The sequence below is a fragment of the Enterobacter sp. E20 genome, from assembly GCF_000801755.2.
GTDB classification, from domain to species: Bacteria; Pseudomonadota; Gammaproteobacteria; order Enterobacterales; family Enterobacteriaceae; genus Enterobacter; species Enterobacter asburiae_B.
In genome coordinates, this window is record NZ_CP012999.1 from 401702 (window position 1) to 459041 (window position 57340).

Sequence of the window (57340 nt, forward strand, 5' to 3'; positions counted from 1 at the left end):
TTAACTGTCGCGATGGTTCTGAGTCGATCGTCTTTAAGTGTTTTACCATCAAATGTTGCGATGGTGCGGAGTCGATCGTCTTTCAGGGTCTTGCCATCAAAGGTAGCGATGGTGCGGAGTCGGTCGTCTTTCAGGGTTTTACCGTCAAAAGTTGAGATGGTTCTGAGCCGGTCGTCTTTCAGGGTTTTACCGTCAAACGTTGCGATGGTCCTGAGTCGGTCGTCTTTCAGGGTTTTACCGTCAAAGGTAGCGATGGTACGGAGTCGATCGTCTTTTATAGTTACGCTCATAAGCATTCTCCTGTGATACGTCCGTTCAGCACTTTACCATCAAAAATCAAGCACTGGTTTCTGTAAGTTCTGGACGCTAATTGTCTGAATCAGCGTTTAAAACTCATCCAGTTAGCATTAACATTAACCAGCGCCTCATCGATCATAACAGGTCTGATGCAGGTGAAAAGATACAATCTTACCTATAAATTACGGTAGCGCATTGTTCTTTTATCTGACATCTAGAGGTGTCCTCCAACCCCTTTAAATTTTTCGATAAATGCCCCAATTTTCTGGAATACAGTCTGCTTTTTCGTTTTGTACTGAGGATTCAGCGGACTGAGCTTTGGTAGCGTCTCATTTAGCTCCGTCCCATTTTCGGTGGCATACTCCCGTTTTAGTGATGTGCGGATATAGCGCCTTGCAGCCTCTTCATTGAGGTTTTCTTCCTTAATCAACGCCTCTGCTTCCCGTTGCTGTTCACGCTGAGCATAGGTAAAGAATGCATCAATGATACTGGCCTTGTCCGGCATGTCATCAAGGTTAGTTTGCTGAATAAAGTCAACAATCAGACCTTCTTTGGCACGGTTGCCCAGACTTGAGCGGATTAAGCGTCTGACCTCTTCAGTCAGGGCTTCTTTACCTTTTTTCTGACGATTGTGGTCGAAAATCAGACCAAGGATGTAGTCCAGGTTAATCTCCTGCGACTTAAGCAGGTCAATTTCAAACACCACGTCATCCCAGTCTGTGGTTGATGTATCCCTGTCGTTTGCTGCTTTTTCGCGTCGCTGCCAGTCCCGGATATCATTGTATGCTGAGCGATAGTCCTGAACTTTACGTTCGGCAGGGAGGCGAATGGTTTGTAATTCAGCAAATTTTTCATCATCCACATAGTGCTCTGCTTTAAAGGTTTCTACCGCTTCCGGGTCACTAATATCAACCTTCTGCAGGGCTTTCAGCGTGGCAAATTCATCATAGTTTTGAAGGATGTTTTCTGCCCGCAGATATTCACCAAACAGTTTGACGAAGGCTTTTTTCTCTTTTTCACTATCGATACTGGCAGGGTCAGGGAAGCGCTGCTCCAGCTCCGAAACAACAGCCATAAAACCTCGTTTAGCCTCACCGGTTGCCGCATCGGTAAAGCCCTGCATGTACTCTTCGTAGCTTTTTTCCAGCACCACATTCTTGGTGTTTTTGTCGCCGAAAAGTGTGATGGCATCAATGGTCGGACGCTCCAGGTCCCTGAAAGTCACGATATTGCCGAAGGTTTTGGTTGCATCATAGATACGGTTGGTGCGTGAGAATGCCTGCATCAGACCGTGATAACGCAGGTTTTTGTCAACGAACAGAGTATTGAGAGTCGGAGCATCAAAGCCAGTCAAGAACATTCCCACCACGATGAGAAGGTCAATATCCTGATTTTTCACTCGTTGAGCTAAATCGCGGTAGTAGTTCTGGAAACCGTTACTGTCGGTGCTGAAATTGGTTTTAAAGTGATTGTTATAGTCATCAATGGCTGAATCCAGGAATTCCTTTGCGCTGCTGTTCATTGCACTGGTATCAAAACTTTCGTCGGTAATATCACCAATGGCGCTTTGCTCTTCATTAGCAGCAAAAGAGAAGATGGTTGCCACCCGAAGACGTTTATAGCTGCCAGATTTCTTCTCAGCTTCTTCCTGTAGCATTTTAAATGTCGTGTAATAAGCTTTTGCCGCGTCCACGCTGCTCACTGCTAACATGGCATTGAAGCCTTTTGCTCCCGGGAAGGTACGATGCGTTTTCTGGCGGAAGTTATTGAGAATGTATTGCGTTATTTCCTGGATACGCAGTGGGTGCAGAAAGGCCTGCTGGTTTTCAGCCGCGCTGAGTTTTTTCTCGTCTGTTTCCGTTTCAAGGGACTTAAACTGTGGGCGGACATCGTTATAGTCCACCTTAAACTTCAGTACTTTTTCATCACGAATCGCATCAGTAATTACGTAAGAATGTAATTCACGCCCGAAGACGCTGGCGGTGGTTTCTGCCCCCAGAGCATTTTCCGGGAAAATAGGCGTACCGGTAAAACCAAACTGATAAAAGCGCCTGAATTTCTTTTTGAGGTTTTTCTGGGCCTCACCAAACTGGCTGCGGTGACACTCATCAAAGATAAACACCACCTGCTGCTGATAGACGGGCAGGTCAGCTTCGGCTTTCATCAGGTTATTGAGTTTCTGAATAGTTGTGACGATAATTTTGTTATCGTCCTTATCCAGGTTTCTTCTGAGGCCTGCTGTATTATCCGAACCATTGACACTGTCCGGAGAGAAGCGCTGATACTCCTTCATGGTCTGGTAATCGAGGTCTTTCCTGTCGACCACGAAGAAGACTTTATCGATAAAGTCCAGCTCAGTAGCCAGACGTGCGGCCTTAAAGCTGGTCAGGGTTTTTCCTGACCCTGTGGTATGCCAGATAAATCCACCGCTTTCGGGTTTTGACCAGTTCTTCGCTTTAAAAGAGCTGTTGATTTTCCAGAGAATGCGCTCGGTGGCGGCAATCTGATAGGGGCGCATGACGAGCAGCGTCTGGCTGCTGTCAAACACGCTGTAATTAAACAGAACATTCAGCAGAGTATGCTTCTGGAAGAAAGTGGCGGTAAAGTCCTTCAGGTCCTTAATCAGAGTGTTATCCGACTTTGCCCAGTTCATGGTGAAATCAAAGCTATTTTTATCCCGTTTAGTGGTACTGGCAAAGTACCGGGTATCAGTCCCGTTGGAAATCACGAAGAGTTGCAGGTATTTAAACAGGGAGTTATCGCTGTTAAAGCTTTCCTTGCTGTAACGGTGTATCTGGTTAAAGGCTTCACGAATCGCCACGCCGCGCTTTTTGAGTTCGATTTGCACCAGTGGCAGGCCGTTGACCAGAATCGTAACATCATAACGGTTAGCGTGTGAGCCGGTCTGTTCAAACTGCTGAATGACCTGCACCTTATTGCGCAGCAGGTTCTTTTTATCTATCAGATAGATGTTTTCCAGACGACCATCATCAAACGTAAAATCACAGATATAGTCGATATGGATTTTACGGGTTTTGTCCAGGCTGCTGTCACTGGGGCTGTCGAGATACTGCTCTGCGAAACGCCGCCATTCACTTTCGTTAAACACCACACCATTAAGACGCTGAAGCTGGTCCCGCACATTCGCCAGTATCGCTGTCGGTGACTTAACGGAGATAAACTCATAACCCTGATTAAGAAGGTCCTGAATCAGCTCCCGCTCAAGGTCCGATTCGCTCTGGTAGCTGTCACCGGTATCCATAACTTTTGTGTATTTATCAAGGACGATAAAGTTATTGGATTCAGCAATGGTGTGTGTCTGTTGTGTCATGGTGCATCCTGTGCGTCATCTGGCAAAGTCCGGAAGGGTATCAGAAGCATCTTCCGGCATTCATAAAACCTGATACCGGGCGGGTGAAAACATACCCTACCGGTATCAATGGCCTGTCAGTTGCTGGCGGCTTCTGGTTTCGGGAAGCTGAACAGTAAATCACGATAGTGCTCGTACTGTTTCTGGCGCAGCTCGATTTCACGAGGAAGGCCTTCGTTGATGGAGTTTGTTAGCGCATCAAATTTGTCCAGAATAGAAACTATCCGCTCTTTATCTTCAGGTGAAGGATTTGGAATACGTATGCTCTCTAAATTTTTCTTATTTAGTTTTGGTTGCGCTGCTCCGGAAATATAGGGGGATAAATCAATGCTATTCAGATAGTACTCCACGTACCTTCGTTCTGCATAGGAATCGAATTTAATCACATGTGCATGATTGTTTACCCAAGATTTACCACTGATACTAAATGCTATAGGCGTATTGCGGGCTAACAAATTTGCGCCATCTTCAGAAATCAGTAAAAAATCACCATCAAAAATGTAATCTTTAACATAATCGACAATTCCAGAAGCGCCATAATAAGGAATACTTCCGGCTTCCCTCAGACCGCTGGTAATGGGTTTCCTTTTCGAATCCAGATTTTCCCCTAGATCTCCCAGCATCTTCCACTCAACTTCATCCTCATCAAAACTCAGCAACTGGTCGCGATAGTAGTTGTACTGTTTTTTTCGCATGTTAAGCTCAGCTGTAAGCTCAGCTGTAAGCTCAGCTGTAAGTGCAGTAAACTTATCCAGAATCCGGACGATTTCAGACTGGATGGCAAGAGACTTTTCTGGGTTGGATGGGCAGGGAATGGGAACTTGAAAATCCAGAATAGCGGACTTACTGCCCCGAGGCATTTTTGCACCTTTGGCATGTTGCATGTTGTAAGAGAAAAATGAATTCGACGACAACAGATAGTACAGATATTCTGAACAAATACGCTTTCTATAGTCCTCAGCAATACAAACGGCTAGAACATCACCACTACACCCACCAGAATTGGTAGCCAGCCATACTTTCTTTAGGTATGGACGGATGTTCCCAAGAAGAATATCTCCTTGTTTGTACCCTGTTAAACGAGTTGTATTGGGTAGATAGCTTGCATCAATACGGCCCCCTTTATCAGCAACTAGATTATCAACACCTGTGAACGACGTTGCATCAAGTTTATCCGCATCAATTCTTGTCGTTGAGTACTCAGCAATATCCCCCAGCGCCCTCCACTCAACCTCGGCCCCATCCAGCAGCTTTTCCAGATATCTCAGTTCGCTCATGCCTTCGCCTCTCTGCCTTCGATTTCTGCCACAATCGCATCAATATCCTGACGCAACTGGTCGATTTTGCTGACGGTAGTTTTCAGCTGAGCATTCAGTTCGGTGATATCAACTATTTCACGGGTATCTTTCGCTTCGACATAGCTGCTGACAGACAGGTTGTAGTCATTGGCGGCAACGGCCTCAAGCGGCACCGTTTTCGCCAGATGGTCAGTGTCTGCCTTGCTGTCGAATACTTGCATAACCTGTTTAATGTGCGCATCAGTCAGGATATTGTTATTGGTTTCTTTCTTAAACAACCCGCTGGCGTCAATAAACTGAACGCGGGTATCTGTTTTGTGCTTGGACAGCACCAGAATGTTAACGGCAATGGTGGTGCCAAAGAACAGGTTTGGAGCGAGTGAAATCACAGTTTCAACATAATTGTTGTCGACCAGGTACTGGCGGATTTTCTGCTCTGCACCGCCACGGTAGAAAATACCGGGGAAGCAGACTATTGCTGCACGCCCTTTAGCAGACAGGTAGTTCAGCGCATGTAGTACAAATGCAAAGTCAGCTTTTGATTTCGGGGCCAGTACGCCAGCAGGAGCAAAGCGCTCATCGTTAATCAGGGTCGGATCATCACTACCAATCCACTTAACCGAGTACGGTGGGTTAGAAACGATCGCATCAAACGGTTTTTCATCGCCAAAGTGAGGCTCAGTCAGGGTATTCCCCAGTCTGATATCAAATTTGTCGTAGTTGATGTTGTGCAGGAACATGTTCATACGCGCCAGGTTAAAGGTTGTATGATTTATCTCCTGACCATAAAAACCTTCTTCAATGATATGGTTATCAAAATGCTTTTTGGCCTGAAGCAGAAGAGAGCCAGAGCCTGCAGCCGGGTCGTAGATTTTATTGACGTGGGTCTGCCCGTGCATTGCCAGTTGCGCAATCAGCTTAGAGACATGCTGTGGAGTGAAGAACTCCCCGCCCGATTTACCTGCATTCGCCGCATAGTTAGAAATAAGGAATTCATAGGCATCACCAAACAGGTCAATCTGATGCTCGTTAAAATTCCCCAGCTTCAGCCCTTCAACGCCTTTCAGAACGGCGGCAAGACGGCTGTTTTTGTCTTTAACTGTGTTACCCAGACGATTGCTGGTTGTATCGAAATCGGCAAACAGGCCTTTGATGTCAGCCTCGGACGGATAGCCGTAGGCAGAGCTTTCTATAGCGACGAAGATACTGTTTAAATCAGCATTCAGCCTGTCGTTGGTGTTCGCTTTAGCGGCAACGTTGCAGAACAGCTGGCTCGGGTAGATGAAATAGCCTTTAGTCCTGATGGCATCATCTTTGATGTCATCGGTAATGATGCTGTCATCAAGTGCTGCATAATGTATGCTCTCATCCCCTGCTTCCATGTAGCTGGAAAAATTCTCACTGATGAAGCGATAGAAAAGTGCACCGAGTACATACTGTTTAAAATCCCATCCGTCTACGGAGCCTCTGACATCATTGGCAATGGCCCAGATTTGACGGTGTAGCTCGGCACGCTGCTGAAGGCTTGTCATTTTGTATCCTGTTGTATGATTCTTAAGTACTGTTATTGGCCCGATTTTATCGCAATTTCATATGGATGACAGGCTTTGTTGACCACTACAGTTTGCCCGGTTGTGTAGGCAGCGCTCTTTCAGTCAGGCCAGTAGAAACGGTGTGCTGACGATAAATACTGAAGCCCCAATACCATCGGGGCTGAACGTTCAGTCGGTGAGAATTTCTTCATCCGTATCCATTGTGGATGGTGATGAATCTATTTTTGTTGTAAGAAACACTCGATTCAGAAGTCTTTGCTTCAGAGCGCTTCTCCGCTCATTGTAGAAATACGGGAAGCGACTGAACTCAATATTGTCATCTGAAACTAACAGCATTGATGGCGTATAGTTGTTTGATGAATGAGATAGCCATTGTTTCAGGGAAGTATCCTGTTTACTTACATTCTGAGAGTGATTCAGTAAATGAAGATTCGGTATGGTGTCCCAGTGTTCCGGGTTTTCATAAAAGCTGAGGTTCTCCGGTGAATTCGCAATATAATCTAATTTTTCAAGATGTTTCTTTGAAAAATGATTTCTTGGGTGAAGGTGATCAATATGAAACACCTCGGTCGGATTCATTTCAGGGAACAGAAGATGCAATAGTGCTCGGCAACGACCTTCGCCATATCTGATATTGAGAAGGCTTTCGATGTATTCGTCGTCAAATCTGAGGTCCTTATTCGAGCCTTTATATCTGTCAATAATCTTCTCAAGAGGAAAATGAACATCTGAAAGACTATTTTTCATTACATCTCTGATGCTCGTGAGTAGCGCATCGGCCTGGCTTCCAAAGATCCCTTTCAGAAGTACCATGTAAAACCACTGGCTAATTACTGAGCGTTCATTGTGGTTTTTATTCAGGAGATTAATCGTTGTATATAATGGATGTCCACTGGTTTGCTTTTTGTAAAGCCAGTAGGCCACAGGAATGACTGCATTTTTAGATATCAAAGACTGTGGATTGATGCCGAATCGCCTGATAAGAATAAAAGTCTCCTTGATACAGGATTTTATTTCAGACCATTGTTGTTGTATCTTACCGACCTCCTCTGAAGTGAAGTTTTTTACTTTGAACCGGACGTCAGAGTCAATAAGCATCAGGCTGGTTTTTAAGAACCAGTCTCTTTCAATATAAAACCCCATTTCATTATTCTGATAAATGTTTTTTGTCAGTTCATCCAGTTCTCTTCTGAAATCCCCCTGCCAGTGTGCTACCGCTATTGACATCAGTAAGTCGGAGAACTCAAGTTTTGTCCCCCCGCTGTTCGTGCGGATGAAAACATCCAGCACATGATCAATGTCCTGACTGCTCTCATTGAAGTAGTGGATAAGATTCTCAGTTCTTATCTTGGTATAAAGTTTAAGCAGAGTTTTTCTGGAAAATTCACTGGAAATGAGTCCTCTTTTTTCGAGTTCTGGTACGACAACGTTAAATAAAATATCATCCGGAGAATCATGTTGCTCGTATTTGAATATTTCGTGCAGGCAGAACCAGTGATGTTTGTTGTCTGTAAGTGAATCAGCGTATTGCTTGTCGGTGAGGAACCTGAAGTTGTACTTCATCATGAGTTCGTCGTCTGACTTAAATGGCGCTGTTAAATCGACGTAAAGCTTTCTGGGTGGCAGGATGCGATCATCCTGTGCCGAAGGCCACCACATCCGGGGCTGTTTATACGCATACGTTCCACACAATCCAATATATAATGATGTGAGACGCTGCTGACCATCAATCACGGCCTTGAAATCATGAAACCCAGCATTTGTTGCTACGCAGGGGTTTTCTTCATTAAATCGCTGACAGTATTCTTTCAGGAATTCATAGAATTTGTAATCATTTTTAATACTGGCACTACGGATATCCCACATCATGAAAGAGTTTATCGGGTAGTCTCGCATGATGGAATCAAACAGCAAACATATCTGACTGCTGCTCCAGACGAACTTCCTCTGAATTGCAGGCAGAAGATAGTGGCGTAAATTAATTGAATCTATCGCTTGTTTTATCGTTATTGCTTTTTCATACTGGCCAGCCATCATAAACCTCATATGTTATATTAGCTGGCCTATTTTAATTTATTGCGTGTCGGTAGTACAGTCTTTGCACAAACTAATTTATGCAATGGAAAAGCTGACGGCTCGGTTTGTGTTTTTCATTCGGGTAGACTCGCATTGCGGATGCACAAAGTGATGAAACCTGTCTTGCTATATTTTTACCGAAGTTAACAAGAAGGCCGTGCTTTATTTTTTCACCCTCTGCCCTGATGCTGATGATAAAGCTGAACTGATATACGATTACCTCAACGAGGTAATTGCCAAATGTTATGATGGCGGCGTTGTTTATTTCATGTTCATAATTCCTCAGGTCAGTGTTAAGTCTTGCTGTTGCATCTACAAGTGCATATTCTTTATCGATAATCATAACTTTCTCACTTATCATGTTAATGTGATTTAATCATCACTAATAATATGTTGTGATTTTAATTACGATTATTCGTCTGTTTACTCCCGTAATGCATTATCTGATGAATAATGTTCATGTGGGGTAAGGCTTCCATAAAGTCAGACTGTTCAATCAGCGAAATGAGTGTGTTATCGATCTCAAACGTTGTATCCGGTAATACCTCAACCAGCCTGATTCGGGACAGGGAAATAACGAACACGCCCGATGACGTACATCCGGCAAGAAACCACTCCGCATGACTGCAAAGCAGACGGTAGGGATGAACGGTATGGCTGACGTTTTCGTCGGTTCTGATACGCACCTGGGTCTGGTTAAGTATGGCGAGCGTCAGTCTGCTGAAATCACCGAAAAGGGTGGGTTTCTGGCGCGGCTCCGGTAGCATAATCCTGTATGGCGAGGGACGTTCCCCGTCAAGCAGAAGGCTCAGCAGTTTGGCGTCCATCGCGGGTAACAGACGGTCAAGATGCAGCAACCTCGCCAGTATCTTCATATCCCGTTCCGTGCGGCGACGAAAGTAATGTGAGGCAAGCTGATACACGCCGTTGCTCTGTTCAATATCAAGGTACGTCAGACGGACGTTGAAATCCCGTCGCAGCGTTCGCGTCGTCACTCCAAATTCTTCTGCCAGCGTCCCGATATGCAGCTTTTCACCCTGAAACAAACGGCTCAGGATGATGGAAAGGCGGGTTGCCAGTCTGTCATGTTCGTTTTCTTGTGTTATCAGCGTCATACATCATTTCCGAATTTAGCCGGGAAATAATGCCAGCAGTAGCGGACAGGATTTGTCCGCCTTCTGAAGTTTTTTAAAGTCTGAATACCTTAAATGTAAGTGCTAAACGTCAGTATTCTCAGGTGAATAAAGATGCTTCTGGCGCATGTAGGCAATAAAAATGCAGGATGGTAGCGTCACCCGGTATGCGGGACCGGCTAAATCAATCAGCAGCCAGAGAGAACTGAGCACCCAGCCCACGGGACCGGCAAAAGCGCCCATGGTACGCGTCAGCATGGCATTTCCTGCAACGGTCAGCCCTCTGCCTAACAGGGCTTTCGCCACACCATTTGTGACAACAAGTGCCATCTGATAGGCCGCAAACCCGGATGTTTTTATCCCCGCCTGGATTGCCATGGTCAGCAACTCCGGCGTGGGGTTGCTGTAGCCTGTCTGCAATTCTTCCGCCACGGTCTTTAGCTGGTCAGGCGTCATCTTCTCAAGACTTTTCTCCAGGATCTTCATCAGCAGATTCATTTCAATGGTTTCAACACTGGATTTGTTGTTGTAGTTCACCTTCATTTTATCGCAGGCATCGGTGAGAATTTCCCGGTACAGCACCCCTTTACCCCAGCGGAGCAGCGTGGCAAAGCTGTTCGCCCCAAACGTCTGAACCTCGGCGGCAATGGCATCCCAGTAGCGCGGGTGGTTGGGCTTGTGTTTTTTATACTGAGGATCATAGGTCAGCGTTTCCGTGATGCGTGCCAGTCCGTCTTTCGGATCGCAGATAAGCACAGAAACCAGTAAATCCAGATCGTCACGATGGCAGTGGCGTAGAAACTCAAGGTCGGGGTCGTGTCGGTAGGTAGCCATATTTCACCTCATTGCAGATATTGGACCTGACAGTTTAAGGAAGCCACCGGACAGGGTTTGTCCGCCTGAAAACAAAAAAGTAAAAAAAAACCTGCCCGAAAGCAGGTTTCTGTTCACCGGATAGAGGTATAACGCGTCGGGATTACTTTCCGCGCCATTCCTTTTCCACTTTATCCGCAAAAGCATCGCACTGCCGGGCATATTCCGGGTTATACAGAAGCTCCGACTGCGAAAGTTGCATGGCGGTCATGCTGCCGTTACGGGCATTTGATTCGAGCCAGGTTCTGCCATAGGTCTTGTTCATCACCTGAAGTACCCTGTTGAATACCGGTCCGTTGAAGCGGGCATTGAGATTAACGCCTTTTACCTGAAGGCCGCTGTCACTGGTCTGGGTCAGGCGGGTGGAGTACATCGCGCAGAAGGTCGAGTTGGTTATCATCTGAGCGTCAGCCTGCTCGTCGGCGAACGCGCTGTGGCTGAAGGCGGAAAGCAGAATTGCGGCGGTTAACAGTTTTAAAATTTTCATCATGTTCCCTTATGGATTGAAAAGCGGAGACAGCCTGCCATACGGAGCGGTCAGGAGATGACCGGCAGAGAAAAAAGTCAGGGTTTCAGCGAGGGAGCCAGTCGCCAGCGGTGAGGTCCAGCAGATTCCAGCACAAAGGCCAGTTGAGCGAGGTCCCGTCTTGCGGTCCGGGGAGATACGTCAAACTGCCGGGTGATGTAGCGAACAGATATTGTCTGACCGTAAAACAGCACCATGGTCAGCCGGATAAGCCGTTCTCCCTGTCCGGTGACACGTTGCCTGCAACGGCTGGCTTTCATCGTTGCCATACGCGCCATCGGTCCCCTTTCTGAAAAGAATCGAGATGTCTGGCAAGCCAGATATCAGGGCACGAATCGCCGGTAACGCAGCGGGCAGTAAACCGGTGGCAGTTAAAGTCGAGCAGGCTGTAGGGATAGTGCTGACCCAATGCCGCCTTTGCCCGTTCAGCGGCCCGCGCACAACCCTGAGGCGTCAAATCCATACAGTCGGTATACACCGAGATAGCGGAGTTCCAGCCATCGAGCCGGTCAAGAAACCCTTTAGCCTTACTTTTGATAACGGTTCCATCTCCATCAAGATGAACAATATCGCCGTTACCTACATAGATACCGCTGTGTGCGGCAAGGCCAAAAAGCAGTTCGCACTGCACGATACCACCGTAAGCCGGTTCATCGACGCAGGAGAGAATGCAGTTATCGATAAATGAATCCACGAAGTTCAGCAGCAGAAGCCGGTACATAACATTCAGTTCCTTACTACGGGGGAGAGGGGGGATGCGGGGGAAACGTTGTGAACACTCAGCTTTCCCACAACGTACGGACCGTGAAAACCCCCATATCGTGGTAAGCCATAAAGTTACTTTCCCACAGCGACCAGAACTCACGGGCGTCGACATGAGAGATATCGCCACAACGGGAAAGCCACGTGTACTGATGCGTCCAGCTCACATCGACATCTTTTTCAAGCTCAGGCCATGGATGCCCTGCATAGTGAAAATCGGTGACGTAATCGAGCTGCCAGTCTTCTCCGGCAGGGATGAGGCGTATTTCGACCGGATGCCAGCCGCCCTTTTCCGGTGAGTATTCAGGGTCACGGAAGTTAATGGTTAATCCGGTGATGGGGTGACGATGAGGCGGTTTTTGCGCAACGATACCCAGAAGCAGTTGGGTGAACGACCGGGAGAGCGGCAGCACATAGCCGCCCTGCAATATAGCGGGTGATGACATAGTGAATTTCCTTTTTAAGGGGTATGGAACACAGAAAAAGCGGGGGATTAGTCCTGGCTGATTGCGGCAAGCTGCGTCAGACGGTGCTGCCAGTCGGTGTAGCAGCGGTGCATAAAGAGTCTGCTGCTGTCCGCTTCGATAAGGCAGATATCCGGACTTCTGAGTACGGCGGCAAGAAACCCGGCGTTGTTGGTGCTGCCCTGACCAAATAGTGGTCGAAACACACGCGACGGAAAGCTGTCCTGCTGCTGTTCCAGAATGGCGTGAATCGCATCAAGCGTTATCCATTCACGGGAGAACAGGCCCCCTTCGCCATTGGCGGTTAAACGCAGGGCAAGGCTGCCGGTATCACCCTCCTTACCCAGCTCATACGTCAGCAGTCCCTTACTGTGGGGGCTGATTTTCTCGGCGTCCCCACTGTAGAACACGGTATAGCTTTCGATGACGGTAGCTTCGGTAGCGATTTTTTTCTTACTCATGGTTCAGCGCCTCAATCAGGTTCTGGAGTTGAGTGATAACAGTCGAGTCCGGGAACACCAGATAGATACCCTGTCCGTTATCACAGACGATACCGAGAAGCAGATACCAGCCATCATCAAGTGCGGTGACGTATTCCGGGTTAGCCAGTGCGACTGCCAGCAGCGGGTCTTCGGGGAGCGTGTCATCGTGGTTGAGATGCCAGAGCAGGGTTCCCGTTTCGTTCCAGAAATCGGTAAACAGGTCGATATCATCGACGGGGCCGAGGATTTCATTGCTGAGGGACGCCAGTGCGGAGGCGGGCAGATTGAGAAGGGGAAGACTGGTGGGGGTCGTGAGTTTAAACATGATTATCTCCATAATGAATTGATTTACATGGAAATAATATGTGCATAAAAAGAGGTTTTTTACGGTCATGGTCGTTGGTGTGGGTGAGCTTTGTGAATGTACAAAATCAAAGCACCCGCAGGCGTGAAATGTGACGAGTGTCACAATAATAAAAAATGAATAGAGTGTGGTTTTGATTGTGGAAAGGTTGATTCACCCTTAAGTTGGGCTGCATATTGTCAAAACCATTACTTTAATCTATTGATTTAAAAAGTATTAATTTTAAATACCTTATGAGGTCGTTTTTCAGGCGAAAATCGGTGAGGTGTATCACCATTTTCTTATTTCAGAGCCTCAAAAGTTGACTTACTTTGGGCGACGCATCCGGAACACAATTTTTTTATATGGTTTAACGCTATTTTCACTTTTCCCTGAGCAGGAGTACTCCTGATGAATCATCATGGTCTTTCTGACTTGAGTATTAAATGTCAATGGGCATGTAAGAGCTGATTTTTCATGGGCTTGAAAGTGATGTCACGAATAAATAAGCTTATCCCATTGTTGGCCGACATATTAACTTACTCATTATCATCTGAATTTTCAGAGGACCATGTACATATTATGGATGTTAATTACCCTTTAAATAAAATAACGCAAGCGCTGGATGAAAAGAGCATCGCTGCTGCTCATAAAAATTCCTTCAATGTAGATGCGGAGATTCATGGATATTCCGACCAAGGAGTATCTAATGCTATAGAATATTCAGAGGTTGCACCTAAAAATACTGGAGGTGTTTTTACTAAAGCCTTTCTTGATGAATATAAAATCCGTGCAGTACAAACTGGCCGGACTATCGAAGCCAGCGATACAAAATGTACCGGGCTTAAGGCTATATTCCACTCATCCGGACGCATTAAGTTTATTGTCCGCAAAAGTATTCGCGGAAAAAATGTTTACGTTTCCGTAGGAAGTTACCCTGAATTTTCCATTAATAACGCAAGGGAGCATGCCTTTAAAATAATTCAGGAGCTTAAGGCTTCCGTTGAAACTTATGGTGAGCGTTTTCTTACTCACAGTAAAATGACGTTTAATGAGCTTGTGGATGAGTATGAGAAAAGCGTACTCAGCACGGGCGTTAAGCGTTCAGCTAACACCGATCTTTCTAAGATCCGTAAATACCTGCGCCCTCTTCTCGGTGCCAAAAAGCTGGCAGGTATGACGGAGGCAGATATTCTGAGCTATCTGCATAATCTCGATCTCAAGCCTGCCACCCGCAACCGCCATCTGGCGCTCATTAAAGCGGTGTTTACCAGGGCTATACGCATGGGATACATCAGCCGCTCTCCGGCGCTTTATATCAAAGCGCTGCCTGAAGTGACGTCAGATCGCCGTGCCATGGATGACTCCCAGCTTCAGCGCTGGGTGGACGTATGTGAGCGCTGGCGTAATGGTAAACCCGATCATGAAGCCCTTGCTCTGCTCATGTTCCTTGCCCTGACGGGGCTGCGTCTGGGGGAAACCCGTCATCTTCGTCTTGAGGATGTGGACTGGATCCGGAAGGTTATCACCCTTCGCCATACCAAAAACGGCAAACTCCGCCGTGTACCGGTATGTGATAAGGCTTTCGTTCTTCTGACAGAACAGCGTCAGCATCTGGGTGATGAAGGCTGGGTATTTCCGGGCAAGGGGACCGATAATCCGGTTTCTGAGCCGCGTCGCCTGCAAAAACGGCTTTGTGAGGCTGCGGGTATTCCACCGTTCACCATCCATGAGATGCGCCATACCTTTGCGACAAAGCTCATTGAGAGCGGGGCCGACATTCACACCGTCAAAGACTTACTGGGCCACAGCACTATCAAAGTGACGGAGCTTTACTTGCACGCTTCTCCGGCGCGTTACCACGAAGCTGTTAACCGGGCGATGAATGTTTTTCCGGCCTAAACAGAATTCCCCCTCAGGCAAGTGAGTTCTGCGCTTTACTGCCTGTGGTTCACATTCAAAAGGACCCTGTAAATGAATAATAAATCAACACCATCACCCTTGACTACAACGACCCCCGCTCGTTTTGCCTGCACGAAATTAAATGCATTTCTGGCTCGTCGTGCTCTTCATCTGAAGGTGGTAAGAAAAAACCTGAACAAGGCTGCTGCAATCGACATCGATCTCGATGACATTTCTAAGTGTGGATGCCGTGATGGTCTGCCTGAAGGCTTTGTCAATACTGCAAAAGGGCTTTTCTATTATGAAGGAAAAAAATGGTACCAGTTAAGCTCGACCCCCATTCTCCCTGTCTACAGGCATTATTCTGATTGTAAAACGCGCAATATGGGCGTCGAGTTGATGACTATCAACCATGCTGGAGAGTTCGCCTGTGCTGATGTCTCATTAAGTGATGCAATGGTAAAACCTGATCACGTCATGGCTTCTCTGGCGGGCAAAGGTTTTGGTATCTCCCTGACGATAAAGTCTAAAGAGCTGCTGGTGCAATTCTTACAGGTGTGTATGAAGAAATCGCTGGAATTGCCTACTTATCTTGTCGCAGATTCGATGGGTTTTGTGCCTGGCAACAAAGCATTTCTTCACGGCAGTATGCCTATCGCGCAGCACCTTTTGGGATTTGACTATTTGATTCCGGCTTACCGTGTTCCACGAGGGCTTGTCGAGTCGGGAGCGCTGGATGACTGGAAAACTATGGTAGCTGAGCTGGTTCATGGCTGGCCTCAGGTCTTTGCATTATCCACAGCTTTTGCTTCGATGCTGCTGTCGTTGTGCAAAATGGATGTCGCATTGTTTCATTTTTACGGGGGGTCAACGACCGGAAAAACAATTCTTCTTCAGCTTCCCATGTCAGTTCACGGGCATGGTGGAGAACCTGGCAGTGCGCCAGATGTGAACATTTTACGCTGGAATACTACAGCGAATGCGCTTGAGAAAAACCTGAGTCGATATTCAGGGATATTAGCCTGTATTGATGAGTTGGGTGCTTACAAACAGAAGGACTTTGCTTCCTTGCTGTACAATATTACTGCTTCGAAGGGTAAGGATAGAATGAATCAGCATCTGGAGATAGATGAGGCCTTTACCTGGAAAATGTTTATTCTTTCGTCAGGGGAAATGTCTATCCCTGAGAAGCTTGCCACGCAGAAAGAGCAAATTCAGGGAGGGCAGGAGCATCGTGCCATTAGTCTTAACATCCGCCCCGAAGATGCCCGTAAAGACGGCGAGACCTCTGAAGACGTACGTAATCGAGCTGAGAGACTGAAACATGGGTTGTGTGAGACTTACGGCACTGCGGGTAAGGAATTTATTGCCTGCCTTCTAACGTTGGAGGGTGAAAATGATGAGGCCTTATCTTATCAGGAGATGTGTAAATTCATCCAGGGTGCATCAAAAGATTGCTATGGCATTCTGATCGGTGAGTTGCAGAAAGAAGGCTATTCTCTCAGTGATATTCAGAAGCGTGCATTAGAACGTTTTGCTCTGTGCTGGTGCGCTGGGATTCTCGCAACTGAATGGAATATTCTTCCCTTTGGTGAGGATGTTATTGCAGATGCGGTAATGAGTGCCGCTCGCCGCTGGCTTGATGATAAGCCTAACCAGTATAACCCCGTGTTACTGGCTCTTATTGATATTCAGCGTGACCTTGTAAAGCGAGAGGGTGCGCATTTTATCGGTCTTAAAGAACCGGATAACCGTAAACCCGGAAATCACTGGGGCTATATTCACCATGCTACTGAGGATTTTTTAATCTTCGCACCTGTATTTGAAGAGTGGTGTCAGAAACATTCATTAAGCGCCAGTGACGTCGCTAAGGAGCTGGTACGACGAAAACTTCTGCGGGTAGAAAGTAAAGGGCATTACAAAAAGCGTCCTCTTACTGGTATGGACAGGTGTTACTACCACATTAAGCGAGGGTTTATCAGTGCTGATTTGAATTGTGCTTGAGCATTATCTGAATGTAGTTAACTAACTTATCTTTAAACTTATTATTCTGAATAAATTAACAGAAGGGGAACCCCATGACTGAATTCTGCGAATTAAATGAAACTCACACTTTTCCTGGTGCTATTACAGGCTGTGAAACTATTCGCCCACCATTTACGCCTCATGGTCTTATCATGACGCAGGCTAAATGCAATTTCTATGATATCTGTAGGGAAGTGACAGACAGTGAGTATCCTGAATTAAAAGCAATGATTAACCGAAATGAAAATATTCGTTTCTTTGCCAGTTATATTTTCAAAGGTAACGTTCGTTATGATTATCTTGGTGAATTTCCAACACTATCAATCGATCAGGCTCGCAATAAAGCCCGATATCTTGCCAGAAGTAATGGGGATGAGACCGCTTATGAATACATCCCATTCTAATTGATGAGTTTAACCTCAAAAAAAGCAGGGGCACTTGCCTCTGCTTTTCTGTTATCACAAGGACGGTAGCTGAGCCGTTATCCTTTCCGCCAGTAACTGACTGGTGTTCTGTAAGCGCTGAGGATGAAGGTGCGCATACCGTTGTGAAGACTGACTGCTGCGGTGCCCCAGTTGAGCCTGAACGTCATACAGTGTTCCGCCGAAGGACACGATGAGGGCGGCAACCGAATGGCGGCAGGTATGAATACACACTTCCTTGTCGAAAATTCCCGCCCGACGCACGATACGCTGAAAGGCTTTAACCGGGTTACTCAGCGGCATTCCCTGTTTTTTACCAATAAACAACCACGGATTTCCCCGCTGCGTTGGCAGCGTTCTGATTACGTCCATCGCCAGTGAGTTAAGGTGAACAATCCGTCCATAGCCATTCTTGGTTTCAGGGAGCCACAGGGTGCGTTTAACCGGGTCAACATGCTCCCACTTAGCCAGACGCAGCTCATCACGACGAAGGCCGGTCAGTAACAGCAGTTTGACATAGCGGGCAGCTACAGGGCTGGTATCGTTATCGGCGGAGAGAAAAATACGACGAATTTCGTCCTCGGTAAAATAACGCTGTCGGGCGTTGTTCTCCCTGAGTAGCTGTACCACCCTTGCCGGATGAACAGAGGTCATGCTTTGCCTTCCGGCCCATGTAAAGACGGCTTTAATGAGTACGATGACACGGTTACAGGTAGCCGCTGACAGGGAAGTACTTAACGTCTGCTGAAGGCGCAGAATGCTGGCTGGTGTGATATCGCTCAGCAGCCTCTGACCAATGGCGGGACGGATATGATCGCGGTAGCGCTGGAGATCCTTTCCCCAGCTACGTTTAGCAGACTTTGCCCAAACCAGATAATGCTGGTTAAAGAGTTCATCAAATGTCATCTCTTGTCTCTTGTTTTCGCGTTCCTGCTTAGGGTCAGTTCCGGTGGCAAGTGAGCGTTTATGTTCCATGGCAATCTTACGGGCTAAGATGACATCCACCTCAGGCCAGTGACCAATAGCGATGGCACGTTTTCTTCCATGGTAGAGGTAGCGGAGCAAAAACTTTTTACGTCCTTCACCTTTGCTGACCAGACACTTCAGACCCGAAATCTCGGTATCGCTGTATTCGGCATCGGTACTGCGTGAATCTGATGAGTTTGGGGGAAGGGATTTAATGAGCTGGTTAGTAAAACGGAAGCGTTTCGGACTGGACATATTACCTCCTGTGACTGGTGTAAAGAACTTCAGGGTTGACCCATCCCAGGCACGGCGTTGTAAATGGCTAAGTTGATTTTCTAGCGTGGCGAAGGGGATGCTGGTGTTACTTGAGATGATTGAAGGCGAGAAATGCCGCAAAAATAGGTGTTACGGTCTGTTTCTGGTCTTAATGGAAAAAATACCGGTGGGGGATGTATTCAAAAAAATAATATGTGCTTTGGTTGATTTTAATTACATATATGGGCGACATTATCCAGAAATACCTTATTGGAGAGTATGTGCTTATTTTGAGAGCATGCTTCTGCATTAATGATTAATCATTAATTTAGTAGGTGTTGTTTTTTATAGGGCTACATTTTTTAATTTTGGTGTTGTAGGTTTATTTCATGATCATGTGGAATACATCGTCTTTGTTCTGACCCCCCTATCTCAGTTGATATAGTTGTTTTTTTTGGGGGAAGGGAGGGCTTGTGGGTTGATTTTAAATTTAATTTTCATTATCTTCTTAAGGTAACCTCATATCATAAGGACAATGTCAATGAAGTTTTTCTCCACTGGTTTCTATGTTTCGAATGATGTTTTATTTGACGATGTATTCAATGAGTGCTTTTCTTGGATTCATGAATCACCACACACAAACTTTATACCTGCACAATTGGCGTGTGACTATCTTAGTGAAGATTTTTATGTAGAGTCAAGTAATGAAAGGATTGATGTAATTACTCATGGCAACCAAGATGTTCAGTTAGGTTGCTTCAGATATTCTAAAATTTCCGAACCACACAAATGGGTAACTGATATATCTATAAATAAGAACTTAATAAATAATACGGTATGGATCCAAGTTGAATCAAGTGTGGTTAGTCAGGAGGCTGCGTATTTAGCACCTCAACCTAAAAAACCTTTGATAGTAATTAGGTTGATAGATAAATTTTCTGGTGGTTTGGATGATGCCTTCAAAACATCAATAGAACCTGATTACCTTTCGAATTCTGAAGAGCATTTAAAGTTGGCGGCAAAAGTTATCAATGGAGAAACTGAAAACAGGCTGCCAATAATCTATGTCAGTTCGAAATATTTTTACAATGAACATCCTCATAACATTATTCCTGAGCGATTAGCAAGAAAGGTGTGTGGCATAGCTCATGTTCTAATTGAACCTCGTGAGAAAATGTTTTCAATAAAACTAAAAAATGAGACAAATTCTAAAAATGCTTACGCAGGTGCAGTCGGAATTTACTGGCCGCGAGGACAAAATATCTCCTTTTACCGTCGGGGTGAGAAAACAGCGAAGGAGTTTGAAGATGAATTATTTGATGATGTCGTAAAAGCCACATCTACAATGGCTCCCGTCTCTGAGGGGGGATGGAGTGAAATACAAAAAAGAAGAACTAAGGATTCTATTAATACACTTAAGATTAGAGGTGAATACACAAGTGAATTGATGGGTTTGTATGAGGCCGATAATGTTGCAAAAGATGAAACAATAGAAGAACTCAAAAGTAATATATTATCTTTAGAATATCGTGTTCGAATGCTTCAATCACAAGCTTCAGCTCAAGGAAGTATAGTAATGAATGCAGGGGAAGAAACTGACTTTTTCAATGGTGAGATCAAAGATGTAATAATAGAAGCACTGAAGGTTGCTATTGTGAATACGAAAGAGGGTAGTCGAAGTAATCATATATTATCTTCTTTAATTTCCAATAACCCTCAAACTATGGAAGCAAATTCGCGTCAAACTCATTTGAAAAGAGCACTTAATGGCTACAGGAGTATGGATAAGGCAACGTCAAGGCAGCTTAAGGAACTTGGGTTTGAGTTGTCTGAGGAAGGTAAGCATTGGAAGTTAGTATATAATGGTGATTCCAGATACTCTTACATTCTTCCTAAAACAGGGAGCGACTATAGAGGATCTTTGAATGCTATTTCTGATATAAGTAATATTATTTTCTAACAAAATCTAGCCCCTTATAAAGGGGCTGGGTTATGGCTATTTTAAATCGGTAATACACATTGTTTAATGTAAGTATTACAGTTCAAAGTTTATGTTCAGGTAAGGAATTCCGATGGGGCTGAGTCATTTTTTAATGACGTGGAAAGCGGGGGATTTTGCTGATGCGAAGAATCATAAGGTGAAAAACAGGAATATTACAGGTGGAGTAGATGGTGGAAACACCCGACTGACAAGGGGAGTTGATAACGCTGAGTTCTTCCCCCTTGCCTGAAGAGGAGTCTCCCCGGTCTTCCCCCGGGGGTAATGGAAGGTAATTTGTTGTTAAATAAAGTAAATTATGAAATCCCCCATTTCCCCCGTATTCTCTGCTTCATTATGAATAATCTAAAAGAAAGGAACCGTAGAGGACCGTAGAAAGACCGTAGCAGTGGGGTAAGGAAGAGACACATCAGAGGGTGTTGAGGTGTGTAAAAGTAACGAACATCTGCGAAAATGGCGAGAAATCCAGCAAACAAATAACGTGTTGCAACGACCAGAAATCTACCGTAGCTAAGAAAGGAAAAAGCCCCGCTTTGCAGCGAGGCCTTATGAATAGTGGTGCCCGGACTCGGAATCGAACCAAGGACACGGGGATTTTCAATCCCCTGCTCTACCGACTGAGCTATCCGGGCAACGGAGCGCATTAAACCGCAATCACGCTCGATCGTCAACATTATTTCGGGAAAAGCTGTTCAACTGCTTAAGTTTGCGGCAATCTGTCCGCTTTCGCCGTGAAAATGCACAAATCTTCCAGACACAACCAGCGTAATACGGCAATGCTGATAGCAAGAGGAGGACAGTATGGCGAATGACTGGCTTGAACTGCGTCAGCATGCAGATACGGGTATTGAGACGATTAAAGCGCATTTCGAAGGTCATGCCTTTGATCCGCACTGGCACGATAGCTATCTGGTAGGGATAACCCTCTCCGGCACGCAGCAGTTTCACTGCCGCCGTGAGCGTCATCGTAGCCAGCCGGGCGACGCATTTCTCCTCGAACCTGGCGAGATCCACGACGGTGATGCGCCTGTAGAGGGCGGCTTTACCTATTTGACCTTCTATCTGGATGAGCGCTGGCTTACCCGTGCGCTACAAGGGCTTTACGAATCTACTCCCGGGAGATATTCACTCCACTTTGCCCAAACGTTGACGCGGGAGCCGCAGCTGGTGCGTGCTATCGGTGAGACATTTTCCACCCTGCATAATGACGAGATGAAAATCGTTCAGCAGAGCACAATGGATAATCTGCTCTCCCGGATCACCGCCCACTGCCACTGGCGTAAAAAACTGCCGTCGCAGTTACAAAGCGCTGCCGTGGCGCACCGTGCGCGCGACTATCTCTTTGCTCATATCGGCGAGAACGTAGGGCTGTCAGACCTTGCGCGCGAGACGGGCACGGATCGCTTTACCCTGACGCGCTGTTTTAAGCGCGAGTTCAACCTGGCGCCACACGCATGGCTTATTCAGCTGCGCCTGGCAAAGGCCCGACAGCTGCTGGCGCGTGGTGACCAGCCTGTTGATGTGGCTGCCGCAGTGGGATTTGCCGATCAAAGCCATCTGGGACGTTGGTTTCAGCGTGCTTACCGTATCTCTCCTGCACACTACCGACGGTTGTGCACAAACCTTCCAGACGTTTCCAAAAAATAACGGCACATTCATGGCTCTAATAAAAAGGAGCCACCCGTGAGTTTGATACCCTTTCTGTTGTTCGCATTTGTCGCCTCCATTACCCCGGGGCCGACTAATATTCTCGTGCTGACGAACAGCCAGCACTTTGGCGTAAAAAATACCGTACCTGCTATTCTGGGCGGATGTATCGCGGCCAGTGCGATTGTGCTGGTATCAGGCGCGGGCGCGGGGGGGAAGTGCTACGTCAGTATCCTCTGATACGTCAGATAATGAGCTGGACAGGCGTGCTGTGGCTAAGCTGGATGAGCTGGCAGCTGTTTCGCGCCCCGGCAGCCCGTCTCTCCGCTGAGCACCGTATCCGATTCACCGCTCGGGCGGCGGCGCTGCTGCAGGTCGTGAACCCCAAAACCTGGATGATGGCGCTGGCCGTCGTCAGCCTGTTTGCCCCAACTGGCGACCATGCATTGCGGGATATTGCGCTAATGGCGCTATGGTTTCTGCTGATCTCGATAGCCTGTTTGATGTGCTGGGCGTGGTTAGGTAAAGCGGTGAACCGAATTTTTCGCACCACCGTGGCGATGGTGTGGTTTCAGCGCCTGATGGCGCTGTGTCTGCTTGTCTCCGCCTGGGTGGGCATGCTGGCTTAGGTCAGCGCTCCACCCATTCTGCATTGGGCAAAGCGTAGAATATCTTCCGCCAGGCGGTGCGCCGTATCCACATCGGCCTGGCTACGGTTCACCAGCATGCGGCTGAGGCAACCTTCCAGCACCAGCTCCATCTGTTTAGCCACCATCGCAGGGTCATCGACTTCCAGCGTGGTCAGCAGCTCGTGGGTAAAGTCATGCGCCGCCCGTTTTTGCTGATCCGCCAACTGGTGAATAGGATGGCCAGGGTCAGGAAAATAAGTGCAGGCGGCGATGAACAGACAACCCGGGTAGCGGTTGTTGCTGACGCATTCCGTCAGCGCGGTATAGCGCGCCAGCAGCTTTTGCTCCGCGGTCAGTTCTTCATTCAGCATCAGTTGTCTGCGCCAGACATCAACCTGCTGGCTGAGATAGCGCAGGGCATCATAGAGTAGCGCCTCTTTATCTGGCCAGAAGCGCTTAAGTTCATCCAGGGGATAATCGATACGGTCGGCTACCATCTCAAGCGTGGTGCTGGCGATCCCTTGAATCTCAAGTAGTTGCAGGGCTTGTCCCAGTACGTCTTCACGTTGCACGGTTATCTCCTCCGCTATTCCCAACGGTTTGTCCCGCTTAAAGTGTTGTTTACGGTTGGCGATTGCGCAAATGCGCGCTAAATGCCGCTGCATCCATAAACCCGGTTACACGCTGCTCAGGCTGCTCCTGGCCCTGTTGATTGAAGAACAGAATGGTTGGCAGCCCGAGTACGTTAAGCTGCTTCAGCAGAGCCTTATCCTGCGCATTATTGGCGGTCACGTTAGCCTGGAGCAAAACGGTCTCTTTAAGGGCGCTTTGCACCTGTGGATCGCTAAAAGTATATTTTTCAAACTCTTTGCAGGCGACACACCAGTCGGCATAGAGATCGAGCATCACCGGTTTGCCTTTCGCCTCTGCCAGTGCGCTGTTAAGTTCATCCACGTTTTTTATCTGGGTAAAGTGCAGATGCGCCTGGGTCTGACTCACCGGTGTGCCGAACGCCCAGTCCTGCAGAGGGCGTACGCTCACCAGCGCGGCAGCCAGCAGCAGGATTTGCACCAGGCGCATCCATGGCTTCTTCGCCCCCAGGCTGACGATAAACGCCCAGGCAAAGAATGCTACGCCGAGCATCGCCCACAGGCGCAGACCCCAGGCGTCGCCGATGATACGCTCAAGAAGGAACACCGGCAGCGCGAGGATGACAAAACCAAATGCGGTTTTCACCGTCTCCATCCACGGGCCGCTCTTCGGCAGAAGTCGATTGCCGAAAACCGTGACCAGAATCAGCGGCAGACCCATGCCGAGCGCGTAGAGGTACAGCGTACCCCCGCCGAGCCACATGTTACCGCTCTGGGCGATGTACAGCAGGATAGCGCTCAGCGGTGCGGTAGTGCAGGGAGAGCAAATCAGCCCGGCAATGGCACCCATCGCGAACACGCCGCCTGCGGAGCCGCCCTGCTGACGGTTGCTCATCAGCGTTAAGCGCGTTTGCAGCGAAGAGGGCAGCTGTAGCGTGAACAGGCCAAACATTGACAGCGCCAACAGGATAAACACCGCTGACAGGCCAATGAGAACATAAGGGTGCTGGAGTGCTGCCTGGAACTGTAACCCGGCAGCGGCAACCACAAGGCCAAGGGCTGTGTAGGTTAGCGCCATTCCTTGCACGTATATAAAAGCCAGCAGCAGGGCGCGGGCAGTAGAAAGACGCTGTTTGCCGCCCAGCACGATGCCAGAGATGAGCGGATACATCGGCAACACGCACGGCGTAAAGGCAATGCCGATACCAATCAGTAACGCCCACAGCGCTGAGAACGGAAGGTCAGCGCGGTCGTTGGTTTTCTCAACCGCAGGGACCGGCGTTACAGCAGCAGTCGCTTTCACTTCGCTAAGCGGCACGACTTTCGTTTCCGGTGGATAGCAGAATCCCGCGTCCGCGCATCCCTGATAGGTCACCGTCAGCGTCGCGCCTTTATCCGCCTGATTCACCGTCACGGGCACGCTTAAGCGCTGGCGGTAGATTTCACTCTTACCGTAGAACTCGTCCTCGTGCCACTCGCCAGCGGGCAATTGTAATGCGGCCACGTTTGCCTGGGCAGGGGTAATACTCACCTGCTTGCGATAGAGGTAATAGCCCTCTTTCACCTGCCAGGTGAGCGTCAGATCGTGCTGGTTCTGCTGAAAATCGAAAACAAACGCCTGGTCGGCAGGAATAAAGTTCGAACGGCCGGGCGCGTCAAACAACCCGGCAAAAGCTGACGTGCTGCACAGCAGCAGGATCAGCGTAAGGAAGCGTTGAGCCATGAGAGATAGTCGTTATCGCCATGAACCACTGGCAATACCAGCAGCTCCGGGGTTTGGTAAGGATGATGAGATTTGAGGCAGTCCAGGAGAGCCTGCTGATTCGCCAGATTGGTTTTGAGCAACATCTGGACTTCGTACTCTTGCTCCAGCTTGCCTTCCCAGTAATAAAGGGAGGTGGCACCAGGGAGGAGCGTCACGCAGGCAGCCAGTTTTTCGGCCAGCACTTTGGCGGCGAGATCCTGGGCAGAGGCTTCATCAGGGGCGGTACACAGTACGACAACAGCATCAGGCGTGTTCACAAGTCGACCTCCTCATCACGAAAGGCTTCACTATATCACGCAAGGCGGTTGGTCATTAATGAAACGGGCCGCAGTGCGGCCCGATTTTAACTATTTTTACAACCACTCACCGTTTACAGCACCACGCCGCCAATGATAAAGCCGAGGATCACGCAAAGTGAAATGGCGACCACGCCCGGGATCAGGAACGCGTGGTTAAACACATACTTACCGATACGGGTTGAGCCGGTGTCGTCCATCTCCACCGCCGCCAGCAGGGTTGGGTAGGTTGGCAGAACGAACAGGGCAGAAACCGCCGCGAAAGAGGCAATCGCCGTCAGTGGCGTCACGCCCAGCATCAGTGCCGCAGGCATCAGCGCTTTGGTGGTCGCAGCCTGGGAGTAAAGCAGGGTAGCGGCAAAGAACAGCACCACCGCCAGCAGCCACGGGTAGTTGTGCAGCAGGTCGCCAGCGATGGTCTGAATGTCGCTGATGTGCGCTTTCACGAAGGTATCACCGAGCCACGCCACGCCCAGTACGCATACGCAGGCGCTCATACCGGATTTAAAGGTGCTGGCGTTCAGCACTTCGCTGGTGTCGATTTTACAGGTGATGCTAATCAGCGTCGCGATGGTCAGCATAAACACTACAATCGCTTCGTTACGCGGCAGGACAGGGTTCTGGATCAGGCCCACGGTGTCGCTGATGGCGGTCGCGTAGAACATCACCGCGACAATACCGATCAGGAACAGCAGCACGGAGCGCTTTGCGTGCGGCTTCAGCTCGAAGACCTGGCTGCCGCGCAGCCTCACTTCACCCTTGGCGAGGCGTTCCTGGTAAACCGGATCGTCTTTCAGTTCGGCGCCGAGGAAGTTACACAGCACGGCAGTGATCATCACCGCGATCAGCGTCACCGGGATACAGATCGCCAGCAGCGTCAGGTAGCTCACGCCCATCGGCTCCAGAATACCGGCGAAGAAGACCACCGCAGCGGAAATCGGCGAGGCGGTAATCGCAATCTGGGACGCGACGACGGCAATTGAGAGCGGACGAGATGGACGGATACCCTGCTCTTTCGCCACTTCGGTAATCACCGGCAGCGTAGAGAAGGCGGTGTGGCCCGTACCGGCGAGAATGGTCATAAACCAGGTCACCAGCGGGGCAAGGAAGGTAATGTATTTTGGATGGCGGCGCAGCATACGCTCCGCCAGGCTTACCAGGTAGTCCATACCGCCTGCCACCTGCATGGCGGCGATAGCGGCAATAACTGCCATGATGATTTCGATAACGTCGAACGGGATTGCGCCGGGTTTAATCTGAAAGATAAGGGTAAGAACGAGCACCCCGAGACCGCCGGCAAAACCAATGCCGATACCCCCGAGTCTTGCTCCCAAATAAATCGCCAACAAGACGATGACGAGTTCTGCTCCAAACATAAGGACCTGCCTTGCTTATTAACAAGTTGATATTGAATTGTTGTATTTAGGTAACGCCTAAAAAGAAAAAAGGCACGTCACAAGTGACGTGCCTTAAGAAGCCTAGCCAGAACGGTTACTGTTCGCTTTCATCGGTATATCGTTTCGCTTTATATGCCGGGTGCATCAGGTTCTGGGCCGAGAAGATATCGTCCAGCTCAGCTTCGGTCAACAGCCCGCGCTCCAGCACCACTTCACGTACGCTCTTACCGGTTTCGGCGCAAATCTTACCGACGATATCACCGTTGTGGTGACCGATGAACGGGTTGAGGTAGGTGACAATCCCGATGGAGTTGTAGACATAACCCTCACAGACTTCTTTATTCGCCGTGATGCCGTTAATGCATTTTTCCAGCAGGTTGTAGCAGGCGTTCGTCAGGATGTGGATAGATTCAAACATCGCCTGACCAATCACTGGCTCCATCACGTTCAGCTGCAGCTGACCCGCTTCAGAGGCCATGGTCACGGTCGTATCGTTACCGATGACTTTGAAGCAAACCTGGTTCACCACTTCTGGCACTACCGGGTTCACCTTGGCTGGCATGATGGATGAACCGGCCTGCAGCTCTGGCAGGTTGATTTCATTCAGGCCAGCGCGCGGACCGGAAGAGAGCAGGCGCAGGTCGTTACAGATTTTGGACAGTTTTACCGCCAGACGTTTCAGGGCGCTGTGTACCATGACGTAGGCGCCGCAGTCGGAGGTGGCTTCAATCAGGTCTTCTGCAGGCACAACCGGCAGGTTAGAGACTTCAGCCAGCTTCTGTACCGCCAGCTGCTGATAGCCATCCGGGGTGTTCAGACGCGTACCGATGGCGGTGGCGCCCAGGTTCACTTCCAGCAGCAGCTCGGAGGTGCGCAGCAGGTTTTTGGTCTCTTCGTTCAGCAGTACGTTAAACGCGTGGAATTCCTGGCCGAGCGTCATCGGCACCGCGTCCTGCAGCTGGGTACGACCCATTTTCAGGATGTCCTGGAACTCAACCGCTTTACGCTGGAAGCCATCACCCAGCTGGTTGATCGCATCCACCAGTTTCACCACAGAGGCATACACCGCGATACGGAAGCCGGTAGGGTAGGCGTCGTTGGTAGACTGGCATTTGTTTACGTGGTCGTTCGGGTTCAGGTACTGGTATTCACCTTTCTGGTGACCCATCAGCTCCAGGCCAATGTTTGCCAGTACTTCGTTGGTATTCATGTTGACGGAGGTGCCCGCGCCGCCCTGATACACGTCAACCGGGAACTGGTCCATGCATTTGCCGTTGTTCAGCACTTCATCGCAGGCTGCGATAATCGCATTTGCCGCGCTTTTAGGAATGGTTTGCAGCTCTTTGTTGGCCAGTGCTGCGGCTTTCTTCACCATCACCATGCCACGGACAAACTCAGGAATGTCGCTGATTTTGCTGTTGCTGATGTAGAAGTTTTCAATCGCTCTCAGAGTGTGGACACCGTAGTAGGCATCCGCTGGAACTTCCCTGGTACCCAACAAGTCTTCTTCGATACGAATGTTGTTTAACATGTGAACCTTCTTTTCAAGCTGCCGATGGATTGTACTAAACACACAGTATTTATGTGGTTTTGAATATTTTCTGGCCGACGATTATTCCCTCAATCAGCCAGATGCTCGAGATCATATGCTGATGATAGCGAATTGCCGTAAGCTGGATCACTTATTATCGAGCCGATTCCATGATAATTATTAATCTGTGAAATGGGTCACCGCTTTATAATTTCCAAAAAAAATATCCGTGCAAACTGATTGAATTTTCGCTAACCGTCACCATTTCATACAAACGCGCGTCGCGAACACATTCAGACAGGGGCCCGATGGCCTCTGCCACACAGGAGATGCCAGTGCGCTGGATACCGTTTATTGCTTTCTTTCTCTATGTTTACATTGAGATTTCCATTTTCATCCAGGTTGCCCATGTGCTGGGCATCCTGCTGACGCTGATTCTGGTGATTTTCACCTCCGTCATCGGCATGTCGCTGGTGCGTAATCAGGGTTTCAAAAATTTCCTGATAATGCAGCAGAAGATGGCCGCAGGGGAAAGCCCGGCGGAAGAGATGATCAAAAGCGTGTCATTGATTATTGCGGGGCTGCTGCTGATCCTGCCGGGGTTCTTCACTGACTTCCTTGGCCTTCTGCTGCTTCTGCCGCCGGTGCAAAAACACCTGACCATGAAGCTGCTGCCGCATCTGCGCTTTAGCCGTATGCCGGGGGGCGGGTTCAGCACCGGGCCGGGCGATACCTTTGAAGGGGAGTATCAGCGTAAGGATGAACAGCACGACCGTTTAGACCATAAAGACGATCGGTGATTTTATTGCCCGGTGGCGCTTCGCCTACCGGGCCTCCGGGAGCGCACCGCGCTTCGGCAAAAACACCCACAGCCCTGCCAGCATGACAATCGCGTACAGACTCTTCCATCCCACCATCGCCAGCAACAGCAGGCAAAGCATACCCCCGACGACCGCCAGAGCTTTATAGCGACCTTTCAGTAAACGACATCCCGCCAGCATGCACAGCAGGTAGATCATGATGAAAATGCCGTTGGCGTAGACGATCAGCGCGTCCAGATTGATCTTCAGTGCGTAAATACACAGCGTGCTCACCACGCAGCAGCCCAGTACGGCATTCAGAGCATTCAGCGGAAGCTGGCGTTTAGACAGGCGCGCGAGGCGATTCTCTGGTTTGTCGAGCGCCTGCGACCACACCAGCCGGGCAAAGCTCTGGATATAAATATTCAGGCTGGCAAAACAGGCGAGATAGCCGATGACGCAGGCGATCCATAGCGCCTTCACGCCGAACAGTTCCACCACGATACCCGGCAGCGATGCCGCGGCGGCGAGATCCGCTCCGAACGCGTGGAAGTGTAAGACCAGCACGGTACACGCCCAATAGACCGTGCCAGCAAGCAGCAGGCCTATCATCAGCGCGCGGGGGAAATCACGTTCAGGCTGCTTAAATTCAGAGGCCAGATGGGCAAAGGCTTCCAGGCCGACAAAACACCAGAACATGACGGAGAGCGCGGCGAAAAGCTGGGAATGGTCGACGTCGGTCAGCGCCGGGAAGGGAATTTCCTTTATTGTGATATCGCCCGCCCACCAGATTGCGACAACGAGCGCGACAATCAGTACCGCAACCAGCGTCTGCAGGTTGGCGCTGGAGCTGGCGCCGCGAGAGCCCATCCACCAGACGATCGCCAGCGTACCCAGTTCGGCCAGCAATAACTGCTCGTTATGCCAGCCAAACAGCGCCTGACCAAAACCGGTCGCAATATGCAACGCCGCAGGAAGGCCAACCGGAATGACGGAGAGAAACAGCCAGCCGGTAACACGCTGCAGCCTCGGGCCAAAGGCCAGTCCGACAAAGTGCGCCACGCCGCCCGCGCTGGGGAAATGCCGCCCCAGAATGGCGAATACAATGGCTATCGGGAAAACCAATACAATCAGCGCCGGCCACGCCCACAGGCTGTTATTTCCAGCCACCAGCGCCGCCAGTGCGGGTACGGCAAACACGCCCGTACCTAACAAGGAGGTTGAGAGCAGTCCGACGCCCTGCGCCAGCCCCAGCTCCTGCTTGAGTCCACTCATTGACATCGCCCTGCCAGTACCAAAAGAGAGGCGATGGTAACACTTTCGCAAATTTTTTTTTCGACTCCCCCTTGAAGGGGGAAAAAGCTATCCCCATCTCTCAGGGCACTAGTCGGAAAACCGCATGCGGGCCGGCGTCATCCATAACTGATAATGACTTTCTCAAAGGAGAGCTATCAATGAGTATTCGTCCGTTACATGATCGTGTGATCGTCAAACGTAAAGAAGTTGAAACCAAGTCTGCTGGCGGCATCGTTCTGACCGGTTCTGCAGCAGCCAAATCAACGCGTGGCGAAATCATCGCTGTCGGTAAGGGCCGCATCCTGGAAAACGGAACTGTGCAGCCACTGGACGTTAAAGTTGGTGACATCGTAATTTTCAACGATGGCTACGGCGTGAAATCCGAGAAGATCGACAATGAAGAAGTGTTGATCATGTCCGAGAGCGACATTCTGGCAATTGTTGAAGCGTAATTTACGCACGAGAATTTGAGGAAATAAGAACATGGCAGCTAAAGACGTAAAATTCGGTAACGACGCTCGTGTAAAAATGCTCCGCGGCGTAAACGTACTGGCAGATGCAGTTAAAGTGACTCTGGGCCCGAAAGGCCGCAACGTAGTGCTGGATAAATCCTTCGGCGCGCCAACCATCACCAAAGATGGTGTTTCTGTAGCACGTGAAATTGAGCTGGAAGACAAGTTCGAAAACATGGGCGCGCAGATGGTGAAAGAAGTTGCCTCTAAAGCGAACGACGCTGCAGGTGACGGTACCACTACCGCGACCGTACTGGCGCAGGCAATCATCACCGAAGGTCTGAAAGCCGTTGCTGCGGGCATGAACCCAATGGATCTGAAACGTGGTATCGACAAAGCTGTCGCCTCCGCTGTTGAAGAGCTGAAAGCGCTGTCCGTACCGTGCTCTGACTCTAAAGCCATTGCTCAGGTTGGTACTATCTCCGCTAACTCCGACGAAACCGTAGGTAAACTGATCGCTGAAGCGATGGACAAAGTCGGTAAAGAAGGCGTGATCACCGTTGAAGACGGTACCGGTCTGGAAGACGAGCTGGACGTGGTTGAAGGTATGCAGTTCGACCGCGGTTACCTGTCCCCATACTTCATCAACAAGCCAGAGACTGGCGCTGTTGAACTGGAAAGCCCGTTCATCCTGCTGGCTGACAAGAAAATCTCCAACATCCGCGAAATGCTGCCAGTGCTGGAAGCCGTTGCGAAAGCAGGCAAACCTCTGGTTATCATCGCTGAAGACGTTGAAGGCGAAGCGCTGGCGACCCTGGTGGTTAACACCATGCGCGGCATCGTGAAAGTGGCTGCGGTTAAAGCACCTGGCTTCGGCGATCGCCGTAAAGCAATGCTGCAGGATATCGCTACCCTGACCGGCGGTACCGTGATCTCTGAAGAGATCGGTATGGAGCTGGAAAAAGCGACCCTGGAAGACCTGGGCCAGGCGAAACGCGTTGTGATCAACAAAGACACCACCACCATCATTGATGGCGTGGGTGAAGAAGCCGCTATTCAGGGCCGCGTGGGTCAGATCCGTAAGCAGATCGAAGAAGCGACTTCCGATTACGACCGTGAAAAACTGCAGGAGCGCGTAGCGAAACTGGCTGGCGGCGTTGCGGTAATCAAAGTCGGTGCAGCGACCGAAGTTGAAATGAAAGAGAAAAAAGCACGCGTTGACGATGCCCTGCACGCGACCCGTGCTGCGGTAGAAGAAGGCGTGGTTGCTGGTGGTGGTGTTGCGCTGGTGCGTGTTGCCGCTAAACTGGCAGGCCTGACCGCACAGAACGAAGATCAGAACGTGGGTATCAAAGTTGCGCTGCGCGCAATGGAAGCTCCTCTGCGTCAGATCGTTTCTAACGCCGGTGAAGAGCCATCTGTGGTTGCGAACAACGTGAAAGCGGGCGAAGGTAACTACGGTTACAACGCAGCAACTGAAGAATACGGCAACATGATCGACTTCGGTATCCTGGATCCAACGAAAGTGACCCGTTCTGCTCTGCAGTACGCGGCATCTGTCGCTGGCCTGATGATCACCACCGAGTGCATGGTCACCGATATGCCTAAAGGCGATGCACCAGACTTAGGTGCTGCTGGCATGGGCGGCATGGGCGGTATGGGCGGCATGATGTAATCGTGCGCTCTACGTCGTAGAATGTGAAAAACCCCCGGGCAGAAATGCTCGGGGGTTTTTCTTTTGGTCATCTTTTAGGTATAAGATTTACACACGGACAACTACTGTCCAGCTTATTGAAAACGAGGAATAACATGCGCGTAAAAGTCTGTGCAGGGATTGTAGGGGCAGCATTGCTGCTGGCGGGTTGTAGCTCCAGCAATGAGCTGTCGGCAGCGGGCCAGGGCGTTCGCTTTGTGGAAGATAAGCCTGGCAGTGAATGCCAGCTGTTAGGCACGGCAACCGGTGAGCAAAGTAACTGGATGTCAGGTCAGCATGGCGAAGAAGGTGGCTCGATGCGCGGTGCGGCGAATGCCCTGCGTAACCAGGCTGCGGCAATGGGCGGTAACGTGATTTACGGCGTGAGCAGCCCAACGCAGAGTATGCTGTCCAGCTTCGTGCCGACCGCCAGCCAGATGAACGGCCAGGTCTACAAGTGCCCGAACTGATTGCCTTTTTCCCTCTCCCTGTGGGAGAGGGTTAGGGTGCGGGGAAACTAGCGCTGCCGCAGCTGCAGATCCAGCGGCGTCTTGCTCGGCTCTCCGCCAATCTCGCGTGCCAGCTTCGGCACCATATAGCCTGAAACCAGCGTTAACAGTTCGCGCATAATCTGCCGGGCTTCTTCATCCGTCACCATGAAATGGGCCGCGCCCTGAACGCGATCCAGCACGTGCAGGTAATAGGGCATCACGCCCGCATCAAACAGGGCATTGCTCAGGTCGGCCAGCACGCGGGCGCTGTCATTGACGCCGCGCAGCAGCACGCTCTGGTTCAGCAGCGTCACGCCCGCTTTACGCAGACGCGCCATCGCCGCGCGAAAGTCATCGTCAATTTCATTCGCGTGGTTAATATGGTTCACCAGCAGCACCTGCAATCTTGACTGCTCCAGGCGTGACACCAGTCCGTCAGTGACACGTGCCGGAATGACAATCGGTAAACGGCTGTGAATACGTAGGCGCTTAACGTGCGGGATGGCTTCAAGCTGAGTCAACAGCCAGTCCAGCTCATGATCTTTTGCCATCAGCGGGTCACCGCCGGAAAAAATAATCTCATCCAGCTCCGGATGGGCGGCGATATAGTCCAGCGCGACCTGCCAGTTGCGTTTATTGCCCTGGTTTTCGGCATACGGGAAGTGCCGACGGAAGCAATAACGACAATTTACCGCGCAACCGCCTTTTACCAGCAGCAGGGCGCGGTTGAGATACTTGTGCAGTAAACCCGGCACCACGCTGTTCTGCTCTTCCAGCGGATCGGTGCTGTATCCTGGCGCGGTGACAAACTCATCCTGCGAAGTAAGCGTTTGTTTTAAAAGTGGATCGTCGGGGTTGCCTTTCTCCATTCGCGCCACAAACGCACGGGGAACGCGCAGGGCGAAAAGGCGTTTTGCCTCGCGGCCTGCAAGCAACTCTGGGTGCTGATCGAGGTCTAAAAGACGCAGCAATTCATCAGGACTGGTGATTACATCGGCAAGTTGCGATAACCAATCTTCTCTGGACGGGGTGTTTAGGGTTACAATATGCGCCATTTTGTGGCTTAGCTACCAGTTAACAAATTTAGAGGGCCTTATGGCAACGTACTATAGCAACGATTTTCGTGCTGGTCTTAAAATCATGATGGACGGCGAACCGTACGCGGTTGAAGCCAGCGAATTCGTTAAACCAGGTAAAGGCCAGGCATTCGCACGCGTTAAGCTGCGCCGTCTGCTGACCGGTACCCGTGTTGAGAAAACCTTCAAGTCTACTGACTCCGCTGAAGGCGCTGATGTTGTTGATATGAACCTGACCTATCTGTACAACGACGGTGAGTTCTATCATTTCATGAACAACTCCACTTTCGAACAGCTGTCTGCTGATGAGAAAGCGGTAGGTGATAGCGCTAAATGGCTGCTGGATCAGGCTGAGTGCATCGTGACCCTGTGGAACGGCCAGCCTATCGCTGTGACCCCACCAAACTTCGTAGAACTGGAAATCGTTGAAACCGATCCAGGTCTGAAAGGTGATACCGCAGGTACCGGCGGTAAACCAGCCAAACTGTCTACCGGCGCAGTGGTTAAAGTGCCACTGTTCGTCCAGACTGGCGAAGTGATCAAAGTGGATACCCGCTCCGGCGAATATGTATCCCGCGTGAAGTAATTTACGTCATGATTGAAGGCGCAGCGCCCGCTGCGCCTGATTTTTGCAGGCAGGGATGATGAAACGTACCGTTAAAATTCTGCTTCTGTTAGCGCTTTCCAGTGCATTGCTTTCTGGCTGTAACACCACCCGTGGAATGGGACAAGATATCCAGGATCTCGGTCATATCATTTCTCACGCCGCCAGCTAAGTTCGTCTAATTTTCCTAAAAATGCTTCCTTTTCCGTCAACCGGCGGGATCTTGTCTATTCTTAAGTTGCTATACACAAAACAACTTTGGCTATAAAAGGAAGATATTATGGTTAAGAAGACAATTGCAGCGATCTTTTCAGTCCTGGTACTTTCTTCAGTGTTAACGGCCTGTAATACCACGCGTGGCGTCGGTCAGGATATTTCTGAAGGTGGTAGCGCAATCTCTGGTGCGGCAACTAAAGCTCAGCAGTAATTAACATACGGTACGAGACCAGCGGGTTTCGTACCGTCAGCTTTCTGATTCCTGCAGGGATAAGAACGGAGAAAAACGCGTATCCATATGCAGTTTCATGCGGATATTGCGTTTGTAGGTATAGACCGTTTTTCCATTGATACTCAGGTGAGCGGCAATTTTTTGATTGCTTGCCCCGTCCATCCACAATGTCAGCACTTTCTCTTCCTGCCGGGTCAGCAAGGGGGCGGCTGCCGTTGGCCTTTCAGCGCTGGCGCGCGAGTTTAATGCGTCGTTGATAGTCGTTGCCACTTCTTCGAGACTGGCGTTTTTCAACAGCGACGACCACACCGGGAACTGTCCGAGCCAGTCGGTCATGCCGCGGTCCTCTCCCGATTGCAGCATAATAAACGGTAATCGTTCACTGGCGTTAAGCAAGGACGAGAGCTGCTGAAAATGATGAATATCCTGCCTGAAGCCGTACAGGTCGGCGATGACCAGCGTGGGTTTCCATTGCAGAATGTGCTCCCTGGCAAGGAACAGATTATTTAGCCCGGTCACAACGTAGTGTCCCGGGAACAAACCGGAATGATTGAGCCATGCTTCAAACCCCGTGCGGGTGAAGTGACAACGGTCAATCAAAAGAATTTTGAACATATTTTATTCGCAGTCGGCTAGTGGTTTGGCTTCCTGCCATCAGAAAGCACATCATCATAGAGAAGTCGGATGAGTGCTAAATGCCGGAACTACGCGCCATACTGAGGCTATTTCTTGCCTTAACGTGTTCAGCAAAAAATGATTGAAAAAAAATAGCACGCTAACCACAATATGGGGCGTAATCTCTGCCTTACGGGACGACCCGTAAGCGTTTCTTTCACCGGGGACGGCCCCAACTTGAATTAAGTTAAGGAGCCTGAAATGTCCTGGATCATTCTTTTTATTGCTGGCCTGCTTGAAGTGGTATGGGCAATTGGTCTGAAGTACACCCACGGATTTACCCGCCTGACGCCCAGCGTCATTACCGTCACCGCGATGATCGTGAGTATTGTCCTGTTATCCTGGGCGATGCGCTCGCTGCCTGTGGGAACGGCTTATGCCGTCTGGACGGGCATTGGTGCGGTAGGGGCCGCCATCACCGGCATTCTGCTGCTGGGAGAGTCAGCGAGTCTGGCGCGTATCGCCAGCCTCGCCTTGATTGTGGCCGGCATCGTTGGGCTGAAGCTCAGCACCCATTAATGGGGCTGTTTTACCCAGATGAGTTTTGACACATCAAACCCTTGTCGGGTCGCGACGTCCAGCATCTGCTGTTTCATTTCTGACGAAATAGTTGGCGTGCGGGAAAGTATCCACAAATAGTCGCGATCCGGCCCGCAGACCAGCGCGTGACGGTACTCTCTGTCGAGCGCGATCACGTTATAGCCGCCATAAAACGGGCCGAAGAAAGAGACTTTGAGCGCGGCCCGTCGCGGGTCGCCCGTGAAGTACGCTTTCCCAATCGACTGCTGCCACATCTCCCGATCGGGATTATAGCCCCGGTTGATCACCTGAATACCGCCATCATCCATCGGGCTGTAATTCGCAGTGACCTTCTCTAAGCCCTGCTCAAACCGATGGTCGAGGCGCGCGATTTCATACCATGTTCCAAGGAAGCGTTGTGCATCAAAAGGCGAGACGACGGTAACGCCTGGAGGTGGGGTAGGGGAACTGCAGGCAACCACTAAAAACGCGGCTGTCACCGCGGCGATAACAGGCAGAATGCGCATAGGAGTTTCCTTACTGTTTTTTGTTAAGTGTAGATGACGGCAAGGAAAATGTGGTTTTTGTGCGGTGTGTTTCGCCGGGTGGTCACCCCGTGAATTTTGTAGGCCGGGTTAGGCAAAGCCGGCACCCGGCAATGTTTTACTGCAGCGCGTCGAGGATACGGTATGCCGCCTCAACGCGTGCCGGGTTCGGATAGCTTTTATTCGCCAGCATCACAATGCCGAGCTGCTTTTCGGGAATAAACGCCACGTAGCTGCCAAACCCGCCGGTAGAGCCGGTTTTATGGACCCAGGATGCGTTGACCGGGGGCGCCGGTGGATTCACTTCTCTCGCAGGCAACGGTGCCAGCGCCACCTTATTGTCGCTACCTTCAACCACGGTTTTGGCATCGACCGGCCAGTTAAGCATTTCCCAGCCTAACCCCTGATACATGGCACCCACGCGCCAGTAGCGAGACTGCGCCAGGGTAAGGCCTTTCCTGAGTGAACTATCCTGAAGCGAGTCCGGCTTCATGTTGACCATCACCCAGCTTGCCATATCCTGCACGTTGGTTTTTACGCCATAGGCTTCAGCGTCCAGCATTCCTGGCGAAACGTGTACCGCCTTACCGTCGCGGTATCCCCAGGCGTAATGCGCCTCTTCCGCTTTCGGAACGTTAATCCAGGTATGGTCCAGCTTGAGCGGCTTAAAGACCCGCGTCGTTATGGTCTGCTCATAGCTCATGCCGGAAGGTTTGACCGCCAGCGCGCCAAAAAGACCGATGCTGGCGTTGGCGTAAAGACGCGTGGTGCCCGGCTTCCACTGCGGCTGCCAGTTTTGATAAAAGCGCAGCAGAGAGGCGTTATCCGTGACCTCATCCGGTACCTGTAACGGCAAACCTCCTGCGGTATAGGTTGCCAGATCCAGCATGCGGATCCCCTGCCACTGCTTGCCTGTCAGCTCAGGCCAGTATTTGGTCACCGGATCGCCCAGCGATATTTCACCCCGAGCAATGGCATCGCCGCCCAGTACGCCGGTGAAGGTTTTACTTATAGAGCCCAGCTCGAATAAGGTTTGTGGGGTGACGGGTTTATTCGCCGCGACATCGGCTTTACCGAAGGTAAAGTAGTGCGGCTGACCCTGATAAATCACCGCCACCGCCATACCCGGAATGACCTGAGCTTTCATCAGCGGCGTAACGGTACGTTCCACCACCTCAGCCAGCTGTTTTTCTGACATCGGGGCAGCCAATACCGAGCAGGAGGTGCTGAGCAGCAGGGCGCAGCAAAGGGATTTAGTCATCATCAGTTATCTTCCGTAATAGCAGTTCAAGGGAGTGTCCGGGCCCGTCAGACCGCTGTAGTCTGTTGGATTTGACTATGGCTGACAAACGGTTAAATTTAGCATTAGCTGTTAATTTTTCTAACGGACGAGACCATGACGCGCAGCTATCTCCCTCTTAATTCCCTTCGGGCGTTTGAAGCAGCCGCCAGGCATCTCAGTTTTACGCATGCCGCTATCGAGCTGAACGTCACCCATTCCGCGATTAGCCAGCACGTAAAGGCGCTGGAGCAGCACCTTAATTGCCAGCTGTTTGTCCGCGTTTCGCGTGGGCTGATGTTGACCACCGAAGGCGAGAATTTGCTGCCGGTGCTGAATGACTCGTTCGATCGTATCGCCGGAATGCTGGATCGCTTTGCCAGCCAGCGCGCTCAGGAGAAGCTCAAAATAGGTGTGGTAGGAACCTTTGCTACGGGGGTTTTATTCTCTGAGCTTGCGGACTTTCGCCGCTGCTATCCGCATATTGATCTTCAGCTTTCCACCCATAACAATCGCGTCGACCCGGCGGCTGAAGGGCTTGATTACGCCATTCGCTACGGTGGCGGCGCGTGGCATGGAACCGATGCTGAATTCCTTTGCCCTGCGCTGCTGTCTCCGCTCTGTACGCCCGACATTGCCTCCTGTCTAAAAAGCCCGGCAGATATCCTGAAGTTTACCCTGCTGCGCTCCTACCGGCGCGACGAGTGGGCTGCGTGGATGCAGGCAGCGGGTGAACATCCTCCCTCGCCGACGCACCGGGTGATGGTGTTTGATTCGTCCGTGACCATGCTGGAAGCCGCGCAGGTAGGCACAGGGATTGCCATTGCGCCTGTCGACATGTTTACCCATTTACTCAGCAGCGAGCGCATCGTGCAGCCGTTTGCAACGCAGATTGACCTCGGCAGCTACTGGCTCACAAGACTACAGTCACGGACAGAAACGCCCGCAATGCGCGAGTTTGCCCAGTGGCTGGTGGGGAAGATGCAGAAATAAAAGGCCCGCCGGGTGGCGGGCCTGAAGCGTCAGATGGTGACCACGGCAATCAGCGTCACCACGGTCAGGATGGTCGCCAGACCGTAGAACACCCATTTCCCGCTCGGTACATGAATTTTCAGGTCATGCATCGCATGGTGAATACGGTGCAGACCACACCACAGCGGCAGGACGATCATCAGGAAGATGAACACGCGGCCGATAAAGCTGCTCGCGAACGCCAGTACGCGCTCGTAGCTCAGCGCATCGCCCGGGAACAGCCCCAGCGGCAGCATAATGCCGACCAGCAGAATGATGACGGGGGCGATGATGGCACTCCACATGCCGCCTGCGCCAAACAGGCCCCAGAAGACCGGCTCGTCAGAACGTTTTGGATTTGGATTGATCACAGTAGTCTCCTTACCAGAACAGTGCGACAAACAGAATGACCACAGTGACCAGAATCGTCACTGCCCAGAGTCCTTTAATCACCGGCTCTGGCCCCATTTTCTCGTCTTTTATGATGATGTTCGCCGCTTTTGGCGCCAGCTCAAACCAGGTTTTGGTATGAAGCAGCGCGGCCGCGAGCACGATCAGGTTCAGAACAACAATGATCGGGTTTTGCAGGAAACCGACAAAGCTGGCCCAGGCTTCCGGGCCATGCTTGAGGGCAAAAACGCCGTACATCAGCTCAAGGCTGAACCAGACCGCCGGTACCGCCGTGCCTTCACGCAGCATGTAGAAGCGATAAAACGGCAGGTTTTTCCACCAGGTGGACGGCACAGGCCGCACATAGGCTTTGCGTTTAGTCGTCATCATGCACTCCTTAGCGTGGTTTCAGGGTAGCGATAAGAAAGTCTTTCGAGCTTTCTACTTTACCCTGCTGAATTGCGGCGGCCGGGTCGACGTGCTTCGGACACACTTCGGAGCAGTAACCCACAAAGGTACAGCTCCAGACGCCGTTCTGGCTGTTAAGCTGCGCCATACGTTCTTTTTTGCCGTGGTCGCGGCTGTCTTCGTTATAGCGGTGTGCCAGGGTAATGGCGGCCGGGCCGATGAACTCCTTGTTCAGGCCAAACTGTGGACAGGCTGCGTAGCACAGGCCGCAGTTGATGCAGCCGGAGAACTGATGGTATTTCGCCATCTGAGCCGGCGTCTGGGTGTTCGGCCCCTGATCCGGCGTGCGCGGATTACCGATGATGTACGGCTTAATGGCTTCCAGGCTTTCGATAAAGTGGGTCATATCGACCACCAGATCGCGTTCAATCGGGAAGTTGCCCAGCGCTTCGACCTTAATGCCTTTGGTGTACTCGCGCAGGAAGGTCTTACAGGCCAGCTTCGGCACCTTGTTGACCATCATGCCGCACGAGCCGCAGATGGCCATGCGGCAGGACCAGCGGTAGCTCAGGTCTGGCGCCAGGTTGTCTTTGATATAGCCGAGCGCATCCAGCAGGGAGGTTTGCTCGTCATAAGGGACTTCATAGAAAGCGCTGTGCGGTGCGGCGTCCACTTCCGGATTGTAGCGCACCACTTCAACCTTCATTTTTTGCATCTCAGCCATTCGCCTTCTCCTTCTTCTCGGCGGCTTCTGCTTCTGCACCGTACACGCGTTTAGCCGGCGGCAGCGTGGTGATTTTCACGTCGCTGTAGTCCAGACGTGTGGTGCCATCTGCATCGCGCCAGGCGAGAGTGTGTTTCAGGAAATTGACGTCGTCACGTTCGGTACAGCCTTCGTCCAGACGCTGGTGGGCCCCACGCGACTCTTTACGCGCCAGCGCAGAGTGCGCCATACATTCCGCGACGTTCAGACCGTGGCCCAGCTCAATGGTGTAGAGCAGGTCGGTGTTGAATACGCTGGAGGTATCGGTGATGCGTACGCGCTTGAAGCGCTCCTGCAGTTCCGCCAGCTTATCGACGGTTTTTTGCATCAGCTCTGGTGTACGGTAAATACCGCAGCCTTCTTCCATCGACAGGCCCATCTCGTCGCGGATCTTCGACCAGTTCTCGTTACCCTCCTGGTTCACCAGATCTTTCAGGCGTTTTTCAACGTCTGCGACCTGCGCATCCAGCGCGGCACCGTTGGCTTCGCCTGCGGTAGCTGCCCGCTCCATCGCGCGCTCGCCCGCCATGCGGCCAAAGACGACCAGCTCTGCCAGCGAGTTAGACCCGAGACGGTTGGCGCCGTGCAGACCCACGGAGGAACACTCGCCGACGGCGAACAGGCCTTTAATACGGGTTTCGCACTGCTGGTCGGTTTCGATCCCGCCCATGGTGTAGTGCGCGGTTGGACGCACCGGAATCGGCTCTTTCACCGGGTCGACGCCGACGTAAGCTTTCGCCAGCTCGCAGATGAACGGCAGACGTTCCAGCAGTTTCTTCTCGCCAAGGTGACGCAGGTCGAGATAGACCACATCGCCGCGCGGCGTGGAGATGGTGTTGCCTTTGCGCCACTCGTGCCAGAAGGCCTGAGAGACTTTGTCGCGCGGGCCGAGTTCCATGTATTTGTTCTTCGGCTCGCCGAGCGGAGTTTCCGGGCCCATGCCGTAATCCTGCAGATAGCGGTAGCCGTTTTTATTGACCAGAATACCGCCTTCACCGCGGCAGCCTTCCGTCATCAGAATGCCGGATCCCGGCAGACCGGTTGGGTGATACTGCACGAACTCCATATCGCGCAGCGGTACGCCGTGACCGAGCGCCATGCCCATGCCGTCACCGGTGACGATGCCGCCGTTGGTGTTATAACGATAAACGCGACCCGCACCGCCCGTCGCCATCACTACCGCGTTGGCGCGGATCTGGACAAGCGTGCCTTCCATCATGTTCATCGCCACCAGGCCACGCGCCTGTCCGTCATCAACCAGAATGTCGAGGACGAAATGTTCATCGAAGCGCTGAATTTGTGGGAACTGAAGGGAGGTCTGGAACAGGGTGTGCAGCATGTGGAAGCCGGTTTTATCGGCGGCGAACCAGGTGCGTTCAATCTTCATACCGCCAAAGCGGCGAACGTTGACGCTGCCGTCCGGGCGGCGGCTCCACGGACATCCCCACTGCTCAAGCTGGGTCATTTCCGTTGGACAATGATGCACAAAGTAGTCAACGACATCCTGTTCGCAAAGCCAGTCGCCCCCTGCAACCGTGTCGTGGAAATGGTATTCAAAGCTGTCATGATCCTGCGCAACGGCGGCGGATCCTCCTTCTGCTGCCACTGTGTGACTACGCATTGGATAGACTTTTGAAATCAATGCGATTTTAGCGTTGGGATTAGCTTGTGCTGCAGCAATCGCAGCACGTAATCCAGCCCCGCCAGCGCCTATTACGGCAAGATCGGCTTGAAAAGTTTGCACGACATTCCTCCAGATTTTTGTTATTTCGCAACGCGACAAACTAAAGGTAGTTCACCCGTCCAAAAGGACGATTGCGAAAGCGTTTCCACTGCTCCTTTATGGGTAAAACAGTATAACCGTGTAGATGTCAGGGAAATTTGACGTGTTCGATTTTTTTGCTGTTCTGTACGGCGATTTATCATGAAGATTGATGAAATACGTCACGAAAAAGTTCACCTAAATGAAATGCCCTTTTTTACTGCGCAAAATTTGTCTCTGCCCCTGCTAACGAGTAGACTTCGTGCCCTTGTCTGAAATCGGAGAACAACTCATGAGCGAAACGGCCACCTGGCAGCCGAGCGCATCCATCCCTAATCTGTTAAAACGCGCTGCAATTATGGCGGAGATCCGCCGTTTCTTTGCCGACCGCGGAGTCCTGGAGGTGGAAACGCCGTGCATGAGTCAGGCAACGGTAACGGATATTCATCTGGTGCCGTTTGAAACCCGTTTTGTTGGCCCCGGCCACTCTCAGGGCATAAATTTGTATCTGATGACCAGCCCGGAATACCACATGAAACGCCTGCTGGCGGCGGGGTGTGGCCCGGTGTATCAGCTGTGCCGCAGCTTCCGTAATGAAGAGATGGGGCGTCACCACAACCCGGAATTCACCATGCTGGAGTGGTACCGCCCGCATTATGATATGTACCGCCTGATGAATGAGGTGGACGATCTGCTCCAGCAGGTGCTGGACTGCTCGGAAGCCGAAACGCTCTCCTATCAGCAGGCTTTCCAGCGCCATCTGGAAATCGATCCGCTGTCGGCGGACAAAACCCAGCTGCGCGAAGTGGCGGCAAAACTGGATCTGAGCAACGTGGCGGATACCGAAGAGGATCGCGACACGCTGCTGCAGCTGCTGTTTACCTTCGGCGTAGAACCCCAGATTGGCAAAGACCGTCCGACGTTTGTCTATCACTTCCCGGCAAGCCAGGCGTCACTGGCGCAGATCAGTACCGAAGATCATCGTGTCGCAGAGCGTTTTGAGGTCTATTACAAAGGCATCGAACTGGCGAACGGCTTCCACGAACTGACGGATGCCCGCGAGCAGCAGCAGCGCTTCGAGCAGGATAACCGCAAGCGCGCCGCGCGCGGTCTGCCGCAGCAGCCTATTGATGTGAATTTGCTTGAAGCATTAAAAGCAGGTCTGCCGGATTGCTCCGGCGTGGCGCTGGGTGTTGACCGTCTGGTGATGCTGGCCCTGGGCGCAGAGCAGCTTGGCGATGTGATTGCGTTTACCGTAGATCGCGCCTGACGGCAGTTTACCCTCTCCCGCGGGAGAGGGTTGCCCCGCTTACCTTACAAACTTCCCGCCGGGCGCGTACGCGCCGCTGACGTCAGCGTTCTTCCCGTTTTACGCCCGTCCAGGCTTTCGAGACGCATCTGGAACGGTGGGAACGGCATATCAATACCGTGCTCGCGGAAGCCCGCCAGAATCAGCTGGTGGATCTCATGGCGCAGCGGCATACGGTGTCCCATTTCGGCGGCGTAGATGCGCAGCTCGAAAATCTGGATCCCCTGCTGTAAATCCACAAGGAATACTTCCGGCGCCGGGTTGTCGATTACCAGCGAACAGCGCTCAGCCGCAGTGTAGAGGATCTGGGTGACCTCTTCGCTGTTGGCGTCCGACGGCGCCGGTACCGTCAGCACCACGCGGGTAACGGAGTCTGACAGCGACCAGTTGATGAACTGCTCGGTAATAAACGCCTTGTTTGGCACGATGATCTCTTTGCGATCCCAGTCGCTGATCGTCGTCGCGCGGGTGTTGATCTTCGTGATGCTGCCGGTCAAATCGCGGATCGTTACGGTATCGCCAATACGGATCGGTTTTTCGAACAGAATGATCAGGCCAGAGATGAAGTTGGCGAAGATCTCCTGTAAACCAAAACCTAACCCTACACCAAGGGCCGCCACCAGCCACTGCAGCTTCGACCACTCAATACCGATCATCGAGAAGCCAACCAGCCCGCCAAACAGCATGATCAGATATTTGGTAATGGTCGTAATCGCATAGCCTGTACCCGGCGTTAAATCCAGATGCTGCAGCAGCGCCAGCTCCAGCAGCGCCGGGAAGTTGCGCACCAGCTGCGTGGTGATGATCAGCACCAGAATGGCAATCAGCACCGCCCCTAAGGTAATCGGCTCCAGGCTCTCAACACCCTGCACCGTCGACGTCACGTCCCAGAGAGAGATGTTCTCCAGGAAGCCGAATGCGGAGTGGATCTCTGACCATAGGAAGATCACCGACAGGAGGGCAATCAGCATCAGGATGGAGCGAACCAGGCGCAGGGACTGGGTACTGATGGCATCCAGATCCAGTTCGACTTCGTCCGCTTCCGTTGTGCCTTCCGTACTGTTGACGTGGTTTGGCTCTTCTTCACCACGCGCGCGCTGGGCGAGGATCTCCGCCCGACGATGCTTGGCTCGGTCAAAGGCCAGACGGCGGCGCTGGATCAGCATCCAGCGGCGGATCACGTGGTACACCACCAGCAGCAGGAACCAGATGGCCACCGAGGTTTCCAGCCGCGCCAGCAGCGCCTGCGCGGTTGCCAGATAGCCTACCGCGGCTGCCAGCATCGCAAACAGCGGCGCGCTAAGCAGCAGGTTCCAGAGCAGCCGGTTGAACATGTTTTCACCGCTGCCGGATTTATCGAGATAGAGCGGAATACCCGCGCGTTTCAGGCTGAGCGTGACGATGGCCAGCGCCCCGCATATCAGCATAAAGCAGAGGCGCCCCAGCGAGCCTGAGAACTCCCGGTCGTTGAGATTATCGAACATGATCAGCGCCATAATCAGCGGCACAATCAGCCCGATGCTCATCAGGTAGTAACGCATGGCGCGCGCAACGCGATTACGCGGCCAGCCAAAGTGGGTGATGAACAGGCCATTGGGGCGCGCGAAGGTGGCGCAAATCATGACCACCCACAGCAGCGGCACCGTGGCGGTGACGCCATCGCCAATCGCGACCGCGAGCGGATAAGGCCAGGCTTCCCGCAGGCCATACCCCAGCGTCATCCACAGCACCGGCAGCGGAGAGGCGACAAGAATCGACCAGAATACGGTGCGTAACGTCAGCCAGAAGTGATCCTGGGTGACTTTCCCGACCCGGGAGCTGGAACGCTCCAGGAAGCGGGTGAAATGTCTGCGCGAGTAAATGCTGAAGCCCACCAGAATCAACGCCCCCAGCAGCGGGAAAATGGTCTCTTTGCTGGTAAACATCATCACGCTGGCCTGTCCCAGCTGGCTGACGGTGTCCAGCGAAATCAGGCGGCGCAGGTCCTGGACAATCTCAATCGGCCACGAGAAGGTCATCGGACGCACGTCGGACGTCCAGAAGAGATAACGGTGCGTAGCCTCGTTCACCTCTTTCAGCGCATCTTCCAGCTGGCTGTTGGAGACTTTTAGCTTGGTCAGCTCCAGAATCAGCGTATCCCCGCCCTGGAGCAGAGAGTTCAGCAGCTCACGCTGGGTACGCAGCTGGGCTTCCAGAATGCGGTTTTGCTCGCTGGTCAGCGGCTGTCCGTCAGCCTGACGGATCTGGCGGATTTGCGGCTGTTTATTGAGAAGATCTTCAAAGTGCAGTCGCTGAACGCGCAGCTGGGCCATCTCGGTATCCAGCTGTTGCGGCTTCGGCATTTCAGGCAGGCGCGCGACCTGGGCGCGCAACGCTTCGCCCAGCAGGTTTGATGACCCGAGCCACTGGGACTGCTCGCGCAGGGTGTTGAGCGCCTGGCGAACCTGTAGGGTTTGATTGGTGGCCTGACGCTGCTGCGAGGCAACCAGATCCATGCGCTGCGCCTGCTGATTCAGCGCGGCAGAAAGCTCGCGGTTGACCCTGAATTGTTCGTTGATACCGGCAGGCAGGTTTTCGCTGTTTTCCGCCAGCAGTTCGGTGCTTTCAAGGGCACGCTCGGCTTCGCGCTGGCGCTGGCTGTTGAGCTGATTGCGCAGGGCCTGGAGATACGCATCCAGCTGCTCGCTCTGCTTCTGAGCGAGTTCAGAGCGCATCCGCGACAGCTCCTGGCGGTTATTGGCGGAAAGCTGCGCCAGCTCCAGCTCATCGACAAGGGCCTTCAGGCGAGCAGATTCTGCCTGCAGGCCCAGATTTTGAGCCTGAGCCTGTGGCGTATTGCCGCTTTGCGTACCCACGCGACGCTCAACTTCATTAAGCTGGCGGCGGGCATCGGTTTGCTGTTGCGGAAGCTGGCTGAGGGAGTCGGCAATTTCACGCGCTCGCTCCTGCTCCTGCTGGGCAAGGCGGCTCTTTTCCAGAAGCTGGCTGCTGACCTGCAGGATCTCCTGGTTCAGGGCGTCGGAGGTCATACCTGCTGGCACGTCGCGCGGTTCGTCACGCAAATTATTGAGCTGCGCGCGCAGCGTCTGCGAGAGTTTAGGGAAATTGTCGATAACCTGCTGATACTGCTGAGCGCGCTCAAGAGAGCCTTTTCGCTCCTCAAGCGCGTTCAGGGCAGCCTGGAGCGACTCGACGGTCTCTGGCTGAGCGGGTTTAGCCGCTTTTGCCTGCTCCAGTTCCTGGGTTATCTGTTTGGCGTCGGGGGCTGTCGCTGCGTACGCCCCCATGCTGAGGCACCAGGCCATCAGTAGAACGATAATCGGGCGCACGTCAGCGATCCTTCTGTTGTTAGCCTTCGTCTTTTTTGTCGTCAACCAGCGGGCTGGCGTCGTGCTCGGCGTTGATCTCTTCCTGCGGTAGCGGCGCTGGTTCTGCATCCGGCGTAACGAAGGTTTCGGTAGAGACCGCCAGCGGCTGGCCCAGTTTGGTGACCGACAGGCTTTCGAGCTGTTCAGCCAGCTTCACTTTGCCCGGCGCAAACAGGTTGATTACGGTAGAGCCCAGCTTAAAGCGACCCATCTCCTGACCTTTCAGCAGGGCCACCGAGCCTTCCGCTTCACCGGCAGGCCAGGTCCAGCGTTTGATCACGCCTTCGCGCGGTGGAGTGATGGTGCCCGCCCAGACGGTTTCGATGCTGCCTACGATGGTCGCACCCACCAGAATCTGCGCCATAGGGCCAAATTCAGTATCGAACAGACAGATGACGCGCTCGTTGCGGGCAAACAGGTTCGGCACGTTCTGCGCGGTCAGGTGGTTTACGGAGAACAGGTCGCCCGGGACGTAAATCATTTCACGCAGGATACCGTTACATGGCATGTGCACGCGATGGTAGTCGCGCGGTGAAAGATAGGTGGTGGCAAAGGTACCGTTACGGAACAGATCCGCCATCAGGTAGTTACCCGCCAGCAGCGCTTCCAGACTGTAGTTATGGCCCTTCGCCTGCAGGATTTTGTCGTCTTCGATATTACCCAACTGGCTGATCACGCCGTCTGCCGGCATCACCAGGACGTTAGGATCGGTGTTCAGCGGGCGCACTTCGTCACGCAGCGGGCGCACGAAGAATTCGTTGAAGGTGCGGTAGCTGGCGGTATCCGGCTTTTGCGCCTCTTTCATATCGACCTTGTAATATTTTACGAAAAGGTCGATGACCAGTTTGGTCAGCCAGCCCGCGCGTTTGCTTGCGCCCCAGCCCGCCAGGCGAGTGAGCCACAGTTTTGGCAGAATGTATTGAAGCGAAAGTTTAAATGCGTTTAACAAGGTAGCCTCCAGGCCATTGTTTTGTCGTTCCTGATCCGGCGTTAAGCCGCCGGAACCTGAAAAAAGGGGACGATTTTAGCGATGCTTAGCTTAGTTGTCAGTTATCAGAATCAGAAAAGTTTTTACGCGTCTTTACGTCTTCCATGCTCTCAAGAATGCGGTGGTAATTCTCGAAGCGGGTTTCCGCGATCTCGCCTTTCTCAACCGCTTCACGGATAGCGCAGCCTGGGTCGTTATCGTGCTTACAGTCGCGGTATTTACAGGCGCCTAAATAATCATGGAATTCGACAAATCCGTTAAAGATTTGTTCCGGCTCAAGGTGCCATAAACCGAACTCACGCACCCCCGGGGAGTCGATCACGTCGCCGCCGTGCGGGAAATGATACAGACGCGAGGCGGTAGTGGTGTGCTGGCCCAGGCCAGAGACGTTGGACACATCGTTGGTCAGGATCTCTTGCTGGAGGCCAAGCAGGTTGTTCAGCAGACTCGATTTACCTACGCCGGACTGGCCCGCAAAGATGCTGATGCGGTCGGTCAGCGCCTCTTCCAGCGGTTTAAGGCCATTTTTGGTGTGGCTGGAGACCATCAGCACGCGGTAACCAATCTTGCGGTAGATATCCATCTGCTCATTCACGAAGGCCATACCGTCGTCATCCAGCAGATCGATTTTGTTCAACACGATAATCGGTTCAACCTGCAGCGTTTCGCAGGCGACGAGGTATCGGTCGATAATGTTGAGCGAAAGTTCGGGCAAAATCGCCGAAACAATGACGATCTGGTTAATGTTGGCGGCAATAGGTTTGACCCCGTCGTAGAAATCGGGACGGGTTAACACGGACGTGCGCTCATGAACCGCTTCAACGATACCTTTTACCGTAACGCCTTCCGCCGCCTCTTTACCCGGTCGCCAGACCACGCGATCGCCGGTAACCAGTGAACGGATGGTGCGACGGATATTGCAACGGTGAATATCCCCGTCGGCGGATTCGACATCGGCATGCATACCGAAACGGCTGATGACTACGCCTTCTGTCGCTTCACCAAACAGGTTGTCGTCATAATCCGGCTTCTCCGAAGTGGTTTTAAGACGGCGCTGGTGGTTGGCGTTTACGCGGCGCTGCTGCCCTTTGGAGAGTTTATTTTTACTCAATCGCGCTGGCTCCTGGTCGCCCGTAAGGGGCAAAACCTCTATGATACACTCTAATTAATACTAGTTAACCTGCTACTGCCGGTTATGCGAGAAGGGTGGAAAATAACATGAGCGCGGATGAAAACAACCTGATTTGGATCGATCTCGAAATGACCGGGCTGGATCCCGAGCGCGATCGCATCATTGAAATTGCAACGCTGGTGACGGACGCTAACCTGAATATCCTGGCTGAAGGGCCAACGATTGCGGTGCATCAGTCCGACGACCAGCTGGCTTTGATGGATGAATGGAACGTGCGCACCCACACCGGCAGTGGCCTGGTAGAGCGCGTGAAGGCGAGCACGTTCGGCGATCGCGAGGCGGAGCTGGCGACGCTTGAGTTCCTGAAACAGTGGGTTCCGGCAGGCAAATCGCCTATCTGTGGGAATAGCATCGGCCAGGATCGCCGTTTCCTGTTTAAGTACATGCCGGAGCTGGAGTCATATTTCCACTACCGCTATCTGGATGTCAGCACCCTGAAAGAGCTGGCGCGTCGCTGGAAGCCTGAAATCCTCGACGGCTTCAAAAAGCAGGGGACTCACCAGGCGATGGACGATATCCGTGAGTCTGTGGCGGAGCTTTCCTACTACCGCGAAAACTTTATTAAGCTGTGATTTTGCGATCCGGCGCCTTGCGTGGCCGGGTTTTTGTCGTTAAATTGTTCAGCTTGCCGATTAATTAAGCATTTGAACTTAATTTCGAAAAAATCGCTTTAAGGGGGGTTGCAGCTAAAAGGATTTCTCGTATAATGCGCCTCCCGTAACGACAGAGAATTACACGTTACGACAGCAACAAAAGCAGTGCAGATTTGCGGGAATAGCTCAGTTGGTAGAGCACGACCTTGCCAAGGTCGGGGTCGCGAGTTCGAGTCTCGTTTCCCGCTCCAAAATTTGAAAAGTGCTTCCAAAGCACGGACCACCCAAGCGGGAATAGCTCAGTTGGTAGAGCACGACCTTGCCAAGGTCGGGGTCGCGAGTTCGAGTCTCGTTTCCCGCTCCAAAATTTGAAAGTGCTTCTAAAGCACGGACCACCCAAGCGGGAATAGCTCAGTTGGTAGAGCACGACCTTGCCAAGGTCGGGGTCGCGAGTTCGAGTCTCGTTTCCCGCTCCAAATTCTTCTTAATCTCTAAAATATCCACAGCGAAAAGAGTCGTTGGGGACGTTTTCTATTGTCTCTGAAATACTCTTGTGAACAGAGTTATCCACAGAAACTACGCTTAACCGTAACAGGGTTAAAACTTAGCAGGGTGAATAATATCTTTGTAACGCGCTGTATTTAGTAAATAAATTTTCATTTCAAAATGTTATTGAGATCACTTGACCTCTTCTCCAGCCCAGATGGCGCTTGAGTTTGTAATTTTATTCACAGGCTGTGAATAGTTCAGGCATCCCGCGTAAGCCCTTTTTCAATCACCCGCACCAGACGCTGTTTCTTCGGTAGCTGCACCTCGATCGTGCAGGCATTACGCTTCTCTATTTGCTGCGCAATCGCCCATTCTATGTGTTCATCAAGAAGTGGGTGCTCACCTTTACGGCTTTCAAGCGCCTGAATATTGGCTTCATCCCACGGGGCATTACCCAGCGCGACGGCAACATTACGCAGCCAGCGCAAATGACCGATACGGCGAATGGCCGAACCTTCCGTCACTTTCAGGAACCAGGCTTCGGTCCAGGCGAATAACTCAACCAGCTGCGGCGCATGCAGCGCCTTACGCGGGCTGAAATCCTCTTCGTCCGTGAGCTGCGAATAGCGGTTCCACGGGCAGATCAGCTGGCAGTCGTCGCAGCCGTAGATGCGGTTGCCGATAAGCGGTCTAAATTCCTCTGGAATGGCCCCTTCCAGTTCGATAGTGAGGTAGGAGATGCAGCGGCGCGCATCAACGGTGTAAGGCTCGACGATGGCACCCGTCGGACAGATGGTGATGCAGGCCACGCAGCGTCCGCAGCCTTCCTCTACCGGGCCGTCTACCGGCAGCGGTAAATCAATCAGCAGTTCACCCAGGAAGAAGAACGATCCGGCGTCGCGGCTGAGGATAAGTGAGTGCTTACCTGTCCAGCCAAGCCCGGCTTTTTCGGCGATCGGGCGCTCAAGAATAGGCGCAGAATCGACAAAGGGTCTAAAATTCAGCGAAACACAGTGCTGCTGAATAGTTTCCCCGAGTTTTTTTAAACGGTTACGCAAGAGCTTATGGTAATCACGTCCCAGGGCGTACCGGCTGACGTAACCCAGAGAGGGATTTTTTAGCGTGCGCGCAAAGGCCGCGTTGGCGGGCAGATAATTCATGCGCACGCTGATGACGCGTAATGTGCCCGGCAAAAGCTCGTGAGGGCGGGCGCGCATCATGCCATGACGCGCCATCCACTCCATTTCGCCGTGGTATTGTTTGTCCAGCCAGGCCTGCAGTTTTGGCTCGCTGGCGGAAAGGTCGGTATCGGTAATGCCCACCTTCTGGAAGCCAAGCTCAGCACCCCACTGTTTTATTTTTTGCGCTAATTCATTGAGATCGAGGGGCTGTGACATGACGGACCATACGGTGAAGAAAAACCCCGCAAGTATACCACATTCCATCTGGCATGCGGATGACCTCCGGCGCGCCGAAAAAGAGGCCGCAGACAGCCTCGGGATTACCCTTTATGAACTGATGCTGCGTGCGGGTGAGGCGGCGTTTAACGTTGCCCGCAGCGCGTACCCGCAGGCCGCCCACTGGCTGATTCTGTGCGGTCACGGCAATAACGGCGGCGACGGCTACGTTGTCGCCCGTTTGGCGGTTGCGGCAGGTATCCGCGTGACGTTGCTGGCCCTGGAGAGTGATAAACCGCTGCCGGAAGAGGCCAGCGCGGCGCGGGAGGCGTGGCTTAACGCAGGCGGTGTGATTCATGCGCCTGATATCGTCTGGCCGGAAGAGGTGGATCTGATTATTGACGGTCTGTTGGGTACCGGGCTACGCAGTGCGCCTCGCGAGAACATTGCCGCCCTTATTGAACACGCTAATAGACATTCCGCGCCGGTAGTTGCCCTGGATATTCCCTCTGGCCTGATCGCACAAACCGGCGCGACGCCGGGGGCGGTGATTCAGGCTGCACATACGGTAACCTTCATCGCCCTCAAGCCGGGGTTACTGACCGGTAAAGCACGAGACGTTGTTGGCGTGCTCCACCACCATGCGCTGGGGCTGGAGAGCTGGCTGTCCGGGCAGCAAACGCACCTCGCGCGTTTTGATGCGTCGCAGCTTGCAGTGTGGCTCCCGCCGCGCCGACCAACGTCCCATAAGGGCGATCACGGCAGGCTGGTGATTATTGGCGGCGATCATGGTACGGCAGGTGCGATTCGCATGACCGGCGAAGCGGCTCTGCGCTGCGGTGCCGGATTAGTGCGAGTACTCACTCGCATTGAGAATATTGCGCCGATCGTTACGGCCCGACCGGAGCTGATGGTCCATGAGCTTACGCCTCAGTCGCTTGAAGAAAGCCTGGAATGGGCGGACGTGGTGGCGATCGGCCCCGGGCTTGGGCAGCAGGCATGGGGTAAGCAGGCCCTGCAAAAGGTCGAGAATTTTCGTAAACCGATGCTGTGGGATGCCGACGCGCTTAACCTTCTGGCAATAAACCCCGATAAGCGTCACAATCGCATTCTGACGCCACACCCCGGCGAAGCCGCGCGCCTGCTTAACTGCAGCGTGGCAGAAATTGAAAGCGATCGCTTACTTTCTGCTCAGCGTCTGGTAAAACGTTACGGAGGTGTTGCTGTTTTGAAAGGGGCAGGAACCGTTGTTGCCAGTGACGAGACGCAGGGCATTATTGATGCCGGAAATGCGGGCATGGCAAGCGGTGGCATGGGCGATGTGCTTTCCGGCATCATTGGCGCATTGCTTGGACAGAAACTTCCCCTTTATGATGCAGCCTGCGCGGGCTGCGTGGCCCACGGTGTCGCGGCGGATAAACTGGCCGCGCGTTACGGTACACGCGGCATGCTGGCCACCGATCTTTTTTGCACGCTGCGGCGTGTTGTTAACCCGGATGTGATTGACGTAGAAAATGACTAATCGAGCGATTCCTTTACCTGATGAACAAGCCACTTTAGAACTCGGCAAGCGCGTGGCGCAGGCCTGTCAGGGGGCAACCGTCATTTATCTGTATGGTGATTTAGGTGCGGGTAAAACCACCTTCAGCCGGGGTTTTTTGCAGGCGTTAGGGCATAACGGGAATGTGAAAAGCCCAACCTACACGCTGGTAGAACCGTACACCCTTGAAAATCTCATGGTGTACCACTTCGATTTATACCGCCTTGCGGATCCTGAGGAGCTGGAATTTATGGGGATCCGTGATTATTTTGCCAACGACGCCATTTGCCTGGTGGAGTGGCCGCAACAAGGTGCGGGTGTGCTGCCTGACCCGGATGTCGAAATTCACTTAGATTACCAGGCACAAGGGCGTGAGGCGCGCATCAGTGCTGTTTCCTCATCAGGCAGTTCCTTACTGGCGCGACTGGCCGGTTAAGCGTAGGGATGACGGGATGATAAATCGCGTTAAAGGTTGGTTGTTGGCTGCCACCGTGCTGCTGTGCGCGCAGGCCGGGGCGGCAAACCTCTCAGATATTCAGGTATCAAACGGCGAAAGCCAGGCCCGGATCACGTTCAGCTTTATGGGCGATCCTGAATATGCGTTCTCACAGCCAGACAGCCACAGCGTGGCGCTGGATATCAAACAAACAGGCGTGATCCAGGGGCTACCGCTGCGGTTCAGCGGTAACAACCTAGTGAAAAGTATCCGTTCGGGAACGCCGCAGGATAGCCAGTCGTTACGCCTGGTGGTCGATCTGACCGAAAAGGGCAAAACGAAGGCGGTGAAGCAGCAAAACGGGGCGAACTATACGGTGGTGTTTACCATCAATGCCGACGCGCCGCCACCGCCTCCACCGCCGCCGGTCGTAGCGAAACGCGTGGAAGAACCGGTATATACGCCGCGTCCTTCTGAACCTGCGCGTAATCCGTTTAAATCGCAGAACGATCGCATTACTGCGGCAACCAGCAGCAATACGGTGACGCGTCCGGCGGCCAGCGCGCGACGCGCGACGGTCAGCGGTGACAAAGTGATTATCGCCATTGATGCGGGCCACGGCGGGGAAGATCCGGGGGCGATTGGCCCTGGCGGCACGCGAGAGAAAAACGTCACTATCGCGATCGCGCGGAAACTGCGTTCGCTACTCAATGACGACCCCATGTTTAAAGGCGTGTTGACCCGCGACGGAGATTACTTTATCTCCGTAATGGGGCGCTCGGACGTGGCGCGTAAGCAAAACGCAAACTTCCTGGTCTCTATTCATGCGGACGCCGCACCGAATCGTAGCGCCACCGGCGCCTCGGTTTGGGTGCTGTCGAACCGTCGCGCTAACAGCGAAATGGCCAACTGGCTGGAAGAGCACGAGAAGCAGTCTGAACTGTTAGGCGGCGCGGGCGACGTGCTGGCGAACAGCCAGTCCGATCCGTATCTCAGCCAGGCGGTGCTGGATTTACAGTTCGGTCATTCGCAGCGCGTCGGGTATGATGTCGCCACTAACGTATTGAACCAGCTGCAAAGCGTTGGCGTGCTGCATAAGCGCCGTCCGGAACATGCCAGCCTCGGTGTTCTGCGCTCTCCGGATATTCCGTCCATCCTTGTAGAGACGGGCTTTATCAGTAACAACGGTGAAGAGCGTCTGTTGGGAAGCGACAGTTACCAGCAGCAAATTGCCGAAGCGATTTATAACGGTTTACGCAAATATTTTGAGGCGCATCCTCTGCAGTCTGCGCCGCAGAACGGCTCAGCACAAACGGCCAGCGCAGCGCTGCCGGGTGAGATGACCGCGACCAACTAAGGAGCATTCATGCCGATTCAGGTTCTACCGCCGCAGCTCGCGAACCAAATCGCCGCCGGTGAGGTGGTGGAACGCCCTGCGTCGGTGGTGAAGGAGCTGGTGGAAAACAGCCTCGATGCGGGCGCAACCCGCATCGATATTGATATCGAACGCGGTGGCGCGAAGCTTATCCGTATTCGCGACAACGGCTGCGGCATTAAAAAAGAGGAGCTGGCGCTGGCGCTGGCTCGTCACGCCACCAGTAAAATTGCCTCTCTGGACGATCTGGAAGCGATTATTAGCCTCGGTTTTCGCGGCGAAGCGCTGGCCAGTATTAGCTCCGTTTCGCGCTTAACGCTCACTTCCCGTACCGCTGAACAGCAGGAAGCCTGGCAGGCTTACGCCGAAGGGCGCGATATGGATGTGACGGTCAAACCCGCGGCGCACCCTGTCGGCACGACGCTGGAAGTCCTGGATCTGTTCTACAACACCCCCGCCCGACGCAAGTTTATGCGTACCGAGAAGACCGAGTTCGGCCATATCGACGAGATCATTCGCCGTATCGCGCTCGCCCGATTCGATGTCGCCATCAACCTCAGCCATAACGGTAAGGTGATGCGTCAGTACCGCGCGGTGGCGGAAGGCGGACAGAAAGAGCGTCGCCTGGGCGCTATCTGCGGGACGCCGTTTCTGGAACAGGCTCTGGCCATTGAGTGGCAGCACGGCGATCTGGCTTTACGCGGCTGGGTTGCCGATCCAAACGCGAGCAGTGCTGCGTTCTCTGAAATTCAGTATTGCTACGTGAACGGGCGCATGATGCGCGACCGTCTCATCAATCACGCGATTCGCCAGGCCTGCGAAGACAAACTCGGGGCCGATCAGCAGCCAGCTTTCGTCCTTTATCTGGAAATCGACCCTCATCAGGTGGATGTGAACGTTCATCCTGCCAAGCATGAGGTGCGTTTCCACCAGTCGCGTCTGGTTCACGACTTCATTTATCAGGGCGTGGCCGCCGTGTTGCAGCAGCAGGCAGAGCCAACTTTGCCGCTGGAAAACGACGCGCCTGCGCCGCGTCCGCTGCCGGAAAACCGTCTGGCGGCGGGCCGCAACCATTTTGCTGAGCCTGCCGTCGCGCGTGAACCGGAAGCTCCGCGTTTCTCCCAGGCCGGGAGCGCACCGCGTCCAACGGGCGCGAACTACCCGAATGCACAGCCTGGCTATCAGAAGCAGCAGGGCGCGTTGTACCGCAAGCTGCTGGAAACGCCCGCCGTGGAGCGAAAAGAGCACATTCCCGCCGCTCAGCCTTCTCTGGACGGCCATAGCCAAAGTTTTGGCCGGGTGCTGACGATTATCGCGCCGGATATGGCACTGCTTGAACGTGACGGCAAACTGATGCTTCTGGCACTGCCGGTCGCCGAACGCTGGCTCAAGCAGGTGCAGCTTACGCCAGGCGAAAATGCAGCCTGCGCGCAGCCGTTATTAATTCCGGTTCGCCTGAAAATATCCCCTGATGAAACGAGGGTATTGCAGCGCGCAGAGCCGCAGCTGGCGCAAATGGGTATTGAAACTGTGCTCGAACCACAACATGTGACAATTCGTGCAGTGCCTTTACCCTTACGCCAACAAAATTTACAAAACTTGATTCCTGAACTGATAGGCTACCTGGCGCAGCAAACGTCGTTTGATGCCGCCAACACCGCGCAGTGGATCGCCCGCCATCTGGCAAGCGAACACGCGCCGTGGAGTATGGCGCAGGCCATTAGCGTGCTGGCGGAGGTGGAACGCCTCTGTCCGCATCTGGTGAAAACGCCGCCGGGTGGGTTATTACAACCTGTTGATTTACAAACGGCGATGAACGCCCTGAAACATGATTGACGCA

Annotated in this window: 54 protein-coding genes, 4 tRNA genes and 1 pseudogene (2 of these 59 cut by a window edge); 25 read left to right on the forward strand and 34 right to left on the reverse strand. The window is 52.2% G+C overall.

Features of this window, described 5'->3' with window-relative positions; all coding sequences use genetic code 11:
* From NI40_RS01885 to NI40_RS01945, 14 genes are all read right to left on the reverse strand, one after another.
* A protein-coding gene (locus NI40_RS01885) for a 5-fold beta-flower protein (protein WP_020838577.1) crosses the window boundary here: on the reverse strand, positions 1–290 show its 5' portion. The gene continues 49 nt to the left of window position 1, outside the view; the window shows 290 of its 339 coding nt (coding positions 1–290); it begins with the start codon at positions 288–290; its stop codon lies beyond the left edge, outside the window.
* Between the two features lie 221 nt (positions 291–511).
* Positions 512–3628, reverse strand: coding sequence for an HsdR family type I site-specific deoxyribonuclease (locus tag NI40_RS01890; protein ID WP_039260971.1), 3117 nt, complete (start codon positions 3626–3628; stop codon positions 512–514).
* Between the two features lie 116 nt (positions 3629–3744).
* Entirely contained in the window at positions 3745–4944 is a 1200-nt protein-coding gene (locus NI40_RS01895) for a restriction endonuclease subunit S (protein WP_039260972.1), read from the reverse strand.
* Positions 4941–6497 carry a type I restriction-modification system subunit M gene (locus NI40_RS01900; RefSeq protein WP_039260974.1) on the reverse strand — a complete coding sequence of 519 codons (1557 nt, stop codon included), beginning with the start codon at positions 6495–6497 and terminating at the stop codon, positions 4941–4943. Before NI40_RS01900 ends, NI40_RS01895 begins: the two co-directional genes overlap by 4 nt.
* A gap of 189 nt (positions 6498–6686) precedes the next feature.
* On the reverse strand, positions 6687–8555 hold the full coding sequence (locus tag NI40_RS01905) for a DUF262 domain-containing protein (protein ID WP_236918792.1): 1869 nt from the start codon (positions 8553–8555) through the stop codon (positions 6687–6689).
* 70 nt (positions 8556–8625) lie between these two features.
* Positions 8626–8937 carry a hypothetical protein gene (locus tag NI40_RS01910; RefSeq protein WP_039260976.1) on the reverse strand — a complete coding sequence of 104 codons (312 nt, stop codon included), beginning with the start codon at positions 8935–8937 and terminating at the stop codon, positions 8626–8628.
* A gap of 58 nt (positions 8938–8995) precedes the next feature.
* Positions 8996–9709: a helix-turn-helix transcriptional regulator gene (locus NI40_RS01915; protein WP_039260978.1), complete on the reverse strand. Its 714-nt coding sequence runs from the start codon at positions 9707–9709 to the stop codon at positions 8996–8998.
* A 102-nt stretch (positions 9710–9811) separates the two neighbouring features.
* Entirely contained in the window at positions 9812–10561 is a 750-nt protein-coding gene (locus tag NI40_RS01920; RefSeq protein ID WP_000257250.1) for a DUF3944 domain-containing protein, read from the reverse strand.
* Between the two features lie 142 nt (positions 10562–10703).
* The gene (locus NI40_RS01925) at positions 10704–11090 is read right to left on the reverse strand and encodes a hypothetical protein (protein WP_225088728.1); all 387 of its coding nucleotides are present in this window, start codon (positions 11088–11090) and stop codon (positions 10704–10706) included.
* Between the two features lie 74 nt (positions 11091–11164).
* Complete coding sequence (locus NI40_RS24450) at positions 11165–11404, reverse strand: DeoR family transcriptional regulator (protein ID WP_071884805.1); 240 nt, start codon at positions 11402–11404, stop codon at positions 11165–11167.
* Complete coding sequence (locus NI40_RS01930; RefSeq protein WP_039260980.1) at positions 11383–11847, reverse strand: lecithin retinol acyltransferase family protein; 465 nt, start codon at positions 11845–11847, stop codon at positions 11383–11385. Before NI40_RS01930 ends, NI40_RS24450 begins: the two co-directional genes overlap by 22 nt.
* A 58-nt stretch (positions 11848–11905) precedes the next feature.
* Entirely contained in the window at positions 11906–12334 is a 429-nt protein-coding gene (locus tag NI40_RS01935; RefSeq protein ID WP_039260982.1) for a DUF2787 family protein, read from the reverse strand.
* A gap of 47 nt (positions 12335–12381) precedes the next feature.
* Positions 12382–12813 (reverse strand): hypothetical protein, encoded by a 432-nt coding sequence (locus NI40_RS01940; RefSeq protein ID WP_052206710.1) that lies wholly within the window; start codon positions 12811–12813, stop codon positions 12382–12384.
* Positions 12806–13159 carry a hypothetical protein gene (locus tag NI40_RS01945; protein WP_039260984.1) on the reverse strand — a complete coding sequence of 118 codons (354 nt, stop codon included), beginning with the start codon at positions 13157–13159 and terminating at the stop codon, positions 12806–12808. Before NI40_RS01945 ends, NI40_RS01940 begins: the two co-directional genes overlap by 8 nt.
* Before the next feature lie 600 nt (positions 13160–13759).
* Here NI40_RS01945 and NI40_RS01950 point away from each other — a divergent pair.
* The 3 genes from NI40_RS01950 to NI40_RS23745 all read left to right on the forward strand — a co-directional run bounded on the left by NI40_RS01950 (position 13760) and on the right by NI40_RS23745 (position 17508).
* On the forward strand, positions 13760–15079 hold the full coding sequence (locus tag NI40_RS01950; protein WP_039260985.1) for a tyrosine-type recombinase/integrase: 1320 nt from the start codon (positions 13760–13762) through the stop codon (positions 15077–15079).
* Positions 15080–15151: 72 nt separating this feature from the next.
* Positions 15152–17083 carry a DUF927 domain-containing protein gene (locus NI40_RS01955; protein ID WP_039260988.1) on the forward strand — a complete coding sequence of 644 codons (1932 nt, stop codon included), beginning with the start codon at positions 15152–15154 and terminating at the stop codon, positions 17081–17083.
* 74 nt (positions 17084–17157) lie between these two features.
* The gene (locus NI40_RS23745; RefSeq protein WP_079820674.1) at positions 17158–17508 is read left to right on the forward strand and encodes a DUF4102 domain-containing protein; all 351 of its coding nucleotides are present in this window, start codon (positions 17158–17160) and stop codon (positions 17506–17508) included.
* Positions 17509–17562: 54 nt separating this feature from the next.
* On the opposite strand, the gene NI40_RS01960 is transcribed toward NI40_RS23745, so the two are convergent.
* Positions 17563–18747 (reverse strand): tyrosine-type recombinase/integrase, encoded by a 1185-nt coding sequence (locus tag NI40_RS01960; protein ID WP_039260990.1) that lies wholly within the window; start codon positions 18745–18747, stop codon positions 17563–17565.
* A 541-nt stretch (positions 18748–19288) separates the two neighbouring features.
* Here NI40_RS01960 and NI40_RS01965 point away from each other — a divergent pair.
* Complete coding sequence (locus tag NI40_RS01965) at positions 19289–20707, forward strand: hypothetical protein (RefSeq protein ID WP_039260992.1); 1419 nt, start codon at positions 19289–19291, stop codon at positions 20705–20707.
* 595 nt (positions 20708–21302) lie between these two features.
* Here the strand turns inward: NI40_RS01965 and NI40_RS01970 are convergent.
* Positions 21303–21378 (reverse strand) — tRNA-Phe (locus tag NI40_RS01970).
* Positions 21379–21547: 169 nt separating this feature from the next.
* On the opposite strand from NI40_RS01970, the gene NI40_RS01975 reads away from it, so the two are divergent.
* Positions 21548–22393, forward strand: a complete 846-nt coding sequence (locus NI40_RS01975; protein ID WP_039260993.1) for an AraC family transcriptional regulator — start codon at positions 21548–21550, stop codon at positions 22391–22393.
* Between the two features lie 36 nt (positions 22394–22429).
* A pseudogene (locus NI40_RS01980) lies at positions 22430–23022 on the forward strand (LysE family translocator).
* On the opposite strand, the gene NI40_RS01985 reads toward NI40_RS01980, so the two are convergent.
* The 5 genes from NI40_RS01985 to aspA form a co-directional block, all read right to left on the reverse strand.
* Positions 23019–23594 carry a transcriptional regulator gene (locus NI40_RS01985; protein ID WP_032641387.1) on the reverse strand — a complete coding sequence of 192 codons (576 nt, stop codon included), beginning with the start codon at positions 23592–23594 and terminating at the stop codon, positions 23019–23021. The pseudogene NI40_RS01980 and the gene NI40_RS01985 overlap by 4 nt on opposite strands.
* Positions 23595–23643: 49 nt before the next feature.
* The gene (locus NI40_RS01990) at positions 23644–25335 is read right to left on the reverse strand and encodes a protein-disulfide reductase DsbD (RefSeq protein ID WP_039260995.1); all 1692 of its coding nucleotides are present in this window, start codon (positions 25333–25335) and stop codon (positions 23644–23646) included.
* Entirely contained in the window at positions 25311–25634 is a 324-nt protein-coding gene (gene cutA, locus NI40_RS01995) for a divalent cation tolerance protein CutA (RefSeq protein ID WP_014168278.1), read from the reverse strand. Before cutA ends, NI40_RS01990 begins: the two co-directional genes overlap by 25 nt.
* Positions 25635–25747: 113 nt before the next feature.
* Positions 25748–27049: an anaerobic C4-dicarboxylate transporter gene (locus NI40_RS02000; RefSeq protein ID WP_039260997.1), complete on the reverse strand. Its 1302-nt coding sequence runs from the start codon at positions 27047–27049 to the stop codon at positions 25748–25750.
* 115 nt (positions 27050–27164) lie between these two features.
* Positions 27165–28601: an aspartate ammonia-lyase gene (gene aspA / locus NI40_RS02005; protein WP_003855923.1), complete on the reverse strand. Its 1437-nt coding sequence runs from the start codon at positions 28599–28601 to the stop codon at positions 27165–27167.
* A 335-nt stretch (positions 28602–28936) separates the two neighbouring features.
* Between aspA and NI40_RS02010 the strand changes: the two genes are divergently transcribed.
* Complete coding sequence (locus NI40_RS02010; protein WP_039261000.1) at positions 28937–29401, forward strand: FxsA family protein; 465 nt, start codon at positions 28937–28939, stop codon at positions 29399–29401.
* Between the two features lie 24 nt (positions 29402–29425).
* On the opposite strand, the gene yjeH is transcribed toward NI40_RS02010, so the two are convergent.
* The gene (yjeH, locus tag NI40_RS02015) at positions 29426–30676 is read right to left on the reverse strand and encodes an L-methionine/branched-chain amino acid transporter (protein WP_039261002.1); all 1251 of its coding nucleotides are present in this window, start codon (positions 30674–30676) and stop codon (positions 29426–29428) included.
* Between the two features lie 179 nt (positions 30677–30855).
* On the opposite strand from yjeH, the gene NI40_RS02020 reads away from it, so the two are divergent.
* From NI40_RS02020 to NI40_RS02030, 3 genes are all read left to right on the forward strand, one after another.
* Positions 30856–31149 carry a co-chaperone GroES gene (locus tag NI40_RS02020; protein WP_003855929.1) on the forward strand — a complete coding sequence of 98 codons (294 nt, stop codon included), beginning with the start codon at positions 30856–30858 and terminating at the stop codon, positions 31147–31149.
* A 31-nt stretch (positions 31150–31180) separates the two neighbouring features.
* Positions 31181–32824: a chaperonin GroEL gene (gene groL, locus NI40_RS02025; RefSeq protein ID WP_014882201.1), complete on the forward strand. Its 1644-nt coding sequence runs from the start codon at positions 31181–31183 to the stop codon at positions 32822–32824.
* A 134-nt stretch (positions 32825–32958) separates the two neighbouring features.
* Positions 32959–33312, forward strand: a complete 354-nt coding sequence (locus tag NI40_RS02030; RefSeq protein ID WP_023310115.1) for a DUF4156 domain-containing protein — start codon at positions 32959–32961, stop codon at positions 33310–33312.
* Positions 33313–33359: 47 nt separating this feature from the next.
* On the opposite strand, the gene epmB is transcribed toward NI40_RS02030, so the two are convergent.
* Positions 33360–34388: an EF-P beta-lysylation protein EpmB gene (epmB, locus tag NI40_RS02035; RefSeq protein ID WP_039261006.1), complete on the reverse strand. Its 1029-nt coding sequence runs from the start codon at positions 34386–34388 to the stop codon at positions 33360–33362.
* Positions 34389–34428: 40 nt separating this feature from the next.
* Between epmB and efp the strand changes: the two genes are divergently transcribed.
* The 3 genes from efp (at position 34429) to ecnB (ending at position 35440) form a co-directional block, all read left to right on the forward strand.
* Entirely contained in the window at positions 34429–34995 is a 567-nt protein-coding gene (gene efp / locus NI40_RS02040; protein ID WP_010427766.1) for an elongation factor P, read from the forward strand.
* 58 nt (positions 34996–35053) lie between these two features.
* The gene (locus NI40_RS02045) at positions 35054–35185 is read left to right on the forward strand and encodes an entericidin A/B family lipoprotein (protein WP_024907352.1); all 132 of its coding nucleotides are present in this window, start codon (positions 35054–35056) and stop codon (positions 35183–35185) included.
* A gap of 108 nt (positions 35186–35293) precedes the next feature.
* Positions 35294–35440: a lipoprotein toxin entericidin B gene (gene ecnB / locus NI40_RS02050; RefSeq protein WP_003025482.1), complete on the forward strand. Its 147-nt coding sequence runs from the start codon at positions 35294–35296 to the stop codon at positions 35438–35440.
* Positions 35441–35476: 36 nt separating this feature from the next.
* Here the strand turns inward: ecnB and NI40_RS02055 are convergent, their stop codons facing one another.
* Positions 35477–36076: a helix-turn-helix transcriptional regulator gene (locus tag NI40_RS02055; protein WP_033144453.1), complete on the reverse strand. Its 600-nt coding sequence runs from the start codon at positions 36074–36076 to the stop codon at positions 35477–35479.
* Positions 36077–36337: 261 nt separating this feature from the next.
* Here NI40_RS02055 and sugE point away from each other — a divergent pair, with 261 nt between their 5' ends.
* Positions 36338–36655 carry a quaternary ammonium compound efflux SMR transporter SugE gene (gene sugE, locus NI40_RS02060; RefSeq protein ID WP_008502938.1) on the forward strand — a complete coding sequence of 106 codons (318 nt, stop codon included), beginning with the start codon at positions 36338–36340 and terminating at the stop codon, positions 36653–36655.
* Here sugE and NI40_RS02065 read toward each other — a convergent pair.
* Both NI40_RS02065 and NI40_RS02070 read right to left on the reverse strand, forming a co-directional pair.
* On the reverse strand, positions 36652–37182 hold the full coding sequence (locus NI40_RS02065; RefSeq protein WP_023310119.1) for a lipocalin family protein: 531 nt from the start codon (positions 37180–37182) through the stop codon (positions 36652–36654). The genes sugE and NI40_RS02065 overlap by 4 nt on opposite strands.
* Positions 37183–37318: 136 nt before the next feature.
* Positions 37319–38464 (reverse strand): cephalosporin-hydrolyzing class C beta-lactamase ACT-93, encoded by a 1146-nt coding sequence (locus tag NI40_RS02070; RefSeq protein ID WP_039261009.1) that lies wholly within the window; start codon positions 38462–38464, stop codon positions 37319–37321.
* A gap of 132 nt (positions 38465–38596) precedes the next feature.
* On the opposite strand from NI40_RS02070, the gene ampR reads away from it, so the two are divergent.
* Positions 38597–39472: a LysR family transcriptional regulator AmpR gene (gene ampR, locus NI40_RS02075; protein ID WP_039261010.1), complete on the forward strand. Its 876-nt coding sequence runs from the start codon at positions 38597–38599 to the stop codon at positions 39470–39472.
* 29 nt (positions 39473–39501) lie between these two features.
* Here the strand turns inward: ampR and frdD are convergent, their stop codons facing one another.
* From frdD to frdA, 4 genes are read right to left on the reverse strand one after another with little or no spacing between them, the layout of a single operon-like run.
* The gene (frdD, locus tag NI40_RS02080; RefSeq protein ID WP_000609653.1) at positions 39502–39861 is read right to left on the reverse strand and encodes a fumarate reductase subunit FrdD; all 360 of its coding nucleotides are present in this window, start codon (positions 39859–39861) and stop codon (positions 39502–39504) included.
* 10 nt (positions 39862–39871) lie between these two features.
* On the reverse strand, positions 39872–40267 hold the full coding sequence (gene frdC, locus NI40_RS02085; protein ID WP_032662400.1) for a fumarate reductase subunit FrdC: 396 nt from the start codon (positions 40265–40267) through the stop codon (positions 39872–39874).
* A gap of 10 nt (positions 40268–40277) precedes the next feature.
* Positions 40278–41012 (reverse strand): succinate dehydrogenase/fumarate reductase iron-sulfur subunit, encoded by a 735-nt coding sequence (locus NI40_RS02090; protein WP_023310124.1) that lies wholly within the window; start codon positions 41010–41012, stop codon positions 40278–40280.
* A complete protein-coding gene (gene frdA, locus NI40_RS02095) occupies positions 41005–42795 on the reverse strand; it encodes a fumarate reductase (quinol) flavoprotein subunit (protein ID WP_023310125.1) in 1791 nt (596 codons plus the stop codon). The genes NI40_RS02090 and frdA overlap by 8 nt, the downstream gene beginning before the upstream one ends.
* A gap of 310 nt (positions 42796–43105) precedes the next feature.
* Here frdA and epmA point away from each other — a divergent pair, with 310 nt between their 5' ends.
* Entirely contained in the window at positions 43106–44083 is a 978-nt protein-coding gene (gene epmA, locus NI40_RS02100; RefSeq protein ID WP_039261013.1) for an elongation factor P--(R)-beta-lysine ligase, read from the forward strand.
* Positions 44084–44127: 44 nt separating this feature from the next.
* On the opposite strand, the gene mscM is transcribed toward epmA, so the two are convergent.
* The 3 genes from mscM to rsgA form a co-directional block, all read right to left on the reverse strand.
* The gene (mscM, locus tag NI40_RS02105) at positions 44128–47451 is read right to left on the reverse strand and encodes a miniconductance mechanosensitive channel MscM (RefSeq protein WP_039261016.1); all 3324 of its coding nucleotides are present in this window, start codon (positions 47449–47451) and stop codon (positions 44128–44130) included.
* Positions 47452–47470: 19 nt separating this feature from the next.
* Complete coding sequence (gene asd / locus NI40_RS02110) at positions 47471–48439, reverse strand: archaetidylserine decarboxylase (protein WP_033144458.1); 969 nt, start codon at positions 48437–48439, stop codon at positions 47471–47473.
* Between the two features lie 97 nt (positions 48440–48536).
* A complete protein-coding gene (gene rsgA / locus NI40_RS02115; RefSeq protein ID WP_039261018.1) occupies positions 48537–49589 on the reverse strand; it encodes a small ribosomal subunit biogenesis GTPase RsgA in 1053 nt (350 codons plus the stop codon).
* A gap of 107 nt (positions 49590–49696) precedes the next feature.
* Here rsgA and orn point away from each other — a divergent pair, with 107 nt between their 5' ends.
* From orn to NI40_RS02135, 4 genes are all read left to right on the forward strand, one after another.
* The gene (gene orn, locus NI40_RS02120; protein ID WP_023310130.1) at positions 49697–50242 is read left to right on the forward strand and encodes an oligoribonuclease; all 546 of its coding nucleotides are present in this window, start codon (positions 49697–49699) and stop codon (positions 50240–50242) included.
* A gap of 196 nt (positions 50243–50438) precedes the next feature.
* Positions 50439–50514, forward strand: a tRNA-Gly gene (locus NI40_RS02125).
* Positions 50515–50551: 37 nt separating this feature from the next.
* A tRNA-Gly gene (locus tag NI40_RS02130) sits at positions 50552–50627 on the forward strand.
* Between the two features lie 36 nt (positions 50628–50663).
* Positions 50664–50739: transfer RNA gene (locus NI40_RS02135), tRNA-Gly, on the forward strand.
* Positions 50740–51009: 270 nt separating this feature from the next.
* Here the strand turns inward: NI40_RS02135 and queG are convergent.
* Positions 51010–52149 (reverse strand): tRNA epoxyqueuosine(34) reductase QueG, encoded by a 1140-nt coding sequence (gene queG, locus NI40_RS02140; RefSeq protein ID WP_039261020.1) that lies wholly within the window; start codon positions 52147–52149, stop codon positions 51010–51012.
* Between queG and nnr the strand changes: the two genes are divergently transcribed.
* The 5 genes in view from nnr to miaA are tightly spaced (at most 16 nt apart) and all read left to right on the forward strand, a layout consistent with a single transcriptional unit that may run on beyond the window.
* Entirely contained in the window at positions 52148–53671 is a 1524-nt protein-coding gene (gene nnr / locus NI40_RS02145) for a bifunctional ADP-dependent NAD(P)H-hydrate dehydratase/NAD(P)H-hydrate epimerase (RefSeq protein ID WP_039261021.1), read from the forward strand. The two genes, queG and nnr, sit on opposite strands and share 2 nt — an antisense overlap.
* Entirely contained in the window at positions 53664–54125 is a 462-nt protein-coding gene (tsaE, locus tag NI40_RS02150; protein ID WP_013095283.1) for a tRNA (adenosine(37)-N6)-threonylcarbamoyltransferase complex ATPase subunit type 1 TsaE, read from the forward strand. Before nnr ends, tsaE begins: the two co-directional genes overlap by 8 nt.
* Positions 54126–54141: 16 nt before the next feature.
* Positions 54142–55482, forward strand: coding sequence for an N-acetylmuramoyl-L-alanine amidase AmiB (amiB, locus tag NI40_RS02155; protein WP_039261023.1), 1341 nt, complete (start codon positions 54142–54144; stop codon positions 55480–55482).
* Between the two features lie 9 nt (positions 55483–55491).
* A complete protein-coding gene (mutL, locus tag NI40_RS02160) occupies positions 55492–57336 on the forward strand; it encodes a DNA mismatch repair endonuclease MutL (protein ID WP_039261024.1) in 1845 nt (614 codons plus the stop codon).
* A protein-coding gene (miaA, locus tag NI40_RS02165; RefSeq protein ID WP_023310135.1) for a tRNA (adenosine(37)-N6)-dimethylallyltransferase MiaA crosses the window boundary here: on the forward strand, positions 57329–57340 show its 5' portion. Its footprint extends 939 nt past the window's final position; the window shows 12 of its 951 coding nt (coding positions 1–12); its start codon is at positions 57329–57331; its stop codon lies off the right edge, out of view. The genes mutL and miaA overlap by 8 nt, the downstream gene beginning before the upstream one ends.

Bases quoted from the DNA above. Each gene is read 5' to 3' on its own strand.
- NI40_RS01925 (WP_225088728.1), bottom strand. From the start codon at position 11,090: ATGATGAAAATTTTAAAACTGTTAACCGCCGCAATTCTGCTTTCCGCC.
- NI40_RS02045 (WP_024907352.1), top strand. From the start codon at position 35,054: ATGAAACGTACCGTTAAAATTCTGCTTCTGTTAGCGCTTTCCAGTGCA.
- nnr (WP_039261021.1), top strand. From the start codon at position 52,148: ATGACGGACCATACGGTGAAGAAAAACCCCGCAAGTATACCACATTCC.
- NI40_RS01905 (WP_236918792.1), bottom strand. From the start codon at position 8,555: ATGATGGCTGGCCAGTATGAAAAAGCAATAACGATAAAACAAGCGATA.
- NI40_RS01930 (WP_039260980.1), bottom strand. From the start codon at position 11,847: ATGTACCGGCTTCTGCTGCTGAACTTCGTGGATTCATTTATCGATAAC.
- frdC (WP_032662400.1), bottom strand. From the start codon at position 40,267: ATGACGACTAAACGCAAAGCCTATGTGCGGCCTGTGCCGTCCACCTGG.
- yjeH (WP_039261002.1), bottom strand. From the start codon at position 30,676: ATGAGTGGACTCAAGCAGGAGCTGGGGCTGGCGCAGGGCGTCGGACTG.
- epmA (WP_039261013.1), top strand. From the start codon at position 43,106: ATGAGCGAAACGGCCACCTGGCAGCCGAGCGCATCCATCCCTAATCTG.
- NI40_RS01955 (WP_039260988.1), top strand. From the start codon at position 15,152: ATGAATAATAAATCAACACCATCACCCTTGACTACAACGACCCCCGCT.
- NI40_RS01890 (WP_039260971.1), bottom strand. From the start codon at position 3,628: ATGACACAACAGACACACACCATTGCTGAATCCAATAACTTTATCGTC.
- orn (WP_023310130.1), top strand. From the start codon at position 49,697: ATGAGCGCGGATGAAAACAACCTGATTTGGATCGATCTCGAAATGACC.
- NI40_RS01945 (WP_039260984.1), bottom strand. From the start codon at position 13,159: ATGTTTAAACTCACGACCCCCACCAGTCTTCCCCTTCTCAATCTGCCC.
- sugE (WP_008502938.1), top strand. From the start codon at position 36,338: ATGTCCTGGATCATTCTTTTTATTGCTGGCCTGCTTGAAGTGGTATGG.
- NI40_RS02070 (WP_039261009.1), bottom strand. From the start codon at position 38,464: ATGATGACTAAATCCCTTTGCTGCGCCCTGCTGCTCAGCACCTCCTGC.
- amiB (WP_039261023.1), top strand. From the start codon at position 54,142: ATGATAAATCGCGTTAAAGGTTGGTTGTTGGCTGCCACCGTGCTGCTG.
- NI40_RS01895 (WP_039260972.1), bottom strand. From the start codon at position 4,944: ATGAGCGAACTGAGATATCTGGAAAAGCTGCTGGATGGGGCCGAGGTT.
- NI40_RS01900 (WP_039260974.1), bottom strand. From the start codon at position 6,497: ATGACAAGCCTTCAGCAGCGTGCCGAGCTACACCGTCAAATCTGGGCC.
- NI40_RS24450 (WP_071884805.1), bottom strand. From the start codon at position 11,404: ATGGCGCGTATGGCAACGATGAAAGCCAGCCGTTGCAGGCAACGTGTC.
- NI40_RS01910 (WP_039260976.1), bottom strand. From the start codon at position 8,937: ATGATTATCGATAAAGAATATGCACTTGTAGATGCAACAGCAAGACTT.
- NI40_RS02020 (WP_003855929.1), top strand. From the start codon at position 30,856: ATGAGTATTCGTCCGTTACATGATCGTGTGATCGTCAAACGTAAAGAA.
- NI40_RS01950 (WP_039260985.1), top strand. From the start codon at position 13,760: ATGGATGTTAATTACCCTTTAAATAAAATAACGCAAGCGCTGGATGAA.
- ampR (WP_039261010.1), top strand. From the start codon at position 38,597: ATGACGCGCAGCTATCTCCCTCTTAATTCCCTTCGGGCGTTTGAAGCA.
- NI40_RS02090 (WP_023310124.1), bottom strand. From the start codon at position 41,012: ATGGCTGAGATGCAAAAAATGAAGGTTGAAGTGGTGCGCTACAATCCG.
- NI40_RS01935 (WP_039260982.1), bottom strand. From the start codon at position 12,334: ATGTCATCACCCGCTATATTGCAGGGCGGCTATGTGCTGCCGCTCTCC.
- mutL (WP_039261024.1), top strand. From the start codon at position 55,492: ATGCCGATTCAGGTTCTACCGCCGCAGCTCGCGAACCAAATCGCCGCC.
- NI40_RS01920 (WP_000257250.1), bottom strand. From the start codon at position 10,561: ATGGCTACCTACCGACACGACCCCGACCTTGAGTTTCTACGCCACTGC.
- NI40_RS23745 (WP_079820674.1), top strand. From the start codon at position 17,158: ATGACTGAATTCTGCGAATTAAATGAAACTCACACTTTTCCTGGTGCT.
- NI40_RS02000 (WP_039260997.1), bottom strand. From the start codon at position 27,049: ATGTTTGGAGCAGAACTCGTCATCGTCTTGTTGGCGATTTATTTGGGA.
- groL (WP_014882201.1), top strand. From the start codon at position 31,181: ATGGCAGCTAAAGACGTAAAATTCGGTAACGACGCTCGTGTAAAAATG.
- NI40_RS01960 (WP_039260990.1), bottom strand. From the start codon at position 18,747: ATGTCCAGTCCGAAACGCTTCCGTTTTACTAACCAGCTCATTAAATCC.
- NI40_RS01940 (WP_052206710.1), bottom strand. From the start codon at position 12,813: ATGAGTAAGAAAAAAATCGCTACCGAAGCTACCGTCATCGAAAGCTAT.
- NI40_RS01965 (WP_039260992.1), top strand. From the start codon at position 19,289: ATGAAGTTTTTCTCCACTGGTTTCTATGTTTCGAATGATGTTTTATTT.
- NI40_RS02065 (WP_023310119.1), bottom strand. From the start codon at position 37,182: ATGCGCATTCTGCCTGTTATCGCCGCGGTGACAGCCGCGTTTTTAGTG.
- aspA (WP_003855923.1), bottom strand. From the start codon at position 28,601: ATGTTAAACAACATTCGTATCGAAGAAGACTTGTTGGGTACCAGGGAA.
- epmB (WP_039261006.1), bottom strand. From the start codon at position 34,388: ATGGCGCATATTGTAACCCTAAACACCCCGTCCAGAGAAGATTGGTTA.
- NI40_RS01990 (WP_039260995.1), bottom strand. From the start codon at position 25,335: ATGGCTCAACGCTTCCTTACGCTGATCCTGCTGCTGTGCAGCACGTCA.
- ecnB (WP_003025482.1), top strand. From the start codon at position 35,294: ATGGTTAAGAAGACAATTGCAGCGATCTTTTCAGTCCTGGTACTTTCT.
- queG (WP_039261020.1), bottom strand. From the start codon at position 52,149: ATGTCACAGCCCCTCGATCTCAATGAATTAGCGCAAAAAATAAAACAG.
- NI40_RS02055 (WP_033144453.1), bottom strand. From the start codon at position 36,076: ATGTTCAAAATTCTTTTGATTGACCGTTGTCACTTCACCCGCACGGGG.
- NI40_RS01915 (WP_039260978.1), bottom strand. From the start codon at position 9,709: ATGACGCTGATAACACAAGAAAACGAACATGACAGACTGGCAACCCGC.
- NI40_RS01975 (WP_039260993.1), top strand. From the start codon at position 21,548: ATGGCGAATGACTGGCTTGAACTGCGTCAGCATGCAGATACGGGTATT.
- tsaE (WP_013095283.1), top strand. From the start codon at position 53,664: ATGACTAATCGAGCGATTCCTTTACCTGATGAACAAGCCACTTTAGAA.
- NI40_RS02030 (WP_023310115.1), top strand. From the start codon at position 32,959: ATGCGCGTAAAAGTCTGTGCAGGGATTGTAGGGGCAGCATTGCTGCTG.
- efp (WP_010427766.1), top strand. From the start codon at position 34,429: ATGGCAACGTACTATAGCAACGATTTTCGTGCTGGTCTTAAAATCATG.